The sequence below is a fragment of the Streptomyces sp. NRRL S-87 genome (assembly GCF_000719335.1).
Taxonomy (GTDB): Bacteria; Actinomycetota; Actinomycetes; order Streptomycetales; family Streptomycetaceae; genus Streptomyces.
Map to the genome: position 1 here is coordinate 1 of NZ_JOGB01000029.1, position 55,935 is coordinate 55,935.

General features: G+C 73.1%; 52 protein-coding genes (1 of these 52 only partly in view). 23 read left to right on the forward strand and 29 right to left on the reverse strand.

Going from position 1 to position 55,935, the window contains the following annotated elements; translation table 11 throughout:
• Positions 1-176: 176 nt before the first annotated feature.
• The gene (locus tag IF43_RS0119470) at positions 177-614 is read right to left on the reverse strand and encodes a gamma-glutamylcyclotransferase (RefSeq protein ID WP_030202005.1); all 438 of its coding nucleotides are present in this window, start codon (positions 612-614) and stop codon (positions 177-179) included.
• A gap of 209 nt (positions 615-823) precedes the next feature.
• Here IF43_RS0119470 and IF43_RS0119475 point away from each other — a divergent pair, with 209 nt between their 5' ends.
• Both IF43_RS0119475 and IF43_RS0119480 read left to right on the forward strand, forming a co-directional pair.
• Entirely contained in the window at positions 824-2,263 is a 1,440-nt protein-coding gene (locus IF43_RS0119475; protein WP_030202008.1) for an NAD(P)H-quinone dehydrogenase, read from the forward strand.
• Positions 2,264-2,438: 175 nt separating this feature from the next.
• Positions 2,439-3,374 (forward strand): DeoR/GlpR family DNA-binding transcription regulator, encoded by a 936-nt coding sequence (locus tag IF43_RS0119480; protein ID WP_078910290.1) that lies wholly within the window; start codon positions 2,439-2,441, stop codon positions 3,372-3,374.
• Between the two features lie 133 nt (positions 3,375-3,507).
• Here the strand turns inward: IF43_RS0119480 and IF43_RS0119485 are convergent, their stop codons facing one another.
• Positions 3,508-5,271 (reverse strand): biotin carboxylase N-terminal domain-containing protein, encoded by a 1,764-nt coding sequence (locus IF43_RS0119485; RefSeq protein WP_030202014.1) that lies wholly within the window; start codon positions 5,269-5,271, stop codon positions 3,508-3,510.
• Positions 5,272-5,638: 367 nt separating this feature from the next.
• On the opposite strand from IF43_RS0119485, the gene IF43_RS0119490 reads away from it, so the two are divergent.
• Positions 5,639-6,142 (forward strand): hypothetical protein, encoded by a 504-nt coding sequence (locus tag IF43_RS0119490; RefSeq protein ID WP_030202017.1) that lies wholly within the window; start codon positions 5,639-5,641, stop codon positions 6,140-6,142.
• A gap of 26 nt (positions 6,143-6,168) precedes the next feature.
• Here IF43_RS0119490 and IF43_RS0119495 read toward each other — a convergent pair whose 3' ends face one another.
• The 4 genes from IF43_RS0119495 to IF43_RS0119510 form a co-directional block, all read right to left on the reverse strand.
• Positions 6,169-6,780: a nucleoside triphosphate pyrophosphatase gene (locus IF43_RS0119495; RefSeq protein WP_030202020.1), complete on the reverse strand. Its 612-nt coding sequence runs from the start codon at positions 6,778-6,780 to the stop codon at positions 6,169-6,171.
• A 24-nt stretch (positions 6,781-6,804) separates the two neighbouring features.
• On the reverse strand, positions 6,805-6,933 hold the full coding sequence (mmpB, locus tag IF43_RS43520) for a morphogenic membrane protein MmpB (RefSeq protein WP_267884793.1): 129 nt from the start codon (positions 6,931-6,933) through the stop codon (positions 6,805-6,807).
• Between the two features lie 74 nt (positions 6,934-7,007).
• Positions 7,008-7,214, reverse strand: coding sequence for an acyl-CoA carboxylase epsilon subunit (locus IF43_RS0119505; RefSeq protein ID WP_030202021.1), 207 nt, complete (start codon positions 7,212-7,214; stop codon positions 7,008-7,010).
• Between the two features lie 23 nt (positions 7,215-7,237).
• On the reverse strand, positions 7,238-8,833 hold the full coding sequence (locus tag IF43_RS0119510; protein ID WP_030202024.1) for an acyl-CoA carboxylase subunit beta: 1,596 nt from the start codon (positions 8,831-8,833) through the stop codon (positions 7,238-7,240).
• 107 nt (positions 8,834-8,940) lie between these two features.
• On the opposite strand from IF43_RS0119510, the gene IF43_RS0119515 reads away from it, so the two are divergent.
• From IF43_RS0119515 to hutH, 5 genes are all read left to right on the forward strand, one after another.
• Entirely contained in the window at positions 8,941-9,855 is a 915-nt protein-coding gene (locus tag IF43_RS0119515) for a biotin--[acetyl-CoA-carboxylase] ligase (protein ID WP_030202026.1), read from the forward strand.
• A gap of 204 nt (positions 9,856-10,059) precedes the next feature.
• Positions 10,060-11,262, forward strand: a complete 1,203-nt coding sequence (locus IF43_RS0119520; protein ID WP_030202029.1) for an adenylate/guanylate cyclase domain-containing protein — start codon at positions 10,060-10,062, stop codon at positions 11,260-11,262.
• 32 nt (positions 11,263-11,294) lie between these two features.
• Positions 11,295-12,113 carry an enoyl-CoA hydratase/isomerase family protein gene (locus tag IF43_RS0119525; protein ID WP_030202030.1) on the forward strand — a complete coding sequence of 273 codons (819 nt, stop codon included), beginning with the start codon at positions 11,295-11,297 and terminating at the stop codon, positions 12,111-12,113.
• Between the two features lie 160 nt (positions 12,114-12,273).
• Complete coding sequence (locus IF43_RS0119530; RefSeq protein ID WP_030202034.1) at positions 12,274-13,407, forward strand: GGDEF domain-containing protein; 1,134 nt, start codon at positions 12,274-12,276, stop codon at positions 13,405-13,407.
• A gap of 84 nt (positions 13,408-13,491) precedes the next feature.
• Entirely contained in the window at positions 13,492-15,036 is a 1,545-nt protein-coding gene (gene hutH / locus IF43_RS0119535; RefSeq protein ID WP_030202037.1) for a histidine ammonia-lyase, read from the forward strand.
• 97 nt (positions 15,037-15,133) lie between these two features.
• Here hutH and IF43_RS0119540 read toward each other — a convergent pair whose 3' ends face one another.
• Positions 15,134-15,505 (reverse strand): hypothetical protein, encoded by a 372-nt coding sequence (locus IF43_RS0119540; protein ID WP_030202039.1) that lies wholly within the window; start codon positions 15,503-15,505, stop codon positions 15,134-15,136.
• A gap of 108 nt (positions 15,506-15,613) precedes the next feature.
• Here IF43_RS0119540 and IF43_RS0119545 point away from each other — a divergent pair, with 108 nt between their 5' ends.
• The 3 genes from IF43_RS0119545 (at position 15,614) to IF43_RS42155 (ending at position 18,201) form a co-directional block, all read left to right on the forward strand.
• Positions 15,614-15,967 carry a hypothetical protein gene (locus IF43_RS0119545; RefSeq protein WP_078910291.1) on the forward strand — a complete coding sequence of 118 codons (354 nt, stop codon included), beginning with the start codon at positions 15,614-15,616 and terminating at the stop codon, positions 15,965-15,967.
• Between the two features lie 141 nt (positions 15,968-16,108).
• Positions 16,109-17,380: an Ig-like domain-containing protein gene (locus tag IF43_RS0119550; RefSeq protein ID WP_030202044.1), complete on the forward strand. Its 1,272-nt coding sequence runs from the start codon at positions 16,109-16,111 to the stop codon at positions 17,378-17,380.
• 368 nt (positions 17,381-17,748) lie between these two features.
• A complete protein-coding gene (locus IF43_RS42155) occupies positions 17,749-18,201 on the forward strand; it encodes a peptidoglycan-binding protein (RefSeq protein WP_030202045.1) in 453 nt (150 codons plus the stop codon).
• Positions 18,202-18,258: 57 nt separating this feature from the next.
• On the opposite strand, the gene IF43_RS0119560 is transcribed toward IF43_RS42155, so the two are convergent.
• A complete protein-coding gene (locus IF43_RS0119560) occupies positions 18,259-18,732 on the reverse strand; it encodes an N-acetyltransferase (protein WP_030202047.1) in 474 nt (157 codons plus the stop codon).
• Complete coding sequence (locus IF43_RS0119565) at positions 18,729-19,640, reverse strand: helix-turn-helix domain-containing protein (RefSeq protein WP_051795645.1); 912 nt, start codon at positions 19,638-19,640, stop codon at positions 18,729-18,731. The genes IF43_RS0119560 and IF43_RS0119565 overlap by 4 nt, the downstream gene beginning before the upstream one ends.
• Positions 19,641-19,912: 272 nt before the next feature.
• On the opposite strand from IF43_RS0119565, the gene IF43_RS0119570 reads away from it, so the two are divergent.
• Positions 19,913-20,944: an NAD(P)-dependent alcohol dehydrogenase gene (locus tag IF43_RS0119570; RefSeq protein ID WP_030202056.1), complete on the forward strand. Its 1,032-nt coding sequence runs from the start codon at positions 19,913-19,915 to the stop codon at positions 20,942-20,944.
• A 150-nt stretch (positions 20,945-21,094) separates the two neighbouring features.
• On the opposite strand, the gene msrA is transcribed toward IF43_RS0119570, so the two are convergent.
• Both msrA and IF43_RS0119580 read right to left on the reverse strand, forming a co-directional pair.
• On the reverse strand, positions 21,095-21,760 hold the full coding sequence (gene msrA, locus IF43_RS0119575) for a peptide-methionine (S)-S-oxide reductase MsrA (RefSeq protein WP_030202058.1): 666 nt from the start codon (positions 21,758-21,760) through the stop codon (positions 21,095-21,097).
• A 145-nt stretch (positions 21,761-21,905) separates the two neighbouring features.
• Positions 21,906-23,015 (reverse strand): hypothetical protein, encoded by a 1,110-nt coding sequence (locus tag IF43_RS0119580; RefSeq protein WP_030202061.1) that lies wholly within the window; start codon positions 23,013-23,015, stop codon positions 21,906-21,908.
• Positions 23,016-23,228: 213 nt separating this feature from the next.
• Between IF43_RS0119580 and IF43_RS0119585 the strand changes: the two genes are divergently transcribed.
• Positions 23,229-24,074 (forward strand): hypothetical protein, encoded by an 846-nt coding sequence (locus IF43_RS0119585; protein ID WP_030202064.1) that lies wholly within the window; start codon positions 23,229-23,231, stop codon positions 24,072-24,074.
• Positions 24,075-24,207: 133 nt separating this feature from the next.
• The gene (locus IF43_RS0119590) at positions 24,208-25,356 is read left to right on the forward strand and encodes a cystathionine gamma-synthase (RefSeq protein ID WP_030202065.1); all 1,149 of its coding nucleotides are present in this window, start codon (positions 24,208-24,210) and stop codon (positions 25,354-25,356) included.
• Positions 25,357-25,497: 141 nt separating this feature from the next.
• Here IF43_RS0119590 and IF43_RS0119595 read toward each other — a convergent pair whose 3' ends face one another.
• From IF43_RS0119595 to IF43_RS0119605, 3 genes are read right to left on the reverse strand one after another with little or no spacing between them, the layout of a single operon-like run.
• Positions 25,498-25,749, reverse strand: coding sequence for a hypothetical protein (locus IF43_RS0119595; protein WP_030202070.1), 252 nt, complete (start codon positions 25,747-25,749; stop codon positions 25,498-25,500).
• A 34-nt stretch (positions 25,750-25,783) separates the two neighbouring features.
• On the reverse strand, positions 25,784-26,245 hold the full coding sequence (locus tag IF43_RS0119600; protein ID WP_030202073.1) for a sigma factor-like helix-turn-helix DNA-binding protein: 462 nt from the start codon (positions 26,243-26,245) through the stop codon (positions 25,784-25,786).
• A gap of 57 nt (positions 26,246-26,302) precedes the next feature.
• Positions 26,303-26,869, reverse strand: coding sequence for a MarR family winged helix-turn-helix transcriptional regulator (locus IF43_RS0119605; protein ID WP_234332324.1), 567 nt, complete (start codon positions 26,867-26,869; stop codon positions 26,303-26,305).
• Positions 26,870-27,017: 148 nt separating this feature from the next.
• On the opposite strand from IF43_RS0119605, the gene ilvA reads away from it, so the two are divergent.
• The 3 genes from ilvA (at position 27,018) to IF43_RS0119620 (ending at position 30,324) form a co-directional block, all read left to right on the forward strand.
• Complete coding sequence (ilvA, locus tag IF43_RS0119610; protein WP_030202079.1) at positions 27,018-28,247, forward strand: threonine ammonia-lyase; 1,230 nt, start codon at positions 27,018-27,020, stop codon at positions 28,245-28,247.
• Positions 28,248-28,444: 197 nt separating this feature from the next.
• On the forward strand, positions 28,445-29,473 hold the full coding sequence (locus IF43_RS0119615; protein ID WP_030202082.1) for a daunorubicin resistance protein DrrA family ABC transporter ATP-binding protein: 1,029 nt from the start codon (positions 28,445-28,447) through the stop codon (positions 29,471-29,473).
• The gene (locus IF43_RS0119620) at positions 29,470-30,324 is read left to right on the forward strand and encodes an ABC transporter permease (protein WP_030202085.1); all 855 of its coding nucleotides are present in this window, start codon (positions 29,470-29,472) and stop codon (positions 30,322-30,324) included. The genes IF43_RS0119615 and IF43_RS0119620 overlap by 4 nt, the downstream gene beginning before the upstream one ends.
• 75 nt (positions 30,325-30,399) lie before the next feature.
• Here IF43_RS0119620 and greA read toward each other — a convergent pair whose 3' ends face one another.
• Both greA and IF43_RS0119630 read right to left on the reverse strand, forming a co-directional pair.
• The gene (gene greA, locus IF43_RS0119625) at positions 30,400-30,897 is read right to left on the reverse strand and encodes a transcription elongation factor GreA (protein WP_030202087.1); all 498 of its coding nucleotides are present in this window, start codon (positions 30,895-30,897) and stop codon (positions 30,400-30,402) included.
• A 144-nt stretch (positions 30,898-31,041) separates the two neighbouring features.
• Positions 31,042-31,470 carry a DUF4307 domain-containing protein gene (locus tag IF43_RS0119630; protein ID WP_030202089.1) on the reverse strand — a complete coding sequence of 143 codons (429 nt, stop codon included), beginning with the start codon at positions 31,468-31,470 and terminating at the stop codon, positions 31,042-31,044.
• A gap of 160 nt (positions 31,471-31,630) precedes the next feature.
• On the opposite strand from IF43_RS0119630, the gene mca reads away from it, so the two are divergent.
• Both mca and IF43_RS0119640 read left to right on the forward strand, forming a co-directional pair.
• Positions 31,631-32,512 (forward strand): mycothiol conjugate amidase Mca, encoded by an 882-nt coding sequence (gene mca, locus IF43_RS0119635; RefSeq protein WP_030202090.1) that lies wholly within the window; start codon positions 31,631-31,633, stop codon positions 32,510-32,512.
• Positions 32,505-32,744 (forward strand): hypothetical protein, encoded by a 240-nt coding sequence (locus IF43_RS0119640; protein ID WP_199922746.1) that lies wholly within the window; start codon positions 32,505-32,507, stop codon positions 32,742-32,744. Before mca ends, IF43_RS0119640 begins: the two co-directional genes overlap by 8 nt.
• Positions 32,745-32,825: 81 nt before the next feature.
• Here IF43_RS0119640 and IF43_RS0119645 read toward each other — a convergent pair whose 3' ends face one another.
• On the reverse strand, positions 32,826-36,290 hold the full coding sequence (locus tag IF43_RS0119645; protein WP_030202097.1) for an ATP-binding protein: 3,465 nt from the start codon (positions 36,288-36,290) through the stop codon (positions 32,826-32,828).
• 337 nt (positions 36,291-36,627) lie between these two features.
• Here IF43_RS0119645 and IF43_RS0119650 point away from each other — a divergent pair, with 337 nt between their 5' ends.
• Complete coding sequence (locus tag IF43_RS0119650; protein WP_030202099.1) at positions 36,628-38,673, forward strand: thioredoxin domain-containing protein; 2,046 nt, start codon at positions 36,628-36,630, stop codon at positions 38,671-38,673.
• 107 nt (positions 38,674-38,780) lie between these two features.
• Here IF43_RS0119650 and IF43_RS0119655 read toward each other — a convergent pair whose 3' ends face one another.
• Positions 38,781-39,401 (reverse strand): hemolysin III family protein, encoded by a 621-nt coding sequence (locus IF43_RS0119655; RefSeq protein WP_107048536.1) that lies wholly within the window; start codon positions 39,399-39,401, stop codon positions 38,781-38,783.
• A gap of 386 nt (positions 39,402-39,787) precedes the next feature.
• Between IF43_RS0119655 and IF43_RS0119660 the strand changes: the two genes are divergently transcribed.
• On the forward strand, positions 39,788-41,614 hold the full coding sequence (locus IF43_RS0119660) for a phosphoenolpyruvate carboxykinase (GTP) (protein WP_030202104.1): 1,827 nt from the start codon (positions 39,788-39,790) through the stop codon (positions 41,612-41,614).
• A gap of 196 nt (positions 41,615-41,810) precedes the next feature.
• On the opposite strand, the gene IF43_RS0119665 is transcribed toward IF43_RS0119660, so the two are convergent.
• The 7 genes from IF43_RS0119665 to IF43_RS0119695 all read right to left on the reverse strand — a co-directional run bounded on the left by IF43_RS0119665 (position 41,811) and on the right by IF43_RS0119695 (position 49,313).
• A complete protein-coding gene (locus tag IF43_RS0119665) occupies positions 41,811-42,446 on the reverse strand; it encodes a hypothetical protein (protein WP_199922747.1) in 636 nt (211 codons plus the stop codon).
• Positions 42,433-44,022 carry a VWA domain-containing protein gene (locus tag IF43_RS0119670; RefSeq protein ID WP_030202110.1) on the reverse strand — a complete coding sequence of 530 codons (1,590 nt, stop codon included), beginning with the start codon at positions 44,020-44,022 and terminating at the stop codon, positions 42,433-42,435. Before IF43_RS0119670 ends, IF43_RS0119665 begins: the two co-directional genes overlap by 14 nt.
• Entirely contained in the window at positions 44,019-45,248 is a 1,230-nt protein-coding gene (locus IF43_RS0119675; protein WP_051795648.1) for a toxic anion resistance protein, read from the reverse strand. Before IF43_RS0119675 ends, IF43_RS0119670 begins: the two co-directional genes overlap by 4 nt.
• Positions 45,249-45,261: 13 nt before the next feature.
• Positions 45,262-46,341 (reverse strand): substrate-binding domain-containing protein, encoded by a 1,080-nt coding sequence (locus IF43_RS0119680; protein ID WP_030202115.1) that lies wholly within the window; start codon positions 46,339-46,341, stop codon positions 45,262-45,264.
• Positions 46,342-46,415: 74 nt separating this feature from the next.
• Entirely contained in the window at positions 46,416-47,333 is a 918-nt protein-coding gene (locus IF43_RS0119685; RefSeq protein WP_078910292.1) for a DUF4436 family protein, read from the reverse strand.
• A 209-nt stretch (positions 47,334-47,542) separates the two neighbouring features.
• Positions 47,543-47,920, reverse strand: a complete 378-nt coding sequence (locus IF43_RS0119690) for a hypothetical protein (RefSeq protein ID WP_030202121.1) — start codon at positions 47,918-47,920, stop codon at positions 47,543-47,545.
• 181 nt (positions 47,921-48,101) lie between these two features.
• Positions 48,102-49,313, reverse strand: a complete 1,212-nt coding sequence (locus IF43_RS0119695; RefSeq protein ID WP_030202124.1) for a pyridoxal phosphate-dependent aminotransferase — start codon at positions 49,311-49,313, stop codon at positions 48,102-48,104.
• Between the two features lie 249 nt (positions 49,314-49,562).
• Between IF43_RS0119695 and IF43_RS0119700 the strand changes: the two genes are divergently transcribed.
• The gene (locus IF43_RS0119700) at positions 49,563-50,147 is read left to right on the forward strand and encodes an isochorismatase family protein (protein WP_030202126.1); all 585 of its coding nucleotides are present in this window, start codon (positions 49,563-49,565) and stop codon (positions 50,145-50,147) included.
• A 42-nt stretch (positions 50,148-50,189) separates the two neighbouring features.
• Here IF43_RS0119700 and IF43_RS0119705 read toward each other — a convergent pair whose 3' ends face one another.
• The 3 genes from IF43_RS0119705 to IF43_RS0119715 form a co-directional block, all read right to left on the reverse strand.
• Positions 50,190-51,200: a YdcF family protein gene (locus tag IF43_RS0119705; protein WP_030202129.1), complete on the reverse strand. Its 1,011-nt coding sequence runs from the start codon at positions 51,198-51,200 to the stop codon at positions 50,190-50,192.
• A 162-nt stretch (positions 51,201-51,362) separates the two neighbouring features.
• The gene (locus IF43_RS0119710; RefSeq protein ID WP_030202131.1) at positions 51,363-52,937 is read right to left on the reverse strand and encodes an amidohydrolase family protein; all 1,575 of its coding nucleotides are present in this window, start codon (positions 52,935-52,937) and stop codon (positions 51,363-51,365) included.
• 158 nt (positions 52,938-53,095) lie between these two features.
• Complete coding sequence (locus IF43_RS0119715; RefSeq protein ID WP_030202134.1) at positions 53,096-54,406, reverse strand: alanine racemase; 1,311 nt, start codon at positions 54,404-54,406, stop codon at positions 53,096-53,098.
• 142 nt (positions 54,407-54,548) lie between these two features.
• Here IF43_RS0119715 and IF43_RS0119720 point away from each other — a divergent pair, with 142 nt between their 5' ends.
• Complete coding sequence (locus IF43_RS0119720; RefSeq protein ID WP_030202135.1) at positions 54,549-54,965, forward strand: RidA family protein; 417 nt, start codon at positions 54,549-54,551, stop codon at positions 54,963-54,965.
• A 72-nt stretch (positions 54,966-55,037) separates the two neighbouring features.
• Here IF43_RS0119720 and IF43_RS0119725 read toward each other — a convergent pair whose 3' ends face one another.
• Positions 55,038-55,935, reverse strand: the 3' portion of a protein-coding gene (locus IF43_RS0119725) for a M14 family metallopeptidase (protein WP_030202136.1). Its footprint extends 434 nt past the window's final position; 898 of the gene's 1,332 nt are visible here — the last part of the coding sequence; the start codon falls outside the window, past its right edge; the stop codon is at positions 55,038-55,040.

Below are 55,935 nucleotides of genomic sequence, written 5' to 3' on the forward strand. Positions count from 1 at the left end.
CCACCCCTGGGGCTTTGGGGCTTCGCCCTGGCCTGCGGCCACCCCAGGCCCGGGCCTGCCTCCGGACCAGCCTGCCATGACGCCTCAAGAGGCTTCCCCGCACACCACGGGACGGCCCACTCCCTCGGAAGCTCGGGCCCGGATGACGGTGACCGGCGGGCCGGGGGTGGAGCGGGTCAGCAGGGGCGCTTCCGCAGCTCCATCACGTAGTCGTGCGGGGCGCCCGCGGACTCGGCCGCGTCCGCGATCTCGCCGAGGTAGCGCGCCGAGGGCAGACCGCCCTCGTAGCCGTTGAGCACGTACACCCAGGCCGCCTCCTCGCCGTCGAGGGTGTGCACCCGGACCCGCATGCGGCGGTAGATGTCGAGCCCGACGCCCTCCCAGCGGTCCATGGACTCCTCGTCGGGCGGAGCGATGTCGTACAGGGCGACGAAGACCTGCGAGCGGGGGGCCTCGACGACGGTGGCCAGCGCGCCTTCCCAGCCCATCTGCTCACCGCCGAAGGTGAGCCGCCAGCCGTTGATCCAGCCCGTGCCACGCAGCGGGGAGTGCGGTGCGCGGCGGGTCATCAGCCGCGCGTCGAGGTTGCCGGCGTACGCGGCGTAGAGCGACATGGTGTCGAGGGTACGGGAGGGGCGGCCGTGGGTGCTGTGCGCGCGGTCACCGGATTCGGCGCCCGGGACGCCGGCCCCCCGGCCCCGGGGGGCGAGCCCGGGCCCGGAATGCGGGACAATGCTGTACGGACAGCATCCCCCGGGGAGAGAACCCCCGGACCCCCCGGCCGGGGCGGCAGCCGGCCGGGAAGACGTGAGGCGGACTTTTCGTGACCCGGATCGTGATCATCGGCGGCGGACCCGGCGGGTATGAGGCGGCGCTGGTAGGCGCCCAGCTCGGCGCGGAGGTGACCGTCGTCGACTGCGACGGTCTGGGCGGGGCGTCGGTGCTCACCGACTGCGTGCCCTCGAAGACCCTCATCGCGACGGCCGAGGTGATGACCACCTTCGACTCGTCGTACGAGGAACTCGGCATCGTCGTCGCCGACGACACCCCGCCGCTGGAGGAGGCGGCCCGGGTGCACGGCGTGGACCTCGGCAAGGTCAACCGGCGCGTGAAGCGCCTGGCGCTGGCCCAGTCGCACGACATCACCGCCTCCGTGACCCGTGCCGGCGCCAAGGTGCTGCGCGGCCGCGGCAAGCTCGGCGGCCCGCAGGGCATCGACGGCACCCGCGACGTGATCGTCACGGCCGCCGACGGCACCGAGACGATCCTGACCGCCGACGCGGTGCTCATCGCCACGGGCGGCCACCCGCGCGAGATTCCCGACGCCCAGCCGGACGGCGAGCGGATCCTCAACTGGACGCAGGTGTACGACCTGGAGGAGACGCCCGAGGAGCTCATCGTGGTCGGCTCCGGCGTCACCGGCGCCGAGTTCGCCGGCGCGTACCAGGCGCTCGGCTCGCGCGTCACGCTCGTCTCCTCCCGCGACCGCGTGCTGCCGGGCGAGGACCCGGACGCGGCCGCCGTCCTGGAGGACGTCTTCCGCCGCCGCGGCATGAACGTCATCTCGCGCGCCCGCGCCGAGTCCGCCAAGCGGGTCGGCGACCGCGTCGAGGTCACGCTCGCCGACGGGCGCGTCATCTCCGGCACGCACTGCCTGATGGCGGTCGGCGCGATCCCGAACACCGCGGACATGAACCTGGAGGAGTCCGGGGTCAAGCTCAAGGAGTCGGGCCACATCTGGACCGACAAGGTCTCCCGCACCACCGCGCCCGGCGTGTACGCGGCCGGCGACGTGACCGGCATCTTCGCGCTGGCCTCGGTGGCGGCCATGCAGGGCCGCATCGCGATGTACCACTTCCTCGGTGACGCGGTGGCCCCGCTCAACCTGAAGACCGTCTCCTCGAACGTCTTCACCGACCCCGAGATCGCCACGGTCGGCTACACGCAGGCCGACGTCGACGCCGGCAAGATCGAGGCCCGTACGGTCAAGCTGCCCCTGCTGCGCAACCCGCGCGCGAAGATGCAGGGCATCCGGGACGGCTTCGTGAAGATGTTCTGCCGCCCGGGCACCGGGATCGTGGTGGGCGGCGTGGTCGTCGCGCCGCGCGCCAGCGAACTGATTCACCCCATCTCGATCGCGGTCGACAACAACCTGACGGTCGAGCAGATCGCAAACGCGTTCACCGTGTACCCCTCGCTGTCGGGATCGGTCGCCGAGGTCGCCCGCCAGCTGCACACCCGCAAGCTCGCCGGCGAGGCGTAGGCCGCGCCAATCGCCGCCGCCCTCAAGGGCATTGGGGCGGGGTGACGGGGCGTGGGGCGCGGCGGCCGAAGTCGCGTGCGCGTATATACCACTCGTCACCCCGCTGTGCGGACAACTTCGGTAATCCGGCGCAAAGAGCTGAAAGCAGACGGTCGTTGGGGTTACTGTCAGTTTCGTGTTCGCTGCAGAACGTCGCCAACTGATTCTCGAAATGGTGCGTGCCAACGGAGCGGTCTCGCTCCGGGAGCTCGCCCGCGTCGTCCAGACCTCCGAAGTGACCGTACGGCGGGACGTGCGGGCACTGGAGGCAGAAGGACTCCTCGACCGCCGGCACGGCGGTGCGGTCTTGCCGGGCGGATTCACGCGAGAGTCCGGCTTTCCGCAAAAGTCCCATCTCGCGACGGCGGAGAAGACCGCCATTGCCGATGTCGCTGCCGGCCTCGTCGAAGAAGGCGAGGCCGTCGTCGTCGGCGCGGGCACCACGACGCAGGAGCTGGCCCGCCGGCTCGCCCGGGTGCCCGGACTGACCGTCGTCACCAACTCCCTGCTGGTGGCCCAGGCCCTGGCGCACGCCAACCGGGTCGAGGTCGTGATGACCGGCGGCACCCTGCGCGGTTCGAACTACGCGCTCGTCGGCAGCGGGGCGGAGCAGTCCCTGCAGGGGCTGCGGGTCTCGCGGGCCTTCCTCAGCGGCAGCGGGCTGACCGCGGAGCGGGGCCTGTCGACCTCGAACATGCTCTCGGCGAGCGTCGACCGGGCGCTGGTGCAGGCCGCGGCGGAGGTGGTCGTGCTGGCGGACCACACGAAGCTCGGCACCGACACCATGTTCCAGACGGTGCCGACCGACGTGATCACGCGGCTGGTCACCGACGAGCCGCCGGGACACGACGACCGGGCGCAGACCGAGCTCCAGGCCCTGGCGGACCAAGGGGTGCAGGTCACGGTGGCCGGGACGTCCGTCGCCCCCGGCGACGCGCTGCCGGGTCGTCGGCCGCGGCGCGAGTCACCGCTGCCGGTCCAGCGCCGGGGCGGGCCCAGCGTGCCGCTGCGGGCCGCCCCGCTGGGCGACCCCGGCGAGCGGGCGCGGGTCGCGGACCTCCGGAGGCGGTAGGCGGGGGCCCGGGGGCCGGCGGCGGCCGACAGGGCCGGCCGGGGCCGTTCCGGCGGCCTCCCGGACGTACGAGGAAGGCCCCCGCCCGGAGTGGGCGGGGGCCTTCACCTTCATGCCGTCAGGGCGTGCGACGTCAGTCCTTGATCTCGCAGATCAGGGCGCCGGAGGTGACGGAGGCGCCGACCTCGGCGGCCAGGCCCTTGATGGTGCCCGAACGGTGCGCGTTGAGGGGCTGCTCCATCTTCATGGCCTCGAGGACCACGACGAGGTCGCCCTCCTTGACCTCCTGGCCCTCCTCGACCGCGACCTTGACGATCGTGCCCTGCATGGGCGAGGCGAGGCTGTCGCCGGAGGCCGCCGGGCCGGACTTCTTGGCCGCGCGGCGCTTCGGCTTGGCGCCACCGGCGGCCGCCGTACGGGCCAGGGTCATGCCCAGCGAGGACGGCAGGGAGACCTCGAGGCGCTTGCCGCCGACCTCGACGACCACCGTCTCGCGGCCCGGCTCCTCCTCGGCCTCCTCGCCCGCGGGGGCCGCGAACGGGGTGATCTCGTTGACGAACTCGGTCTCGATCCAGCGGGTGTGGACCTTGAACGGGCCGCCGTCGGTGGGGGCGAAGGCGGGGTCGGCGACGACCGCGCGGTGGAAGGGGATGGCGGTGGCCATGCCCTCGACCTGGAACTCCGCCAGCGCACGCGCCGCGCGCTGCAGCGCCTGCTCACGGGTGGCGCCGGTGACGATCAGCTTGGCCAGGAGCGAGTCCCAGGCCGGGCCGATGACCGAACCGGACTCCACGCCGGCGTCCAGGCGCACGCCCGGGCCGGTCGGCGGGGCGAACAGGGTGACGGTGCCCGGGGCGGGCAGGAAGTTGCGGCCCGGGTCCTCACCGTTGATGCGGAACTCGAACGAGTGTCCGCGCAGGGCCGGGTCGTCGTAACCCAGCTCCTCGCCGTCGGCGATGCGGAACATCTCCCGCACCAGGTCGATGCCCGAGACCTCCTCGGTGACCGGGTGCTCCACCTGCAGACGGGTGTTGACCTCGAGGAACGAGATCGTGCCGTCCATACCGACGAGGAACTCGACCGTGCCGGCGCCGACGTAGCCGGCCTCCTTCAGGATCGCCTTCGAGGCCGCGTACAGCTCCGCGTTCTGCGCCTCGGACAGGAACGGGGCCGGGGCCTCCTCCACCAGCTTCTGGTGGCGGCGCTGCAGCGAGCAGTCACGGGTGGAGACGACGACCACGTTGCCGTGGGAGTCGGCCAGGCACTGGGTCTCCACGTGCCGCGGCTTGTCCAGGTAGCGCTCCACGAAGCACTCGCCCCGGCCGAAGGCCGCGACGGCCTCGCGGACGGCGGAGTCGTAGAGCTCCGGCACCTCTTCGAGGGTGCGGGCGACCTTCAGGCCGCGGCCGCCACCACCGAAGGCGGCCTTGATCGCGATGGGCAGGCCGTGCTCGCGGGCGAACGCCACGACCTCGTCGGCACCCGAGACCGGGTCCGGAGTACCGGCGACCAGCGGGGCGCCGGCACGCTGGGCGATGTGCCGGGCGGCGACCTTGTCGCCCAGGTCCCGGATCGCCTGCGGCGGCGGACCGATCCACGTCAGCCCCGCGTCCAGGACGGCCTGGGCGAAGTCGGCGTTCTCGGAGAGGAAGCCGTATCCCGGATGGACGGCGTCTGCTCCCGAATCGGCTGCGGCCTGCAGCACCTTGGCCACGTCCAGATAGCTGGTGGCCGGGGTGTCACCGCCCAGCGCGAACGCCTCGTCGGCCGCACGGACATGCAGAGCGTCCCGGTCCGGATCGGCGTAGACCGCTACGCTCGCGATTCCGGCATCCCGGCACGCCCGGGCCACGCGGACAGCGATTTCGCCACGGTTGGCGATGAGCACCTTGCGCACGATGTCTCCCTCCTTGAAACAAGCTGAGTTTAGGGACAGGCCACACGACGTATCGACCCGTCCCCAACGGTGACCTTGCCCACACGGAGTGTTCTTCGAGGCTGCGTCGAGTCGCGAAAAGCCTTGTGGCGACCCGGACCAGGGAAATCCCCGACTGCACAGTAACCCCGTCGCATGGTCGGGGTCTCTGTGCCCTGGTGCAGCGGCCCGGCGGGTTTCTTTGTGGGGACCCTACGAAGCGCCCTGACATTCTTTGCCGCGCGGGCCCCGCTTGGGGAAGTCGTGACGAACCCGTGTGCACCTCTTGTCCGCACGTTTACTCGTTAGTAGCCTCCGGGGCGTCGAACGTACGCATCAGACCGCACGCATGCCCGGACGGGGGTGGGGCTCGGTGTTCCGCAGGCTCGCGGCGGGTGCCGCCGCGATCGCGCTGTTCCTGGAGGCCGTCGGCCTCGTGGTGGTGCACCTCGTGCTGGGCACGGCGGTGGACCGCCAGTCGATGTCGATCGCCGGCATGGGCCCCGACCTGATGTCCGGAGCCACCTACGGCATGGGCGCGCTGATGGGCGCGTTCGTGGCGCTCTGCGGCCTCCTGCTGCTGGTCACGGCCGTCCGGGACCGGGCCCCCGGCCGGGTCGCCCGGATCCTGCTCGTCCTCTGCGCGGTCACCGACGCGGTGCTCGGCGCCCTGGTGGTGGGCATGGTCGGCTGGCCAGCGTTCGCCCTCATGATGCTGATCCTCGGGCTGGTCGTGCTCACCCTGGTGGCGTACGGGAAGCGGGACGCGGACGGCGCTGCCGGGACCCCGCCCGAGCCGGGGGCGGGTGCCCCGGAGGGAGGCGCGCCGGAGGCGGGCGTGGCGCCCGCCTAGCCGGCTCCGCGGGCGCGGTCAGGCCCTCAGGTCCACAGCTCGGTGATCGAGATGCCCAGCTCGCCCAGCAGGGCGCGCAGCAGCGGAAGTGACAGGCCGATGACGTTGCCGGGGTCGCCGTCGATGCCCTCGACGAAGGGCGCCGAGCGGCCGTCCAGCGTGAACGCACCCGCGACGTGCAGCGGCTCGCCGCTGGCCACGTAGGCCTCGACCTCCGCGTCCGTGGGCTCGCCGAAGCGCACGGTGGTCGAGGCCGTCGCCGAGACCTGCCGGCCGGTGGCCGTGTCGATGACGCAGTGGCCGGTGCGCAGGACACCCGAACGGCCCCGCATGGACTTCCAGCGCGCCAGGGCGTCCGCCGCGTCGTCCGGCTTGCCCAGGGCCTCCCCGTCGAGCTCCAGCACCGAGTCGCAGCCGATCACCAGCGCGCCCCGCGCTTCGTCGAGACCCGCCACCACGGAGGCCTTCGCCTCGGCCAGGACGAGGGCGAGTTCGCCGGGCGTGTCGGCGCTCAGGGCGTCCTCGTCCACCCCGCTGACGATGACGTGCGGGGCGAGGCCGGCCTGCTGGAGCAGGTTGAGCCGGGCGGGGGAGGCGGAGGCCAGGACGAGCCGGCGCGATTCAGTCATGCGGCCCATCGTAGGAGGCCCTCCGGAGGCCGCTCAGCGGATCCCGAGGACGTAGACCACCACGACCATCGCCACCACGATGACCAGCGTCATGCGGCGGAGCATGGCCTGGGCCTCGCGCATGTCCTTCGGCGGCTCGTCTTTCGGGTCGGACCAGAGCATGCTCCGATCCTCGCGCCGCGGACGCCCGTGGCGCCTGAGTACGGGTACTCAGGCGCCACGGGTGACGCACCGGGCTAGGCGGGCCAGTACGTACGTCCCCACGCCCGCGGACCGGGCTGGGGGAACCCGGCGCGGGCCACCCGCGCCGGGTCGGACCAGCCGTCCGCCACGCGGGGCGCGCCCGACGGCGCCGAGGCCAGCGCCGCCGCGCGCGCTTGGACCACCGCCAGTGCGGCGGCCAACTCCTCGGGCGTCGGGTTGCCCTTCAGGACCTTGATCATGGTGGTGTCCCTCTCCAGGAGCCCTACAGGGGGATGTTGCCGTGCTTCTTCGGCGGCAGGGACTCGCGCTTGGTCCGCAGCTGGCGCAGACCGCGCACGATGTGGCGGCGCGTGTCGGACGGCATGATCACCGCGTCGACGTAACCGCGCTCGGCCGCGATGTACGGGTTGAGCAGGGTGTCCTCGTACTCGGTGATGAGCCGGGCGCGCGTGGCGTCGCCGTCTCCGGCGGCCTCCGCCTCGGCGATGGTGCGCCGGTGCAGGATGTTGACCGCGCCCTGCGCGCCCATGACCGCGATCTGGGCGGTCGGCCAGGCCAGGTTGAGGTCGGCGCCCAGGTGCTTGGAGCCCATGACGTCGTACGCGCCGCCGAAGGCCTTGCGGGTGATGACGGTGATGAGCGGGACGGTGGCCTCGGCGTAGGCGTAGATCAGCTTGGCGCCGCGCCGGATGATGCCGCCGTACTCCTGGTCCACGCCCGGCAGGAAGCCGGGGACGTCGACGAAGGTCAGGACCGGGATGTTGAAGGCGTCGCAGGTGCGGACGAACCGGGCCGCCTTCTCGGAGGCGTCGATGTCCAGGCAGCCGGCGAACTGCATCGGCTGGTTGGCGACCACGCCCACCGGGTAGCCCTCGACGCGTCCGAAGCCGGTGACGATGTTCGGGGCGAACAGCGCCTGGGTCTCGAGGAATTCGGCGTCGTCGACGACGTGCTCGATGACGGTGCGGATGTCGTACGGCTGGTTGGCGCTGTCCGGGACGATCGTGTCCAGCTCCAGGTCCTCGCCCGACACCTCGAGGTCCGCCTCCTCCGGGAAGGCGGGCGGCTCCGAGAGGTTGTTCGACGGGAGGTAGGACAGCAGCGACTTGACGTACTCGATCGCGTCCTTCTCGTCCCCGGCCATGTGGTGGGCCACGCCCGAGGTGGCGTTGTGGGTGCGGGCGCCACCGAGCTCCTCGAAGCCCACGTCCTCGCCGGTGACCGTCTTGATGACGTCCGGGCCGGTGATGAACATGTGCGAGGTCTTGTCCACCATCACCGTGAAGTCGGTGATCGCGGGGGAGTAGACCGCGCCGCCGGCGCACGGGCCCACGACCAGCGAGATCTGCGGGATCACGCCGGAGGCGTGGGTGTTGCGGCGGAAGATCTCGCCGTACATGCCGAGGGCCATGACGCCCTCCTGGATGCGGGCACCGCCGGAGTCGTTGATGCCGATGACCGGGCAGCCGGTCTTCAGCGCGAAGTCCATGACCTTCATGATCTTCTGGCCGAAGACCTCGCCGAGCGAGCCGCCGAGGACCGTGAAGTCCTGCGAGAACACCGCGACGGGACGGCCGTCGACGGTGCCGTAGCCCGTCACGACGCCGTCGCCGTACGGGCGGTTCTTCTCCATGCCGAAATCCGTGGAGCGGTGCCGGGCGAACTCGTCCAACTCCACGAACGACCCCTCGTCGAGGAGGAGGTCGATGCGCTCACGGGCCGTCAACTTGCCCTTGGAGTGCTGCTTTTCCACGGCGCGCTCGGATCCGGCGTGCACCGCCTGGTCGATGCGGCGCTGCAGATCGGCGAGCTTCCCCGCGGTGGTGTGGATGTCGATCGGCGCTGAGGGTTCTGACATCGGGGTCGCGGCTCCCTGCCTGGTCAACCGGATGGCTACTGGCACGTAGCGTAGTGCTGCGCATGGCGCTCCACACTGCGGCGTTTACCACACCTAATGTGGCTTGCATGACGCCTTCGGATGCCTCATCTGCCGCTTCGTCCCCTGATTCCCCTTCCGCTCCGGGCGGCGGTCCGTCGTCCGCGCCCGGCCCGGGCCGCTGGTCCGACCTCGACCGGCCGCCGCTGAACGCCGCCGCGCTGCGCCGGGCCCTCGTGGAGCCCGCGGGGCTGTGGACGTCCCTGGAGGTGGTGCCCAGTACGGGGTCCACCAACACCGACCTCGCCGCCCGCGCCGCGGAGCTGTCCGAGGGCGCCGTGCTGGTCGCCGAGGAGCAGACCGCCGGCCGCGGCCGGCTCGACCGCAGCTGGACGGCCCCGGCCCGCTCCGGCCTGTTCTTCTCCGTCCTGCTCGAGCCGACCGGCGTGCCGGTGGAGCAGTGGGGGTGGCTGCCGCTGCTGGCCGGGGTGGCCACGGCCGAGGCGGTGGCCCGCACCGCGGGCGTGGACACCGCGCTGAAGTGGCCCAACGACGTCCTGGTGACGGTGGAGGGGGAGGAGCGCAAGACCGGCGGCATCCTCGCCGAGCGCGCGGGCGACGGCATCGTGGTCGGCATCGGGCTCAACGTCACGCTGAGTGCCGACGAGCTGCCGGTCCCGGGCGCCGGGTCGCTGGCCCTGGCGAAGGCCGCCGGCACTGACCGGGATCCGCTGCTGCGCGCCGTGCTGCGCTCGCTGGAGGCCTGGTACGGGCACTGGCGCGCGGCCGGGGGCGACGCCGCGCGCAGCGGCGTGCTGGAGGCCTACACGGCCGGGTGCGCGACGCTGGGCCGACGGGTACGGGCCGACCTGCCGGGCGGGCGCGAGGTGGTCGGGCGGGCGGAGGCCCTGGACGCCGACGGACGGCTGGTGATCGTCACCGACGGGGGCGGGCGCGAGACCGTCGGCGCGGGCGACGTGGTCCACCTGCGCGGGGAGCGCTGAGACGGCCGTGGGCCGGTGCCCGGGCCGGCGTATGACCGTTCGTGCGGCGGCCGGCGCGGGCGGGTCCACGGAAGTCGGCGGTTTCGGGACGGAGCGAGGAGTGAGCTACGGCACACCTGCCGTATGGTTTAGGCGGTCGCCAGTGCCACCGGCGATCACCCGGCTCGGTGGGGCAGTGTGCACGGAATGGACAGGAGGCGGCCCTTGACCGTCGACGACACGGCTTCCGGCGCGTCCAACACTCCTGTTACCGGCGGGAACGGCCAGGGCGGCGGGCAGGCGGGCGGCCACTCCGGCAACCCGTCCGGCCCGATCGGCCCCGAGCAGCACACCCCGCACCACGAGGTCGACCACACGGCCGAGCCCACCGCCGACCCGCTCGCCATCCGTCTGGAGCAGCTGATCCTCGGCGCCGAGCGCCGGTACACCCCCTTCCAGGCGGCCCGGACCGCCGGGGTGTCGATGGAGCTGGCCTCCCGCTTCTGGCGGGCCATGGGCTTCGCGGACATCGGACAGGCCCGCGCCCTGACCGAGGCGGACGTCCTCGCGCTGCGGCGGCTGGCCGGCCTGGTGGAGGCCGGGCTGCTCAGCGAGCCGATGGCGGTGCAGGTGGCCCGTTCCACCGGCCAGACCACGGCCCGGCTGGCCGAATGGCAGATCGACTCCTTCCTGGAGGGGCTGACGGAGCCGCCGGAGCCGGGGATGACCCGGACCGAGGTCACCTACCCGCTGGTGGAGCTGCTGCTGCCGGAGCTGGAGGAGTTCCTCGTCTACGTCTGGCGGCGGCAGCTGGCCGCCGCGACGGGCCGCGTGGTGCAGGCCGCGGACGACGAGGAGATGGTCGACAGGCGGCTCGCGGTCGGCTTCGCCGACCTCGTCGGCTTCACGCGGCTCACCCGACGCCTCGAGGAGGAGGAGCTCGGCGAGCTGGTCGAGTCCTTCGAGACCACGGCCGCCGACCTGGTGGCCGCGCACGGCGGCCGGCTGATCAAGACCCTCGGCGACGAGGTGCTCTTCTGCGCCGACGACGCGGGCACGGCGGCGGAGATCGCGCTGCGCCTCATCGGGACGCTGGGCAACGACGAGTCGATGCCGGAGCTCCGGGTGGGCATCGCGTTCGGAACGGTCACCACGCGCATGGGCGACGTCTTCGGCACGACGGTGAACCTGGCCAGCCGGCTCACGTCGATAGCGCCGAAGGACTCGGTGCTGGTCGACGGGGCGCTGGCGCTGGAGCTGGGGCGGACGGGCGACGCGCCCGTCTCGGAGAAGGCCGCGGAGCAGGAGGAGGCCGAGGGCGCCTCGTACCGGTTCGCGCTCCAGCCGATGTGGCAGCGGCCGGTCCGCGGACTGGGCATCGTGGAGCCCTGGCTGCTGACGCGCAGGGCCCCTAAGATCCCCGGTTGACGAGATAACGGTCGTTAACCGGGAGGGCCAGGATGGCCGAGCAGGCTGAGCAGGCGGAGCAGCGCTTCGGAGAGTTCGTCGCGGTACGGCGGGAGGGCGAGGGCCACGTCGCCGAGCTCGTCCTGGACCGGCCCAAGGCGATGAACGCGGTCTCCACCGAGATGGCCCGCTCGATCATCGCGGCCTGCGACGCGCTGGCCGCGGATCCGACGGTGCGCGTGGTGGTGCTGACCTCGACGCACGAGCGGGCCTTCTGCGTGGGCGCGGACCTCAAGGAGCGCAACTCCTTCACCGACGCGGACCTGCGGCGCCAGCGGCCGACCACGCGCGCCTCGTACACCGGCGTGCTGGAGCTGCCGATGCCGACGATCGCGGCGGTGCACGGCTTCGCGCTGGGCGGCGGCTTCGAGCTCGCGCTGTCCTGCGACGTGATCGTGGCGGACGAGACGGCGCTGGTCGGTCTCCCCGAGGTCTCGGTGGGCGTCATCCCCGGTGGCGGCGGTACGCAGCTGCTGCCGCGCCGGGTCGGGGCGGCGCGGGCGGCGGAGCTGATCTTCTCGGCGCGCCGGGTCGAGGCGCCGGAGGCGGCCGCGCTGGGGCTCGTCGACGAGCTGGTCGAGGCGGGGCGGGACCGGGAGCGGGCCCTGGAGCTGGCCGCGACCATCGCCGGCAACTCCCCGGTGGGGCTGCGGGCCGCGAAGCGCGCGCTGCGGCTGGGGCAGGGGTTGGACCTGCGGGCCGGTCTGGAGGTCGAGGACGCCGCGTGGCGGACGGTGGCGTTCTCGGGCGACCGCGCGGAGGGCGTCGCGGCCTTCAACGAGAAGCGCAAGCCGAACTGGCCGGGCGAGTAACCGCTTCCGACCCGGGTGCGCAGGGTCCGTCCGGCCCCGCACACCCGGGCCGTCGACTCATGGCCGCAGGCCCTGCAGCAGGCCACGGGCAGTAGTCGCCACGGGACCGGATGTCGTACTCGATGTCCCCGAATCGGACAATCATCCCTAATCTGGGGTGATGGGAGTGGATGGGCGGTTGCGGGCCGTAGTGGCCCTCGCGCAGGCCATGGCGGCGGCGGCCACGCCGAACGAGGCCGTACGGGCGGCCGCGCGCGGGGCGCGGCGGGCGATGGACGGTTCCTTCGCCGCCGTCTCCGCCTGGGAGCGGGAGCGCGGCCGGCTGCGCGTCCTGGTCAACGAGGGCGACCGGGCCGCGGACGAGGAGGAGTTCCCGCAGGACGAGTCCTATCCCGTCCACGACTTCCCCGAGATCACCGAGTTCCTGCACGAGCGGTGGGCCGGCGGGGGCGGCCCGCACGCCTGGGTCGAGACCGCCACCGGCGCCGGCAACCGCGCCGCGGGCCTCAAGCGCCGCGGCCGCGGCAGCTGCGTGGTCGCCCCGCTGGTGCTGCACGGCCGGGCGTGGGGCGAGCTGTACGTGGCCCGGACGGCGGGGAGCGCGCTGTTCGGTGTCGAGGACGCCGAGTTCGCCACCGTCCTCGCGGCCGTCGTCGCCGCCGGCCTGGCGCAGAGCGAGCGCCTGGAGGAGGTCCGCCGGCTGGCCTTCACCGATCCGCTGACCGGCCTGGCCAACCGCCGCGCGGTGGACATGGCCCTGGACGAGGCCCTGGAGCGGCACCGCGCGGACGGTTCCGTGGTGAGCCTGGTGGTCTGCGACCTCAACGGGCTCAAGCGGGTCAACGACACCCTGGGGCACGCCACCGGCGACCGGCTGCTGGAGCGTTTCGGGTCGGTGCTGTCGCTGTGCGGCGCCATGCTCCCCGGGGCCCTGGCCGCCCGTCTCGGCGGGGACGAGTTCTGCCTGGTGTCCGTCGGGCCCGGCTCGGACGCCGTGGTCGAGGCCGCCGAGCAGCTGTGCGCCCGGGCCGCCGATCTGGAGCTCGGTGAGGGCGTGGCCTGCGGGATCGCCTCGACGGGCGATCCGATCGGGCCGGTGCGGTCCTCCCGGCGGCTGTTCCGGCTGGCGGACGCGGCCCAGTACAAGGCCAAGGCCGCGCGTTCGCCGAAGCCGGTCGTCGCGGGCCGTGACACCGCCGTCGTCCCGCTCGCGGACGCCCCGCAGCCCGGTTCGCCCGAGCGCCGCCGCTTCCGCGGCCGGGCGGGCGACGACTGGCCGTCGGCGCCGTCGTGAGCGGCGTACGACCGCGCTCGGCCACTTGTGGCCGCCCCCCTAGTGACATGAAGCGATTCAATCCGTAGGGTGCTGAATATGGATATGCACACTGTCGTGGTGGGGACGTCCGGTACCACCGCTGCCGACGTCATCGCCGTGGCCCGCGGCAACGCTCGCATCGAGCTGTCCGACGAGGCCCTGGGCGCGCTCGCCCGGGCCCGCGGGATCGTGGACGCCCTGGCCGCCAAGCCCGAACCCGTCTACGGGGTGTCCACCGGATTCGGCGCGCTGGCCACCCGGCACATCAACCATGACCTCCGCGCCCAGCTGCAGCGCAACATCGTCCGCTCCCACGCGGCCGGCATGGGCCCGCGCGTCGAGCGCGAGGTCGTCCGTGCCCTGATGTTCCTGCGCCTGAAGACCGTGGCCTCCGGCCACACCGGCGTACGCCCCGAGGTCGCCCAGACCATGGCCGACGTCCTCAACGCGGGCATCACGCCCGTCGTGCACGAGTACGGCTCCCTCGGCTGCTCCGGCGACCTCGCCCCGCTCTCGCACTGCGCCCTGACCCTGATGGGCGAGGGCGACGCGGAGGGCCCCGACGGCGCCGTCCGCCCGGCCGGCGAACTGCTCGCCGAGGCCGGCATCGCCCCCGTCGAGCTGAAGGAGAAGGAGGGCCTGGCCCTCCTCAACGGCACGGACGGCATGCTCGGCATGCTGTGCATGGCCATCGCCGACCTCAAGAAGCTCTACACGTCGGCCGACATCACCGCCGCCCTGAGCCTCGAGGCCCTGCTCGGCACCGAGAAGGTGCTCGCCCCCGAGCTGCACGCCATCCGCCCGCACCCGGGCCAGGGCGACTCCGCCGCGAACATGCTCGCCGTCCTGCAGGGCTCCGGCCTGACCGGCCACCACCAGGACGACTCCCCGCGCGTCCAGGACGCCTACTCCGTGCGCTGCGCCCCGCAGGTGGCCGGCGCCGGCCGCGACACCGTCACCCACGCCGAGCTGGTCGCCTCCCGCGAGCTGGCCTCCGCGGTCGACAACCCGGTCGTGCTGCCCGACGGCCGCGTGGAGTCCAACGGCAACTTCCACGGCGCGCCCGTGGCGTACGTCCTGGACTTCCTGGCCATCGCCGCCGCCGACCTCGGCTCCATCGCCGAGCGCCGCACCGACCGCCTGCTGGACAAGAACCGCAGCCACGGCCTGCCGCCGTTCCTCGCGGACGACGCCGGCGTCGACTCGGGCCTGATGATCGCCCAGTACACGCAGGCCGCGCTGGTCAGCGAGATGAAGCGGCTGGCCGTACCGGCCTCCGCCGACTCCATCCCGTCCTCCGCGATGCAGGAGGACCACGTCTCGATGGGCTGGTCCGCCGCCCGCAAGCTGCGCACCGCGGTCGACAACCTCACCCGGATCGTGGCCATCGAGCTGTACGCCGCCACGCGTGCGATCGAGCTGCGCGCCGAGCACCACCTCACGCCGGCACCGGCCAGCCGGGCCGCCATCGACGCCGCCCGCGCGGCGGGCGTCCAGGGCCCCGGTCCCGACCGTTTCCTGGCCCCCGACCTGGCCGCCGCCGACGCCTTCGTGCGCTCCGGCGCGCTGGTCGAGGCCGTCGAGGCCGTGACGGGCCCGCTGGCCTGACGGGCCCGCCGAGTCGCGCGAGAGGGGCCGCCCCGGACGAAAAGTCCGGGGCGGCCCCTCTTCCGCGTCTGCGGGCCGCGCGACCCCGGGGGCGCCCCTACGGGCGGCCCGGCTGCTCGGCACGGGCCCGGCGGGCCGAGAAGGCCACGAAGCCCGCCCCGGCCACCAGGAACGCCGTTCCGCCGAGCAGGTACGGGGACGTGTCCACGCCCCCGGTGTCCGCCAGCGCCAGCTCCGTCGGGGCGTCCGCGGGAGCCGCGGCGGGTATCGCCCCGGTGGCTGCCGTGACCCCGGCCGTCCCGGTCGCTCCGGCGACCCCGGCGGTTGCGGTGCGTACGGAAGCGGAATCCGCGGAGCGGGGAGCCGCGGCGGGCTGCTCCGGGGTCGCGTTGGCGTTGGGGACGAACCAGAGGGCGGTGAGAAGGGTGCCCGCTCCGATGGCGGTGAGAAGCGGTCGACGTGCGAACACGGTGCGATCCCCCTTGTGGCAGCAGCGAATTGGCCGTGTGCCGCCGATGCTAATGAAAGGGGCGGGTCGTGGGAAAGGCGGGGCCCCCACGGGCATACCCTCCCAGCCATGAGTACCTCTGAGTCATCACAGTACGTACGCCTTCGCGTCGATTTGGTGTTGGAGATCCCGGAACCGGAGGCTCTGACCGGCGCCGCGCTGGAGCGCATCGCGGCCGACGAGTTCATGCCGGACGAGGAGCGCAGCCATGCCGAGGCCGCCGTGCGGGAGGACGAAGCGGAAGCCCTCGCGTACCTCGTCGACCCCTTCGACCTGATCGCCGAGGTGCCCGGCGTCGAGCTCGCCCAGGCCTCGTGGAGCACCGAGCCCGTGGAATACGACCCCGACTCCATGGAGTGGGACACGGGAGAGGAGGATGGTCCCCTCGAACACGACGACGCCGACACCCACCGGGAACCGTAGGACGGGAGCCGGCCCCGTGGGGTTTCCCACAGTTCCGCGAACTGTGGAACCGATCTCCCGCAGACTGGCGTATGTGTAGCGAGGCGGGGCGGTCCAGGAGGGCCTCCCCGCCCGGGGTTTCCCGGGGGTCATCCGGCAACGATGGAGAGACGTGTGAGGACGGACAGCAAGCGGCGGCGCAGGGCCCTGGCGGCCGCGTCCGCGCTGCTCGGCGGGGTACTGGTGCTGACGGCGTGCGGCGGCGGTGACGACGCGGGGACGGGCAGTGGCGACGGCACGAAGAAGTCGCAGTCGGACGCCGACGCGGCCGCGGCGGCGAACTCGTCCCAGGCCCGAATATCCATCAAGCCGAAGAACGGCGCCACGAACGTCGGCATCAACAACGACGCCTCCGTCACGGTGACCGACGGCACCCTGACCCAGGTCGACTTCAAGACCGCCGAGGGCGCCGACGTCGAGGGCGAGATCTCCGCCGACGGCAAGAGCTGGAAGCCGGCCTCGAAGCTCAAGCGCGCCACGAAGTACACCCTGTCGGCCACCGCCAAGGACGCGGAGGGCCGCGAGGCGCACGAGAACGCGTCCTTCAGCACGGTCTCGCAGGCCAACAGCTTCGTCGGCCTCTTCACCCCCGAGGACGGCTCCACGGTCGGCGTGGGCATGCCCGTGTCGATCAACTTCGACAAGCCGATCAAGGACAAGAAGGCCGTCCAGTCGGCCATCGACGTCTCCTCCAGCGGCGGCCAGGAGGTCGTCGGCCACTGGTTCAACTCCCAGCGCCTCGACTTCCGCCCCGAGCAGTACTGGAAGGCGCACTCCACCGTCACGCTGAAGCTGAAGCTCGACGGCGTCGAGGGCGCCCCGGGCGTCTACGGCGTGCAGGAGCGCACCGTCACCTTCCAGATCGGCCGGAGCCAGGTCTCCGTCGTCGACGCGAAGAAGAAGACGATGCAGATCACCCGGGACGGCCAGGTCATCAAGACCGTCCCGATCTCGGCGGGCTCGCCGGAGAACCCGACGTACAACGGCCAGATGGTGATCTCCGAGAAGTTCAAGGAGACCCGGATGAACGGCGCCACCGTCGGCTTCACGGACGACAAGGGCAAGGGCGCGTACGACATCAAGGACGTGCCGCACGCCATGCGCCTGTCGACGTCCGGCACCTTCGTGCACGGCAACTACTGGGGCGACCGCTCGGTCTTCGGCAGCGTCAACACCAGCCACGGCTGCGTGGGCCTGGCCGACGTCAAGGGCGCCGGCGACCCGGACCAGCCGGCCGCCTGGTTCTTCAACAACTCCCTCATCGGCGACGTCGTCACCGTCACCAACTCCCCTGACCGCCAGATCAAGCCGGACAACGGCCTGAACGGCTGGAACATGAGCTGGTCGGAGTGGAAGGCCGGCTCCGCCGTCTGACCCCCCCGATCCTCCCCCGTACGCGCCGGTGGCGGCGGACTCCCCCGTGGGTCCGCCGCCACCGGCTTTCCGCGGCCACCGCCGCGCTCCGGGACGAGGGTCGGGACGTACGTCGGGACGCGCGTGGGACGCACCGTGGACGCCGTGGGACGGACGCGGGCGGCGCCCGTACTCCCGGCGGACCGTGCCCGCCAGCCCCTTCCCACGCCGTAGGACGGCCGTGGGACACCCCGTGGGAGGTGGACCCCGGGGTGCCGGAACGCGGCTAGGTTTCTCGCCGTCGGACGGCAACCCGCCGACCGCCAGCATCCGTTCGCATCCGATCGCTTCCGCTCGCATCGGACCGCACCCGGGGGGTCGACCCACACATGAAGCTCAAGCGCACGCTCGCCACGCTCGGCTCCGCCGCCGCGATGACCGTCGGCCTGATCGGCTTCAGCCCGGCCGCACACGCGGCCCTCCCCGGCTGCACCGACTACGCGATCTACTACAGCGGCTCCACCAACGCCTGGTACGCCAAGGTCCCCACGGTCGGCATCCAGGGCAACAACGACTGCACCCTGCGCGCCGGCGCCAGCGGCATGCAGGTGTACCACCTCCAGGACTCCCTGAGCTACTGCTACGGCCAGGACGTCGGCGGGTGGGACGGTGCCTTCGGCGCGAAGACGACGGCCGCCCTCAAGCGCGTCCAGGCGAGCCTCGGCCTCACCGCCGACGGCGTCTACGGCCCCCAGACCCGCGAGCGGATGAAGTGGCACTGGAGGAACATGGAGGGGGCCTACAACACCTGCAACACCCTCTCCGGCGCCGGCGCGCACTGACGATCCCCCCGTCTCCGGACGGGGAAACGGGGGCCCCGGCGAGGGCCGGGAGCGGGGTCACGGGAGCCAGACGTACCTGACGTCGGGCTCCCGCTCCTCGTTCCCGGAGCCGTCCGTCCGCTCCACGGCGGCGAAGCCGTGGCGCTCGTAGAAGCGCTGGGCGGGGGTGTTGACCTGGAACGTCCACAACTCGAGGCCCTCCGGCGAGAGTTCCTTGGCCAGGGCCACGAAGCGGTCACCGAGGCCGCGGCCGCGGTGCGCCGGGTCGAGGTAGAGCTGGTCGAGGACCCCGTCCGCGACGACCATCATCCCGGCCGCACCGCCGGCGGCGTCGCGGGCCAGGTGCGTGTTCCCGGCGGGCACGACCACGTACCGGAACCAGTCGCGCACCTCGTCGTCCGTGTGGGCGCGGCGCACGGACGGCAGCGCCGCGTCGTACGAGCGCAGCCAGACCCCGGCGACGGCCGCCGCGTCGGCCTCCGTGGCGGCGGGGGCGAGGGTGTACGCGGGCGTGGTCCGTGCGGGCTTCATCGGCTGCGGGTCTCCGGGGCGGGGTTCGTGGTCACGGTCTCGGCGGGGACCGGGGCACCGGCCCGCCACGAGGCGAGCAGCCGCAGGGCGTCCGCCGAGCCGGATCCCGGGTCGGCGTGGAACGTGACCAGGGACTGCTCGGGGCTGTCCGGCAACTTCAGCGTCTCGAACGCCAAGTGGACCTCGCCGACCAGCGGATGGCGAAGGGTTTTCCGGCCGTGCGTCTTGTCCGCGACCGTGTGGGCGGCCCACAGCGTGCGGAACTCCTCGTTCTTCACCGAGAGCTCGCCCACCAGCGCCGACAGCCTCGGGTCGTCGGGGTGGCAGCCCGCGTACAGGCGCAGTCCGCTGACCATCTCGCAGGCCCGGCAGGCCCAGTCGGCGTACAGCTCCTGCGCGGCCGGGTCGAGGAAGACCAGCCGTGCCATGTTGCGCTCCGCGACCGGCAGGGCGCCGAAGTCGCCGAAGACGGCGGCGGCCATGCGGTTCCAGGCCAGGATGTCGAGGCGGCGCCCGAGGACGTACGCGGGCACCCCCTCCATCGCCTCGAGAAGCCCCAGCAGCTCCGGCCGGACCTGCTGGGGCCGCTCGCTGTGCCGCTTGCGGCGGGCCCTGGGACTGGCCAGGTGGGTGAGGTGGGCGCGCTCGGTGTCGTCCAGGCGCAGCGCGCGGGCGATGGCGTCGAGGACCTCGGCGGAGACGTTCTGGCCGTGGCCCTGCTCCAGGCGCGTGTAGTACGTCAGCGACACCCCGGCCAGCTGCGCCAGCTCCTCGCGGCGCAGCCCCGGCACGCGGCGGGCGCGCCCGTACTCGGGCAGTCCGACGTCCTGGGGCTTGAGGCGGGCGCGCCGGGAGCGCAGGAACTCGCTCAGCTCGGCGCGCTGGTCCAGGGGGTCGTGGCGCTCCATGCCGCCAGTATCACCGGCCGGGGCCGGCGGCAGCCTGCCACCGGCGAGGGTAGGACCGGTGGACCTAGGCTCCGCAGGGGCCTGGGTGGCACCGGCCGGCTGCGGCATCGTTTCCCCCGGAACGGACGACATGAGGGCGCGGGCGCCGCGCCGGACGACGACGGACGAAGACGGAAGAAGAAGACGACGTGACCGAGAACGTGAACGCGACCGCGACCGGGACCGCCACCGAGAACGCGCCGGGGACCACGGCCGCGACCGCGGGCACGCGGGTGGCGGCCTGGGCGGCCCCCGCCCCCAAGGCCCCGCTGGAGCGGACCACGGTCCCGCGCCGTGCGGTCGGCGAGCACGACGTGCTCATCGAGATCAAGTACGCGGGCATCTGCCACTCCGACATCCACCAGGCCCGCGACGGCTGGGGCGAGGGCACCTTCCCCATGGTCCCGGGCCACGAGATCGCCGGCGTGGTCACCGCGGTGGGCGCGGGCGTGACCCGCTTCGCGGTCGGCGACCGGGTGGGGGTCGGCTGCTTCGTCGACTCCTGCCGCGCGTGTGAGTACTGCCTCGCGGGCCAGGAGCAGTACTGCGTGAAGGGCATGACCGGCACGTACAACGGCCGCGACAAGAACGGCGACCCCACGTACGGCGGCTACTCGACCCACATCGTGGTCGACGAGAACTACACCGTCCGCATCCCCGACGGGCTGGCGCTGGACGTGGCCGCCCCGCTGCTGTGCGCGGGCATCACGCTCTACTCGCCGCTCAGGCACTGGGGCGCGGGCCCGGGCAAGAAGGTCGCGATCGTGGGCCTGGGCGGCCTCGGCCACATGGGCGTCAAGATCGCGGCGGCGCTCGGTGCCGAGGTGACGGTGCTGTCGCAGTCGCTGCGCAAGAAGGACGACGGGCTCCGGCTCGGCGCCTCGCACTACTACGCCACCAGTGACGAGACCACCTTCCGCGACCTGGCGGGCACCTTCGACCTGGTCGTCTCGACCGTGTCGGCGCCGCTGGACCTCAACGCCTACCTCGGCCTGCTGAAGGTGGACGGGGCCCTGGTGAACGTGGGCGCCCCGGAGGAGGACGTCTCGCTGAACCTGTTCTCGGTCATCACCGGCCGCCGCACCCTGGCCGGCTCGATGATCGGCGGCATCGCCGAGACGCAGGAGATGCTGGACTTCTGCGCGGCGCACGGCCTGGGCGCCGAGATCGAGACGATCCGCGCGGACGAGATCAACACCGCCTACGAGCGGATCCTCTCCAGCGACGTCCGCTACCGCTTCGTCATCGACGCCGCCACCATCTGACCCCTCCTCCCCTCAGGGAGCCGCCCCGGCCCCGCCCCTGCTCCGCGGGAGCGGGCAGCCTAGCCACACCGTTCCCCGTGCCGGCATCCGAACGGGTGACGACACGGAGCGGGCGGGGTGGTGGTCGGGAGTGGTGGTGCGGGGAGGGGGTCAGGCGTCGGTCCTGGCGATGCCGATGGGGCAGGAGACGCCCGTGCCGCCGATGCCGCAGTAGCCGGCCGGGTTCTTGTCGAGGTACTGCTGGTGATACGCCTCCGCAGGCCAGAAGGGGCGCTCGGCGGCCGGCAGGACCGCCGTGGTGATCTGTCCGTACCCGGAGCGGGTCAGGACCTCCTGGTACGCCGTGCGGGAGGCCTCGGCCGCGGCCTGCTGGGCGGGGGAGTGGGTGTAGGCGGCCGAGCGGTACTGGGTGCCCACGTCGTTGCCCTGGCGGAAGCCCTGGGTCGGGTCGTGCGCCTCCCAGAAGACCTTCAGCAGCGTCTCGTACGACACGGCGGACGGGTCGAAGACCACGCGGACGACCTCCGTGTGGCCGGTCCCGCCCGAGCAGACCTCTTCGTACGTGGGGTTCTCGGTGTAGCCGCCCTGGTAGCCGACGAGCGTGGTCCACACGCCCGGGGTCTGCCAGAACTTGCGCTCGGCGCCCCAGAAGCAGCCCAGCCCGAAGTCGGCCACCTCCAGCCCGGCCGGGTAGGGCCCGGCCAGCGGGTTGCCCAGGACGGTGTGGGTGGACGGCAGGCTGAACAGGGCCTCCGAGCGCCCCGGGATCGCCTGCTCCGGGGTGGGCAGCTCAGGGGTACGACGGCCGTACAGCATGGGGTGGCTCCTCGGGGAAGACGGCGGGCGGTGTCGTGTCAACGTCCGCCCGCCGGTCTCGATTCCCGTGCCCGCGCCCGCGCCGGTGCCGGTGCCGGTTCCGGTTCCGGTACCGGTGCCCGTGCCGGGGCGGCCGGCCCCGGCGTCAGTGGGGGAGGGTGGCCGGGCTGCCGCCGTTGGCCTCGTAGCCGGCGACCGCGAGGGCGCGGTAGACCGCGTACTCGGCCGCCGGGTCCTCGCTGTGGGACCAGGGCAGCGCACCGACGTAGCCGTCCACGTGCCGGATCTGCTCCATGGCCTCGGCCCACCGCTCGCCGCGCACCAGGAACAGGATCAGCAGGTGGCGCACGTGCGCCAGCATCGGGTCGTCGGGCCGGGCCGAGTGGACGGCGTACAGGGCGCCCTCCATGGCCCGCGAGACCACCGCGCTGCCGTAGAAGTCCTGGACGAGGGCGATGTCGGGGAGGTGCTCGAAGACGCCGAAGAGGGGCAGCGCCGCCAGCAGCGAGCCGTGCGGGGCGCGGGCGGCGGCCGCGTGCGTGAAGGCGTCGGCCTTCTCCCGCGAACCGTGCCACTTCTCGCACCAGTAGTGAAGGGCCGCCAGGTGGGCCCCCATGTGCTCGGGCGCGCGGTCGATGACCTTGGCCCACAGCGCGTCGAACTCCCCCTCCGGGTACGCCAGGCCTCGCGCGACCGCCAGCTGCGTGATGTGCGGCACCGGGTCGCCGGGGGCCAGCAGGGCGGCCTCGTCGCAGGCCGTGCGCGCCTCCTCGAGGATGATCCGGTGGTCCTCGGAGCCGACCCCGCCCGAGGCCCGCCAGGCCTGCTGCACCAGGAACTCGGCGTGCACCTGTGCCCCGCCCGCGTCCTTGGGGGACTCCAGCCGCCAGGCCCGCAGCCAGGCCGCGCCGACGCCGGGCCGCTGGGCGAGCTCCAGGGAGGCCGCGCCCGCGAAGGCCTGCACGCGCTGCCAGCGCACCTCGCCCTCCTTGGGCGTGCCGGCCAGCAGCTGGGAGGCCGCCCGCCAGTCCTGGCTGCGCTGCACCAGCTCCAGTACGTCCATCAGGTCCCGGTCGGGACCGGGGACGCGGATGTCGAGTTCCTCCTGGCGTACGAAGCCGTAGTCCGCCGGGTCGGCGGCATCGGGGGCACCGGGGTGGGTCAGCCGGATGCCACCGCCGTTGCGACGCCGCACGTAGGGGACGACGACGGCGGCGAGCATGCCCACCGCGATCAGGAACCACAGGATCTCCATGGCTCAAGCGTTCCATACCCGGCCGGCTCTCCCCGCGGCCCGGGTGCGTCCGCCATTTGACCGGGGCGGGAGGGCCGTTCCTGAGCCGACCACGTGAATGTGCGGGGAACACCCGTGGATACCGGACCAGAGCGTCGTTTCTGCACTTTGTCCGCATTTAGCATCTCCCGCGCAGGCCTGCCCGGCCTGATCAAGCCGAAGGAGAAAACGCGCATGCGCATGCGGAGTGCAGTCTCGATCACCCTGGGCGCCCTGGCCCTTTCCGTCGCGCTGCCGGCCGCGGCGTTCGCGGCCGACACGGAGACCTTCAGTTACTACGTGCCCGGCGCCGAGAACTCCGCGGTCGCGCAGATCCAGAACCCGAACGGCGAGACCTGCTACGAACTCGAGGCGGTCCCGGAGGGCAAGCTTCCGGAGCGGCTCGCGAACGGCACCCGGGTCACCGCGTTCGTCTTCGAGGGCCCGCACTGCGAGGGGGAGGCGTTCGAACTCACCCCCGGTGAGGACCGCGCCGAGCGGGACCTCCCCGCCCTGTCCGTGGCCTTCGCCGACCGCGCGGAGGGCGCCCCGCAGACCCTGCCCGCCCCGCAGACCCCGACCACCGCGCCGGGCCGGCCCGCCGCCCAGCCGGCGAAGCCCGGCGACGACGACCCGGAGCAGGGCACGGAGCAGGGCGCGGACCAGGGTGCGGACGACGGCCTGGAGGACGGGATGGAGGAGGGCGCCGACCCGGGCTCCGGCATGGACGAGGGCCTCGACCAGGGACAGGAGCCGGGTCAGGGCCAGGAGCCGGGTCAGGGTCAGGAGCCCGGCCAGGAGCAGCAGCCGGGCGAGGGCCAGGAGCCGGGTCAGGAGCAGGAGCCGGGTCAGGAGCAGCAGCCGGGTGAGGAGGCCGGGCCGGCCGAGCAGGCCCGCCCCGATGACCAGCCGCAGGAGCAGGAGGAGGAGGGCACGCTCGCCGCGCAGCCCCGGCGCGACGAGCGGACGGCCGCCGCCGACGACCTCGGCGCCGCCGAGATGGCCGGCTTCGCCGAGGAGATGGTCCACGCCTGGGGCTGACCGGACCGCCGCCCGGGTCCGACCGGACCGCCGCCCGGGTCCGACCGGACGGGAGCCCGCCCGGGGAACTGGCAGCCCCGGGCGGGGCCCGGCGGCCGCGCGCCACCCCTGTCGGGACGCTTAGGCTCTGCACATGAGCCACGAGCAGATGAGCTTCGAGACCCGCGCCATCCACGCGGGCAACACGGCTGACCCGTTGACCGGCGCGGTCGTCCCCCCGATCTACCAGGTCTCCACCTACAAGCAGGACGGCGTCGGCGGCCTGCGCGGCGGCTACGAGTACAGCCGCAGCGCCAACCCCACGCGCACCGCTCTGGAGGAGAACCTCGCAGCACTCGAAGGCGGCCGCCGCGGCCTGGCCTTCGCGTCCGGCCTGGCCGCCGAGGACTGCCTCCTGCGCACGCTCCTCTCGCCCGGCGACCACGTGGTCATCCCGAACGACGCGTACGGCGGCACCTTCCGCCTCTTCGCGAAGGTCGTCTCCCGCTGGGGCGTCGAGTGGTCCGTCGCGGACACCTCCGACCCGGCGTCGGTGCGGGCCGCGATGACCGACCGTACGAAGGTGATCTGGGTCGAGACCCCCTCGAACCCCCTCCTCGGCATCACCGACATCGCGGTGGTCGCGGAGATCGCGCGGTCCGCCGGCGCGAAGCTGGTGGTCGACAACACCTTCGCCAGCCCGTACCTCCAGCAGCCCCTGGCGCTGGGCGCGGACGTGGTCGTGCACTCCCTGACGAAGTACATGGGCGGCCACTCCGACGTGGTCGGCGGCGCGCTGGTCACGGCGGACGCGGCGCTGGGCGAGGAACTCGCCTACCACCAGAACGCGATGGGCGCGGTCGCCGGTCCGTTCGACTCCTGGATCGTGCTGCGCGGCATCAAGACGCTGTCGGTGCGCATGGACCGGCACAGCCAGAACGCGGCCCGCGTCGCCGAGATGCTGACCGAGCACCCCAAGGTCACGCGCGTGCTGTACCCCGGCCTGCCGGAGCACCCGGGCCACGAGGTCGCCGCCAAGCAGATGAAGGACTTCGGCGGCATGGTCTCCTTCCAGGTGCAGGGCGGCGAGGAGGCGGCCGTCGAGGTCTGCAACCGCGCGCAGCTGTTCACCCTCGGTGAGTCCCTGGGTGGCGTCGAGTCGCTGATCGAGCACCCGGGTCGCATGACCCACGCCTCGGCCGCGGGCTCGGCCCTGGAGGTGCCGGCCGACCTGGTCCGCCTGTCGGTGGGCATCGAGGCGATCGACGACCTGCTGGCCGACCTCAAGCAGGCGCTGGGCTAGTCAGTCCGGGCAGTGCGCGGGCGCGGGTGCGGCACCTCCGGGGTCCGCACCCGCAGTCACGCCGGCGCCGCGCCCGTGCTCGTACCCGTACCCGTACTCGTACCCGCGCCCCGAGCGGATCCGGTCGTACGGTCGTCACCGTCACCAGCCCTCGAGCGGCGGTGCGACCGTCGAGGGCGGTACCACCCAGGGCCGGGTCAGCGAGGCCCACACCGTGAAGGCCACGGCCGCGGCCAGCAGCAGGGTCCAGCCGAGCCGGCGCAGCGCGCGGCGGCGGCGCAGCAGGCGCGTGCCGCGGGCGGCGGCCTGGGCCGCGAGTCCGACGGGGACCACGGGGTGCGGTCCTTCGAGCATCCGCCGCACCTCCAGTTCCTTGCGGTCGGGCAGGCTCATCGCACCGCCCCTCTCCCACGACCCGCGTACGTGCTCACGCCGCACCCGCCGCGGGGGTCGCCGGCCGGGAGCGCAGCGCGGAGACGGCGCGGGTCAGGAGGGTGCGTATCCGGTCCGCGGGCAGGCCGAGCAGGGCGGCCGTCTGCTCCTCGGCGATGCCCTCGTACACGCGCAGGGTGATGACGAGGCGCTCCTGCGGCGCGAGGGCCGTGAGCACTCCACCGCGGCCGCGGTGGTGGCGCCAGGCGGACCGTGCGAAGGCGAGGGCCAGCTCCGCGCGCGTGCGGTCGTACGGATCGTCGCCGCGGGCCCGCTCCCAGCCGGCGTACGTCCGGGCGAGGGCGTCCGCGAGCAGCCGCCGCGCGGCCGGGTTGTCGTGGTCCGGTTCGGCGGTGAGCAGGGTCGCGACGTGCAGCAGCCGACCGCCCGCGCCCGCGACGAACGCCTCGAACTCGCGGGCCCGGCGGTCGCCTTGGCCGGCCCACCGTCCTGTCACCCTCTCATGACAGGGCAGGCCGGGCGCCCGGTCAAGAGTCGCGGCGGCCCTGCGCGATCAGGAGGCGGGGCCGCCCTCGCCGGGAGCGCCCATCCGTTCGGACAGCGACACGTTGAAGCGCGTCAGCAGGGCGGTGAAGGTCTCCCGCTCGTCCTCGCTCCAGCCCTCCGTCACCTGGGCCATCAGCGCGCGCCGCGAGGACCGTACGTCCTCCAGCCGCGCCAGTCCGCGCGGGGACAGGGCGAGCACGACCGCGCGCCCGTCCTCCGGGTGCGAGGTCCGCTTGACGAGGCCGCTGTCCACGAGCGGGGCGACCTGCCGGGTGACGGTCGAGGAGTCGATGCCCATGCCGGCGGCCAGCGCCTTCACCCCCATCGGGCCCTCCCGGTCGAGCCGGTTGAGCAGCAGGTACGCGGCGCGGTCCATCGAGTTGCGGGCCTGGCCCACCCCGCCGAGCCGGGTCTGCTCCGCGCGGCGCGCGAACAGGGCCACCTGGTGCTGGAGGGAGTCGAGCAGGCCGCTGCCGGCCTCCGGCCCGACCTCGCTCGCGCCCTCGTTCCCGGCCTCTGTCTGGCCCTGGGTGGGCAGGTCGGAAGGGGCCGGGGGCGGCGGGATTGGGGGCATGGAACCGGGGCTCTCTTCATGCGGGGGCCGACAGGATGGGGGACAGAGTACGCGGCGAGGGGGCGCGGCGTACCGGCCCTGGGGAAACCCGAGACGGCCGGTCCGGCGGCCCTGCGCGGCACCCTCCGCGCGCTGCGAGACTTGCCGCATGAGCTACCGGTTGCCCGCCCCCCTTCCCTCCCTGATCCTCGACGACATCCGCGGCGCGCAGAAGATGCTCGACGGGGTCGCGCGCGTCACCGCCATGGAGGGCAGCCGGCACCTGTCCGCGCTCGTCGGCTCCCCGGTGCACCTCAAGTGCGAGAACCTCCAGCGCACCGGCTCCTTCAAGCTGCGCGGCGCGTACGTGCGCATCGCCGGGCTGCGGCCGGAGGAGAAGGCGGCCGGGGTGGTGGCCGCCAGTGCCGGCAACCACGCCCAGGGCGTGGCCCTGGCCTCCGCCCTGCTGGGCGTGCGCTCCACGGTGTTCATGCCGGTCGGCGCCCCGCTGCCGAAGGTGGCCGCGACGCGTGAGTACGGGGCCGACGTGCGCCTGGTCGGCCAGGTCGTGGACGAGACCCTGGCCGCCGCGGAGGAGTACGCCGAGCGCACCGGGGCGGTGTTCATCCACCCCTTCGACCACCGCGACATCATCGCCGGCCAGGGCACGGTCGGCCTGGAGATCCTGGAGCAGTGCCCGGAGGTCCGCACGATCGTGGTGGGCGTCGGCGGCGGGGGCCTGGTGGCCGGCATCGCGGTGGCGGTCAAGGCGGTGCGCCCGGACGTCCGGGTCGTGGGCGTGCAGGCCAAGGGCGCGGCCGCGTACCCGCCGTCGCTGGCCGCGGGCCATCCGGTGGCGGTCGACGAGCCGGTGACGATGGCGGACGGGATCAAGGTGGGGCGGCCGGGGGACGTGCCGTTCGCCATCGTGCGGGAGTTGGTGGACGACGTGCGGACGGTGTCCGAGGACGCCCTGTCCAGCGCGCTGCTGCTGTGCCTGGAGCGGGCCAAGCTGGTCGTCGAGCCGGCCGGCTGCGCCCCGGTGGCGGCGCTGCTCAGCGAGCCCGAGGCGTTCCGGGGCCCGGTGGTGGCGGTGCTGTCGGGCGGGAACGTGGACCCGTTGCTGCTCCAGCGGATCCTGCGGCACGGCATGGTGGCGGCGGGGCGGTACCTGTCGCTGCGGCTGCGGGTGGCCGACCGGCCGGGGGCGCTGGCCGGTCTGCTGGGGGTGTTGTCAGTGGTGGATGCGAACGTGTTGGACGTGAGCCACGTGCGGACCGATCCGGGCCTGGGCCTCACGGAGGTGGAGGTGGAGCTGCACCTGGAGACCAAGGGTCCGGAGCACTGCGCCGAGGTGGCCGCGTCCCTGCACGGCGCGGGGTACCGGGTGATGTCCTGAGCGGGCCGTGCCGAGCCCGCGGTCCCGGGTCTGCCGAGCCGACCGCGCCGGGCCGTCCGTACCGACTCGGCCGTTTCCCCCACCCGACGCGATATAACGCGATACGGTTGCTGACGGAACGCCGCACCGACCGGCGGGTCGCCCCCGCCGACCATAGGATTTGCTAGGAACGCCCGATTCGCACTGGGAGAATCCATATGCGAGGCGCCATCTACGCCGAAGGCCTGGTGAAGACCTTCGGCGACGTACGGGCACTGGACGGAGTGGACCTCGACGTACCCGAGGGCACCGTGCTGGGCCTGCTCGGCCCCAACGGCGCGGGGAAGACCACCACCGTCCGGGTGCTGACCACCCTCCTCAAGCCGGACAGCGGCTCGGCGGTCGTCGCCGGCATCGACGTCCTCAAGCACCCCAACGAAGTCCGCCGCTCGATCGGCCTGTCCGGGCAGTTCGCGGCCGTCGACGAGTACCTGACCGGCCGGGAGAACCTGCAGATGGTCGGCCAGCTCTACCAGATGAGCGCCAAGGCCGCGAAGGCCCGCGCCGGCGAGCTGCTGGAGCGCTTCCACCTCGCCGAGGCCGCCGACCGCACGGCCAAGACCTACTCCGGCGGCATGCGCCGCCGGCTCGACCTCGCCGCGGCCCTCGTCGTCCGCCCGCCGGTGATGTTCATGGACGAGCCCACCACCGGCCTCGACCCGCGCAACCGCCAGGGCCTGTGGGACGTCATCGAGGAACTGGTCGCCGGCGGCACCACCCTGCTGCTGACCACCCAGTACCTGGAGGAGGCCGACCGGCTTGCCCACGACATCTGCGTCGTCGACCACGGCAGGGTCATCGCCCGCGGCACCTCCGACGAGTTGAAGGCCCGGACCGGCGGCGAACGCGTCGAGGTCGTCGTCCACGAGCGCGACACCCTCGACACCGCCCGCGGCGTGCTCGCCGCCTTCGCCAAGGGCGAGACCACCGTCGAGGCGCACACCCGCAAGCTGATCGTCCCCGTCACCGGCGGCGCCAAGCTGCTCGCCGAGGTCATCCGCGAACTCGACGTCCGCGGCATCGAGATCGACGACATCGGCCTGCGCCGGCCCACCCTCGACGACGTCTTCATCTCCCTGACCGGCCACGCGGCCGACCGCGGCGAGGAGGAGAACGGCGAGGACGCGCCCGTCGACGGGCAGCAGGACCGGGGTCGCCGGGCCGCGCGGAAGGAGGCCGTCCGATGACCGCCGCCTCCGACGCCGCCCTCACCCGCACCGCCCCCCGGCCGCGCGGCGGCGCCGTGCAGTCCGTCAAGGACTCCCTCGTCGTCGCCAAGCGCAACCTGATCCGGATGTCGCGGATCCCCGAGATGATCGTGTTCGGGCTGATCCAGCCGGTGATGTTCGTCGTGCTCTTCAGCTACGTCTTCGGCGGCTCCATGACGGTGGGGGGCAGCAACGACCCGGCCGTCTACCGGGAGTTCCTGATGGCCGGCATCTTCGCCCAGACGGTCACGTTCGCCACCGCGGGCGCCGGCGCCGGCATCGCCGACGACATGCACAAGGGCCTGATCGACCGGTTCCGTTCGCTGCCCATGGCGAGGGGGGCGGTGCTCACCGGCCGCACCCTGGCCGACCTCGTCCAGACCGCGCTCACCCTGCTCGTCCTGGCCGCGGTCGCCCTGCTCGTCGGCTGGCGCACCCACACCAGTGCGATCGAGGTGATCGGCGCCTTCGCGCTGTTCCTGCTGCTCGGGTACGCCTTCACCTGGATCGGCGCCCTCATCGGGCTGTCCGTCCGCACGCCCGAGGCGGCCACCTCCGGCGGGCTGATCTGGCTCTTCCCGGTGACCTTCGTGTCGATCGCGTTCGTCGACCCGGCCCAGATGACGCCCTGGCTCCGGCACGTGGCCGAGTGGAACCCGTTCAGCGCCACCGTGCAGGCCGGCCGCACGCTGTTCGGCAACCCGGGGGTGGTCGACTCGCCGGCCTGGCCCATGCAGCACCCGGTGATCGCGTCGATCCTCTGGTCACTGCTGATCGTCGTCGTCTTCCGGACGCTCGCGGTGCGCAAGTACCGGTCGGCGACGTCCTGACGCCGGCACGGCGCAGGCCCCCACCCGGACGTGTGTCCCGGGCGGGGGCCTGCGTACGGGCGCGGCGGCGCCGGATCAGCCGGTGTACGGCTTGACGTCGAGGATCTTGACGGTGGCCTTCTTGCCGTTCGGCAGCTCGTACTCGGCGTCCTCGCCGATCGCGCGGCCGTTCACGCCCTGGCCCAGCGGGGACTGGGGCGAGTAGGTGTCGATGTCCGCGGAGGCGTACTCGCGGGAGGCCAGCAGGAAGCTCATCGTGTCGTCCGGGTCGCCGTCGAAGGCGATCGTCACGACCGTGCCGGGGGCCACCACGCCGTCGGAGGACGGGGCCTCGCCGACCTTGGCGTTCTCCAGGAGCTGCGTCAGCTGGCGGACCCGGAGCTCCTGCTTGCCCTGCTCTTCCTTGGCCGCGTGGTAACCGCCGTTCTCCCGCAGGTCACCCTCCTCACGGGCGGCGGCGATCTTGGCCGCGATCTCCGTGCGTGCGGGACCAGACAGGTACTCCAGCTCGGCCTTGAGCTGGTCGTAGGCGTCCTGGGTCAGCCAGGTGACGCTCTCGCTCGTCTGGGTCACAGGTGCTCCTCGTCGGTACTGGGATAACAAAGCGCCTCGCTCTGCCAGGGCTCTGCCAGGCGAAACCACGAGCCTAACAATTCGGGGGAAAAAGGGGGAGGAGGCGAGGTGGACGGAATGTTTCGCTCCGACCCGGTCGGAGCGTCAGCCCGAGGTGGCGGCCTGGCAGCCGACCAGCTCGACCATGGAGGCCCGGCCGGTCGTCTTCAGTACGACGACCTCGTCGATACGGGTTGCCCGCTGGCCGAAGACGTAATCCTTCCGGCCCACCTCGTTGTGGTCCCGGTCCTGCGAGGAGAGGGTGCACACCCCGCGCACCTCGGCGTCCTTGCGGACCTCCAGGTGGACCTTGACCTCGGTGTCCGAGGCCTGGAACTTGATCACCTCGGCGCTCACCGCGCTGCCCGCCACGTAGTCCCAGCCGATCCAGCCGACCAGACCCAGCAGGCCCACGCCCAGCGCCGATCCGACGATCTTGAGCTTCCGGTCGGCGCGCTCGTCCTTCGTCCGGCCGTAGCGGCCCTCCGGCAGGCGGCCCCGCCCCTCGGGCAGGCCCTCGCGCACCGCGCTCATGATCGTTCCTCTCTGCAGGGGTCCTGGAATTTTCCGTCCCCCGATTCGGTCACTATAGAAGCTGGCCGCCGGTGCCTCCCATGAGCCCCAGGCCGCTGTTCCGCGGGGGGACAGTGGGTACGTTTTCGAACGTTTCGCTTCGAATCGCGAGGATCGAGTCTTGACTGAGCAGCTTCGACTGATGGCAGTGCACGCGCACCCCGACGACGAGTCGAGCAAGGGCGCGGCGACCATGGCCAAGTACGTGTCCGAGGGGGTGGACGTGCTGGTCGTGACCTGCACGGGCGGGGAGCGCGGCTCCATCCTCAACCCCAAGCTCCAGGGCGACGCGTACATCGAGGAGAACATCCACGAGGTGCGCCGCAAGGAGATGGACGAGGCCCGCCAGATCCTGGGCGTGTCCCAGGAATGGCTCGGCTACGTCGACTCCGGCCTGCCCGAGGGCGACCCGCTGCCGCCGCTGCCCGAGGGCTGCTTCGCCCTCGAGGACGTCGACGAGGCCGCCGGTCGCCTGGTGCGCAAGATCCGCGAGTTCCGGCCGCAGGTCGTCACGACCTACGACGAGAACGGCGGCTACCCGCACCCCGACCACATCATGACCCACAAGATCACGATGGTGGCCTTCGACGGCGCGGCCGACACCGAGAAGTACCCCGAGGCCGAGTTCGGGCCCGTGTACCAGCCGCAGAAGCTCTACTACAACCAGGGCTTCAACAAGCCCCGCACCGTCGCCCTGCACGAGGGCCTGCTCGCCCGCGGCCTCGAGTCGCCGTACGGGGAGTGGCTGGAGCGCTGGAAGGAGTTCGAGCGCAAGGAGCGGACGCTGACCACGCACGTCCCGTGCGCCGACTTCTTCGAGATCCGCGACAAGGCGCTGATCGCGCACGCCACGCAGATCGACCCGGACGGCGGCTGGTTCCGCGTGCCGCTGGAGCTCCAGAAGGAGATCTGGCCCACGGAGGAGTACGAGCTGGCGAAGTCCCTCGTGGACACCACCCTCCCCGAGGACGACCTCTTCGCGGGCATCCGGGACAATGCCTGACATGAGCGCTACTCACGCAGCCCTGGCCCAGCTCGTCCCGCTCGCGGGCGACACCTTCGACAAGAACAAGGTGACGCCCGGGATCCTGGGCTTCATCGTCTTCGCGGTGCTGGCGCTGGGGACGTGGGGCCTGATGAAGTCCATGAACCGGCACATGGGCCGCGTGAACTTCACCGAGGCCCCGGAGTCCCCGGCCCCCTCGACCGACCCGGCCAACCCCACCAAGGCCTGACGCTCCCGGGGCCCCGCCCCGGTAACGCGGTCCGGGGCGGAGCGCCAGGGAAACGGCGAACGGCGGACCGGCCGCGGAGGGTCACCCCTCCGCGGCCGGCGGCACCGGCACGCCCATGACCTCCCGCGAGTGCCGCGTGGGGATCAGCCCCAACCGGTACGCCTGCCACCCCTCCCCGGGATCGACCCCCCGGTCGAGGACGAACCCGTACGCCTCCAGGCAGTCCTCCAGCTTCCCGTCCCGCGCCCCGTGCCCCGCCCCCGCGAGGGCCGCGAGCTCCGCCCGCGCGACGTCGACCTCGTCGACGTACGGCAGCAGCGTGCACCGCAGGAACGCGGCCCAGTCCGCCCCCCGCGCGTCCCCGTACGAGCGGAACAGCTCCAGCGCCTCGTCGCACAGCCCGAGCGCCGACGCCGGCTTGCCGTTGCCCGCGTCCACCACCGCCAGCTCCAGGCACGTCCAGCCCTCGCCGTGCGCCACCCCCACCCGCCGGAAGTCCGCCCGCGCGTCGGTCAGCAACTGCCGCGCGAACCCCGAATTGCGCAGGCTGCCGGTCTGCGCGGCCCGGATGTCGCGCGTGACCCGCCCCGAGTGGTGCCGCGCGCACGCGAGCCCGTACACGTCCCGCATCCGCGAGAACATCGTCCGCGCCCGCTCCAGCTCCCGCACCGCCTGGTCCGGATCGCCCCGCTCCTCCAGTGCCTGACCCAGGTAGTACTGCGTCCACGCCTCGCCCCGCGCGTCCTCCGCCTCCCGGTGCCGCACCAGCGCCTCCCGCAGGCCGTCCACCGCCGTCGGCGCGTCCCCCGCCACCAGCCGCGCCCGGGCCAACTGGGTCAGCGCCCACGCCTCGCCGCGCTCGTCGTGCGTACGCCCGTAAAGCTCCAGCGCCCGCCTCAGGTCGTCCTCGGCCCGCCCGACCTCCCCGGTCCGCAGGAAGACCTGGCCGCGCTGGAAGTGCGCCCACGCCTGCCCGTGCAGGCTCTCGCTCTCCCTGTGCAGCGCCAGTGACTCCTCCAGCAGCGCCAGCGCCTCCGCCAGCCGGGCCCGGTCCCGCTCCACCGCCGCCAGCGCGTGCAGTGCCCACGCCCGGTCACCCGCCAGCTCCGGACCGGTCTGCACCGCCAGCGCCTCCCGGATCCGCGTCGCCGCCTCGGTCAGCTGCCCCTGGTGGTGCAGCGTGATGCCCAGCGACACCATGGCCCGGGCCGCCCCCGACGCGTTGTGGGCCTCCACGTACGAGTCCACGACCGAGGTCAGCGTCGTGCGCGCCACGTCCAGCTCGCCCAGCTGCCGGGCCGCGATGCCCGTACGCCACTGCACCGACCGCCGCGCCACGGAACCCGACACCGGCCCGGTACCCGCACCTCCACCGGTCCCCGCCCCCGCCGCCGGGCCCGTACCCGCCGCCCCGTCCGCGTCCGGGCCCCCCTCCAGCGCCTGGGTCAGTTCGTTGATCTCCCCCAACCGGTACAGGTCACCGCGCAGCAGGCAGTAGTCGCACAACGCCCCCAGCAGGTCCAGCACCGCCCCCTGGTCCACCCCCTCCGTGTGCCGCAGCGCCGCCGTGATGAAGCTCGACTCGTCGTCCAGCCACTGCAGCGCGCCCTCCAGCGACACGAACCCGTGCCCGCCCACCGCGCCCTTGGCCACCCCGTCCGCCCGGGTGGAGGTCTTGCCGTCGACCATCCGGATCACCGCGTCCGCGAGCTGGGCGTACGTACGGATCAGCCGCTCGTGCGCCGCCGTGATCTCCTCCCGGTCCTCCTCCTCCAGCAGCTTCACCGCCGCGTACGCCCGCACCGCGTCGTGCAGCCGGTACCGCTGCCCGCGCACGTGGTCGACCAGACCCGCCCCGGCCAGCGCCGCCAGCTGCCGCAGCGCCTCCGTCTCGGCCACCTCGGCCAGCGCCGCCGCGGCCGCCGCCCCCAGCGACGCCCGCCCGGCCAGCGACAGCCGCCGCAGCAGCCGCCGCACCGGCTCGGCCAGGTGTGCGTACGACAGGTCCAGCGCCCGCTCCGTCACGTCGAGCGAACCCACCCGGTCGCGCAGGTGCACCTCGAACCGGCGCGCCGTGTGCGTCCCCAGCAGCGGACCCGTCAACCGCAGCGCCAGCGGCAGCCCCGCCGTGAACCGCTGGATCGCGGCCAGCGCCTCCTCGTCGTAGACGCTCGTGCCCGCGCCCGCCACCGCCTCCCGCAGCACCTCCGCCCCGTCCGCGGCCGCCAGCGGCGCCACCTCCAGGTGGTACACCCACGCCGGCGTGTCCGCCGGCAGCTCCAGCGGCTCCCGGGCCGTCACCAGGACCAGCGAGTCCGAACGCTCCGGCACCAGCTCCCGCACCTGCGCCGCGTCCACCGCGTCGTCCAGGACCACCGCCACCGGCAGCCCCCGCAGGTGCTGGTGGTACAGCTCGCCCAGCCGCCGCACCTGCGCCTGCGCCGAGGCCCGCTCCCGGAACAGCAGCTGCTCGCGCGGCGCGCCCAGCCGGTTCAGCAGGTGCAGCAGCGCCTCCCGCGTCGGCAGCGGCCGCTCACCGCTCAGCGCTCCGCCCCGCAGGTCCACCACGCACGCCCCGCGGAACTGGTCCCGCAGGTGGTGCGCCGCCCGCACCGCCAGCGCCGTGCGGCCCACCCCGGGCTCGCCGTGCAGCACCACGACCACCGGCCGGGTCTCCGTGCTCGCCCGGGCGGCCTGGACCCACTGCGCGATCCGGGCCACCTCCGCCCGCCGCCCCACGAACGGCCCGGCCGGCTCCGGCAACTGCCCGAACGACTGCGCCAGCACGTTCCTGCGCCGCGCCGCCGCGCTCCGGTCCACACCCCGCAGCTGCGGCCCGGTACCCGGGCCCGCCGCACCCGCGGACACCCGCCCGCGCCCCGCACCGGCCCCGCCGCTCCCGGCCCGGACCTGCCCCGGCACGCCGGCCGCCCCGCCCCCGGCCCGGCCCGACGCGGCCGCCGACCCGCCCGCGAGCCGGCCCCCTCCCGGCCCGGCCAGCGGCCCGGCCGCGGCCCGGGACGCCGCCGCGACGGCGCGCTGCTGCTCCAGGAACGGCCGGATGCCCCGTACCTCCAGCGCCGACAGCCACTGCAGCCGCAACTGCTCCGGCCCGCCCGGCTGTCCCAGCCGACCCGCCCTGCGGTGCGCGGCCGGCCAGTGCGCGGCCGTCACCCGCAGCACCGTCGCCGCCGCACCGGCCACCGCCACCGCGGCCCCGGCGCCCAGCGCGGCCCCGGCCTCCAGGCCGAACGCCAGGTCCGCGCCGAAGGCCGCCACCGCCGCGACGCCCGTCACCAGCACGGCCGTCGGCGCACCCTGCTGCCGGAACGACTCGCCCAGGGTCCGCGCCCCGTCCGCCGCCTCGTCCAGTGCCCGGGCGTACGCCTCGTACTCCGGCGCGGCCGCGGCTGCCATCCCGTCGAGCGCCGCCCTGGCCCGCGCCAGCAACGGCCCCTGCTCGATGCGGCCGCCGGAGCGCCGCACCTCCTCCTCGACCGCCAGCGCCAACGCCCGCTCGGCCTCGCTCCGATGACCGTCCCTCATGCGCGTCCCCCTGTCAGAGAGGCTCAGACCGGAGGCACAAGTGTCCTGCCGTATCACCCTCCGCGCGAGAGAACGGCTGCGATTGCGAACGGAGTTGAGCAACTTCAGAGCTTCGGCGGGTTCGCGGAGCGGGTAGTCCGCGGTCGCGGTCACGCGTCCCTGATGATCACGCGGCTTCCGCAGAGCCCACCTGCGTCCCTAAGTCGCGAGACCGTGGTCGGCGAGTCCTCCTGGCTGACCGGTCCATTACAGGGCGACGGCTTCCGCCCGGGTCCTTTCGGAGTCGGTTCGACCGTGCCGCGGCGGACCCGTCGCCGCCGTAGGCGAGGATGGCCGTATGCCGAACCGCCTTGCGCACGAGACGTCCCCGTACCTGCTCCAGCACGCCGACAACCCGGTCGATTGGTGGCCGTGGGGTCCGGACGCGTTCCAGGAGGCGCGGGAGCGGGGCGTGCCGGTGCACCTCAGTGTCGGTTACTCGAGTTGCCACTGGTGTCATGTACTCGCCAAAGAGAGCTTCGAGGACGAGCTCACCGCCGCGTACATGAACGAGCACTTCGTCAACATCAAGGTCGACCGCGAGGAGCGGCCGGACGTGGACGCCGTGTACATGGAGGCGGTGCAGGCGGCGACCGGGCAGGGCGGGTGGCCGATGACGGTGTTCATGACGGCGGACGGGGAGCCCTTCTACTTCGGGACGTACTTCCCGCCGGAGCCGCGGCACGGGATGCCGTCCTTCATGCAGGTGCTGGAGGGCGTGCGGACGGCCTGGGTGGGCCGGCCCGCCGAGGTGGCCGAGGTGGCGCGGAAGATCGTGCGGGACCTGGCCGGGCGCAGGATCGAGTACGGGAAGGCCGGCGTGCCGGGGCCGGAGGAGCTGGCGCAGGCGCTGCTCGGGCTGACGCGCGAGTACGACGACCGGCACGGCGGGTTCGGCGGGGCGCCGAAGTTCCCGCCGTCGATGGTGCTGGAGTTCCTGCTGCGCCACCACGCCCGGACCGGGTCCGAGGGCGCGCTGCAGATGGCCTCCGACACGTGCGAGGCGATGGCCCGGGGCGGGATCTACGACCAGCTCGGCGGCGGCTTCGCCCGGTACTCCGTGGACCGGGCGTGGACGGTCCCGCACTTCGAGAAGATGCTCTATGACAACGCGCTGCTGTGCCGCGTGTACGCCCACCTGTGGCGGGCCACCGGGTCGGACCTGGCGCGGCGGGTGGCGCTGGAGACCGCCGACTTCATGGTGCGGGAACTGCGGACCCGCGAGGGCGGCTTCGCGTCGGCGCTGGACGCCGACAGCGACGACGGCACCGGCCGGCACGTCGAGGGGGCGTACTACGCCTGGAGCCCGGCGCAGCTGCGGGAGGTGCTCGGCGACGAGGACGCCGACGTGGCGATGGCGTACTTCGGGGTGACCGAGGAGGGCACGTTCGAGCACGGCACCTCCGTGCTCCAGCTCCCGCAGGACGGGCCCGTGGTGGACGGGGTGCGCCTCGCGGGCATCCGGGACCGGCTGCTGGCGGCGCGCGCCGGGCGCCCGGCGCCGGGGCGGGACGACAAGGTCGTGGCGGCTTGGAACGGGCTGGCCGTCGCGGCGCTGGCCGAGTGCGGGGCGTACTTCGACCGGCCGGACCTCGTCGACCGGGCCACGGAGGCCGCGGACCTGCTGGTGCGGCTGCACTTCGACGCGAGCGCCGGGCGCGCCCGGCTGGCCCGGACCAGCAAGGACGGGGTCGTGGGCGGGAACGCCGGGGTGCTGGAGGACTACGGCGACGTGGCGGAGGGCTTCCTCGCGCTCGCGGCGGTCACGGGGGAGGGGGTGTGGCTGGAGTTCGCCGGGTTCCTGTGCGACCTGGTCCTGGACCGGTTCGTCGCGGAGGACGGCTCGCTCTACGACACCGCGCACGACGCCGAGGCGCTGATCCGGCGGCCGCAGGACCCGACGGACAACGCGGCGCCGGCCGGCTGGACCGCGGCCGCCGGGGCGCTGCTGTCGTACGCCGCCCACACCGGCTCGGAGGCGCACCGGACGGCGGCGGAGCGGGCGCTGGGCGTGGTGCACGCCCTCGGCCCGCGGGCCCCGCGCTTCATCGGCTGGGGCCTGGCGGTGGCGGAGGCGCTGCTCGACGGGCCGCGGGAGGTCGCGGTCGTCGGTGCGGCGGACGATCCGATGCGCGAGCGGCTGCACCGTACGGCGCTGCTGGGGACGGCTCCGGGGGCGGTGGTGGCGGTCGGGGAGCCGGACGGGGACGAGTTCCCGCTGCTCACCGACCGCCCGCTCGTCGAGGGGCGGCCGGCGGCGTACGTGTGCCGCCACTTCGTGTGCTCCGCGCCGACCGACGACGACCGGGCGCTGGCGCGCGAGCTCGGCGCGGTCCGGTCCTGACGGCCAGGAGACGGAAGTAGCGGCCAGGAGACGGAAGTAGTGGCCAGGAGGGCCAGGAGACGGAGCAGGGCGTGAGGGGTGTCCGGCCGTGGTGCGCCGGACGCCCCTCAGGAGTGCGAGTAGGCGACCAGGGAGATGCCCACGTAGTGGGTGATGAAGGCCGCGAGGGTCAGGGAGTGGAAGACCTCGTGGAAGCCGAAGAGGCGGGGGGAGGGGTTGGGGCGCTTGAGCCCGTAGATGATCCCTCCCGCGCTGTACAGCAGCCCGCCGACGATCACCAGCACCAGGACGGCGATCCCGCCGGCCCGCATGAAGTCGGGCAGGAAGAAGACGGCCGCCCAGCCCATCGCGATGTAGCAGGGGGTGTACAGCCAGCGGGGGGCGCCGACCCAGAAGACGCGGAAGGCGATGCCGGCGGCGGCCGCGAGCCAGACCGCCCACAGCAGCGTCCGGCCGGTGGAGGCCGGCAGGAGCAGGACGGTCAGCGGGGTGTACGTCCCCGCGATGATGAGGAAGATGTTGGCGTGGTCGAGGCGGCGCAGCACGGCCTCGCCGCGCGGTCCCCAGGTGCCCCGGTGGTAGAGGGCGCTGATGCCGAAGAGCAGGCAGGCGGTCAGGACGTACACGCCGCAGGCGACGCGGGCGCGCATCGAGTCGGTGAAGGCCATCAGCGCCAGGCCCGCGACGACCACGGCGGGGAACATGCCGGCGTGCAGCCAGCCCCGCATGACCGGCTTGGTGGGGAGGAGTGCGGCGGCGGCTTTCGCGACGGCGTCGGTGGCGGCCTCGGCGGCTTTTCCGACCGAGCCGGCAGGGCTGTCGGCGGCGGCCTCGGCCGGGACGTCTGAGGTCATGCGGTCCATGCTACCTACGGGTTCGTAGGTTCCTCGGGGGGTGCGGAAGGGGCCGCCGGACGTTTGACGTGCCCTTGGGGCCCTTTGCCGAAGATTGACACGAGTGGTGATGCTCACGTGAGAGGCCCTCTGGACATATGCGCACACGCCACGGATGATCAGATGAGTGCGGTCGGCACCGGATGAGCACCCACGTGAAGCATCCGGGTCGCAGCCCCCACGGGGCAGACATCTAAAAAACCCCTCGACAAGGAGCAATCGTGGCGCGCGACAACGCGGCTCCCGTTTCCGTCCCCACCAACCACCAGGAGCTCGTCTCCTGGGTCGACGAGATCGCTGCTATCACCCAGCCCGACCGGGTGGTCTGGTGCGACGGCTCCGAGGCCGAGTACGAGCGCCTGTGCGAGGAGCTCGTGGCGGCGGGCACGTTCAAGAAGCTGGACCCGGTCAAGCGGCCCAACTCCTACTACGCGGCCTCCGACCCCTCCGACGTCGCGCGTGTCGAGGACCGCACCTTCATCTGCTCCGAGAAGGAGGAGGACGCCGGCCCGACCAACCACTGGAAGGCCCCGGCGGAGATGAAGGAGCTCTTCGCGGGAGAGCAGGGCATCTTCCGCGGCGCGATGAAGGGCCGGACGATGTACGTCGTCCCGTTCTGCATGGGCCCCGTCGGCTCGCCGCTGTCCGCGATCGGCGTCGAGATCACCGACTCCGCGTACGTCGCCGTCGCGATGCGCACCATGACGCGCATGGGCCAGGCCGTGCTCGACGAGCTCGGCACCGACGGCTTCTTCGTCAAGGCCGTCCACACCCTGGGCGCGCCGCTCGCCGAGGGCGAGAAGGACGTGCCGTGGCCGTGCAACACCACGAAGTACATCTCGCACTTCCCGGAGACCCGCGAGATCTGGTCCTTCGGTTCGGGCTACGGCGGCAACGCCCTGCTCGGCAAGAAGTGCTACGCGCTGCGCATCGCCTCGGTCATGGCCCGCGACGAGGGCTGGCTGGCCGAGCACATGCTGATCCTCAAGCTCACGCCGCCGCAGGGTGAGGCCCGCTACGTGGCCGCGGCCTTCCCGTCCGCCTGCGGCAAGACGAACCTCGCCATGCTGGAGCCCACCATCCCCGGCTGGACGGTGGAGACCATCGGCGACGACATCGCCTGGATGCGGTTCGGCGAGGACGGCCGGCTGTACGCGATCAACCCGGAGGCAGGCTTCTTCGGCGTCGCGCCCGGCACCGGCGAGCACACCAACGCCAACGCCATGAAGACGATGTACGCCAACACCGTCTTCACCAACGTCGCGCTGACCCCGGACGGCGGCGACGTGTGGTGGGAGGGCATGACCGAGGAGCCCCCGGCCGAGCTGATCGACTGGCGCGGCAACCCGTGGACCCCGGAGTCCGACGCCCCGGCCGCCCACCCCAACGCCCGCTTCGCCGTGCCGGCCGCGCAGTGCCCGACGATCGCCCCCGAGTGGGAGGACCCCAAGGGCGTCCCGATCTCCGCGATCCTCTTCGGTGGCCGCCGCGCCTCCGCCGTGCCGCTGGTGACCGAGTCCTTCGACTGGAACCACGGCGTCTTCATCGGCTCGAACATCGCGTCCGAGAAGACCGCCGCGGCCGAGGGCAAGGTCGGCGAGCTGCGCCGCGACCCGTTCGCGATGCTGCCGTTCTGCGGCTACAACATGGGCGACTACATGGCCCACTGGATCAAGGTCGCCGAGGGCCGGGACCAGTCCAAGCTCCCGAAGATCTACTACGTGAACTGGTTCCGCAAGAACGACGCGGGCAAGTTCGTGTGGCCCGGCTTCGGCGAGAACAGCCGCGTCCTGAAGTGGATCGTCGGCCGCCTCGACGGCACCGCCGAGGGCGTCGAGACCCCGATCGGCGTCCTGCCGACGAAGGCCGCCCTGGACCTGAAGGGCCTCGACATCTCCGACGAGGACCTCGACTTCCTCCTCACCGTCGACAAGGACGTGTGGCGCGAGGAGGCCGGCCTGGTCCCCGACCACCTCAACACCTACGGCGACCACACGCCGAAGGAGCTGTGGGACCAGTACCACGCCCTCCTGGAGCGCCTCGGCTGATCCCGAGCGAACCAACCCCGGGTCTCGGCTGTCCCCGAGACCCGGGGACCGACCCAGGTCCCGGCTGTCCCCGGGACCCGGGACACCGGGCGCGGAAGCGCCCGTGGCACTGCCCCCAGACCGCGGTGGCCCGTCCGGTTGCACGAACAACCGGGCGGGCCACCGCGCATGTCCGGGTCCCGTCCCGGGGCCGCCGTCACGAGCGGCCGCGGTCCTCCAGGTAGGTCGTGTGGGTCTGCTGGCGGCGGGATTCGACTTCGCGCAGCTCCCGTGCCAGGCGGCCGGCCTCGTCGTGGAGCAGGCCCAGCTGGCGTTCGAGGTGGCGCTCCGGGGGCTCGGTGCCGGGGTTGAGGCGGGTCCACCAGCGGGTGCGGTGGTAGGCGTCGAGGGACTCGGGGAGGTCCTGGCAGACCGCGCGGGAGAGGGTGTGGACGGAGTCCGGGTCGGTGGCCAGGAGGTCCGCCACCCAGCCGGGGTCCAGGAGGGCCCCGTAGAGGGAGAGCAGCTCGGCGAGCTTGCCGCCGGCGGCCGGCGGGAGGTCGACGGAGGACGTGAGGTAGTCCCGCAGCTTCGTGAAGTCCTCGCGGAGGGTGCCGAGTTGCTCGGAGGGGTCCGGGAGGTCGGGGAGCGGGAGGGGCTCGGGCGGGGCCAGCAGGGCGCCGGCGCCGTAGAGGCCCGCGACGACCAGGGGCCAGTACGTGCCCGCCGTTCCCGTGAAGGTGAGGACCACGCCGGCGATGCCGCAGGCGCTGCCGGCCAGGTTCTTCTTCGACTCCAGGTAGGCCAGGGCCCGGTTCGGCCGGCCGCCGGAGGTTCCCCTACTGGTAGCCACGGATCTCCTCGAAGGCGCCGTCCAGCGAGCCGTCGCCGTCGGTGGCGTCGAAGAGCCGGCCGCCGGTGAGGGTCGCGATGTGGTCGAGTTCGGAGCGGTCCGAGTCCCCGAAGAGGATCGGGAAGACCGGGGTGTGCCGCTGGGCGGGCGGGAGCTTCCTGTAGAAGGCGTCGAAGTCGTCCGCCTTGGCGCCTTCGCCGTTCTCGCCGTCCGTCATCAGCACGATGGAGGTGAAGGCGTCGCGGCCGTCGCCGCCCAGGTGCTCGTAGGCCTTCTCCAGGCTGCTGTAGATCGCCGTCCCGCCGTCGGGCGACAGCCCGTCGACGTCCTCGCGGATCGCGGAGAGCGCGTCCGTCGGCCGGGCGGGGTCGACCACGTGCGTGCGGACCTGCTTCACCGCCGAGCCGAACGGCATCAGCGTGACCTCCTCGCGGTCCCGGAAGCGCCGGCCGGCCGGGGAGTCCCCGGTACCGGTCAGCTTCGTCAGCGCGTCCCGCAGCCGTCCGATGCGGTTGTCCTCCTCCATCGAGCCCGAGGTGTCGAGGACGTACACCGTCCGCGAGGGCCGGCGCAGTTCGTTCTCGTACGAGGACAGGAGCCCGTCGGCGACGGAGCGGGTGCCGGGGAACGGCAGCTCGCGGCGCTTGTCCGAGCGCAGGCCGGGGCCCAGGGGGACGCCCGGGACGACCGGGCGGCGCAGCGTCTGCCGGGTGATCTCCTGCTGGGCCTCGGGCGAGCGGAGGTAGGAGACGAGGTTGCCCATCGACGTTCGCGCGCCCGCCGGGGCGGAGGTGAGCAGCGTCAGCGGGTAGTCGGCCGTGACGACCCCGTCCCTGGGGCGGATGACCGTCAGGTCCTGCTTGAGGGACAGCAGCACCGACTCGTAGTTGATCAGCCCGTCGACCGCGCCGCCGCGGGCGTAGGCCTGTGCGAGCCAGCCGGAGGAGCCCGAGGTCAGCTTCTGGCCCTTGAAGAACTGCTTGAGGGGCGGGGTGGCCTTGCGCACGTCCGCGTCGGTCAGCGCGGCCTGTGCGCCGGAGAGCCCCGAGGCCACCGAGACCAGGGCGGAGAAGCCCGAGTTGGAGCGGATCGGGTCCGTCATGCCGTACGTCAGGTCGCCCCGGGTGACGGCCTGCTGGATCTGGGACCAGGTGACCGTGCCGTCCTGCCAGCCGAGCCGGGCGGCCGTGGCCCGCTTGACGCCGAAGGCGACCGGCGAGGTCATCACCGGCGTCTCGGCGGTGATCTTCGGGGCGGTCTCGGGGCGCAGCCGCAGGTAGTCGTTGGAGGAGAGCCAGATGGCGTCGTACGCGCCGTCCGCCCGCCCCGACGCCACCGCGTCGGCCGCGTCGAGGGTGCCGCTCCAGGTGAACGTCACCGTGACGCCGGTCTTCTGCCGCGCACGGTCCAGGATCGGCTGCATGTCGGAGAGCTCCGAGGAGGCCAGCACGCGCAGGGTGCCCTCCTGGTAGACCGTCTTCTTCTCGTCGGGGGCGTCCGAGCCGCCCGCGCACGCCGTGAGCCCGCCGGCCAGCAGGGCCGCGGCCGCCAGCGCCGCGGAGATGCGGTGCTTCACCGGCCCTCACCGCCCTCCAGGACGCCGGCCGACCGGCTGCGCTCCAAGTACGCCGTCGCCGAGCGGAGTTCCACCGTCAGCGAGTCGACCGTGGTGGCCATCGACTCCGTCGCCCGGGCCTTGTACGTGTCGATCGCGTCCAGCGTCGCGTAGATCTGCCCGAACGCGGTCCGCAGCGTCTCCGCGCCCACCGCCGGGTCGGCGGCGATCCGCTGGATCTCGCCGGTCTGCGACTCCAGCATCCGCGCGTTGCCCAGGATCAGCTGCTCGGTCGTCCCGCGCAGGGCGTTGACCTGCTCGACGACCTTCTTCTGGTGGTCCAGCGCGCCGGCGAGCATCACGGCGATCCGCAGCGCCGAGACCGTCGTCGTCGCGGCCCGCTCCACACCCTTGATCAGCTCGTCGTTGTTGCGCCGTACGACGTCCATGGCCAGGTACCCCTGCGCGCACACCGCGAGCTGGGTGAGCAGGTCCTGGTGCTTCTGCCGGACCGGGAAGAGCAGGTCCGCGCGCAGCGCCTCGGCCTGCTCCGGGTCGGTGGCGGCCACCTCGGCGACGCGCTGCTCCACGGCCGCGTCCAGGGCCTCGGTGAGGACCGCGTACTCCTGGAGCTTGCCCATGGTCTCCCACAGGTGGGTGCGCTCGGTGTGCAGGGCCGCGTTGTCGCGCCGCAGTTCGTCCTGGCCGCCGCGCAGGGCGCCGACGATGCGGGTCAGGGTGGCCTGCGAGGAGGCGTACTTCGCGACGTGGTCGCGGAAGCGGTTGCCGCCGGGGAGCTTGGAGAGCAGCTTGCCGAGCCCCTTGCCGGCGCTCTCGCGCGGGTCGAGGTCCTCGACCGTGCGGCGCAGCTCGACCAGGGAGCCGGCCACCCGGCTCTGCGCGTCGGCGGCCTCGCCGCCGCCCGCGGCGCCGCTGCCGAGGGACCGTACGGCGCGGTCGAGCATCCGGTTGGACTGGCCCGCGGCGCTGCGGATCTCGCCCGCGCCCAGGCCCGCGATCTCGCCGACGCGGCCGGCGAACTCGGGGGAGCGCGGGTCGAGCCCGGTCAGCGATCCGACGTACTCGCCGGCCCGGCGGGCCATCTCGTCGCGCACGCCGTCCTGCAGCGGTACGAGCCCGGCGGCCTGCTCCTTGCGGACCGGTGCCACCGGCTCCGGCGCGGTCAGGACCAGGGGGGAGGGCGGTTCGAGCAGCCCCTGGCCGCCCGTGTGGATGTTCTCGGTCATGGTTCGTTTCCCCCTAGCCGCGGGCCCGCTGCGCCATCCGGCGCAGGATCCCGGCGGTCGGCACAGGTGCCTGGCCGATGCCGGCCAGCGTCTGGTTGAGGTAGTCGGAGTACGGCTTCGTGGCCGAGGTGAACTCGGCGCGCGCGCCCTGCGGGCGGAAGCCGTGGCGCACGGCCAGCTCGCGCAGCCGCTTGTCGGTGCCGAGCAGCTTGCCGAGGGCCTCGCCGTCGGCGGTCAGCGGTACGAGGGTGTGGTCGCTGTAGACCGTGGTGTCGGGGTACAGGACCACGAGGTCGCCGGTGTCCTGCTTCTGCAGCAGCAGCGAGGCCACCTGGGACTCGTACACGAGGACGAGCGGGTTGCCGACGCCGCTGATGAAGTCCCGGAAGGGGGCGTCGGTGCCGGTCTGCTGGGCGCCCTGCGCGGAGACGAGCTTGTGCAGCAGGGGCGCGGTGCGGTCGATGCCGGCGGCGTCCGAGACGACCTTGCGGTGTTCGGCGACGAAGGAGGTCAGCGCCAGGTAGAGGGCGCCGGAGTTGGATGCGGACGGGTCGGTGGTGGTGATGAAGACCGAGCCGCTGAGCTCGGCGTGCGCCGGCGCGCCCTTCAGCTGCGACCAGTTGCGGTCGGCGGCGGCGCCCTTCAGGTACGGGTCCATCAGGAGGGTCCCGGACTTGGCGCCGGTCATCCGTGCCAGGCCGTTGTCGGCCAGGACCTTGGCGGCGGCGCTGTGCGCGACCACGACCAGCGGCGAGTAGAAGGGGCGGACGGGCGTCGTCTTCAGGTCGGACTTGGCCCGGATCTCCTCGGCCGGGGCCTGGCTGGAGGGGAAGGCGAAGTCGTAGTCCTTGAGGGGGAGCCGGTCCATCGCCCAGGACCCGGAGGTCTCCGTCTGGACCTTCCAGCCGGCGGCCGCGAGGGCCGTGACCACGTCGGGATCGTCGAAGAACTCGGCCTTCTCCGACCCGATCACACCGTGCACGGTCTTCGTTGCCGTGCCGTTCGTGCCCTGACCTCCGCGGCCCGCGACGACGGCGGCCACGACGCCGCCGATCAGTACGACCGCCAGGGCGATTCCCAGGATGCGTCTCACGGGGGCAGCGTGCTCGCGGAAACCCACATTCCGCGGCGTGTTGGGTGAACGTCAGGTGACGTGCCGGTCCCAAGTCACCTGCCGGCCGGGGGACGGTGAGTGGCGTCCGGACGGATGGCGGCGCGGACCCCGGTGAGGACCACCGCGATCAGGCTCAGGGCGATGACGGTCTCGGCCCACAGGAAGGCGAACCAGTCCAGGACGCAGCCGATCGGGGGCGAGCCGGGCGCGGTGTTGCGGAACGCCGCGAGGGCGAACAGGGTGGCGGCCATCCAGGAGAGGGCGGGCCAGACCAGGCCGTCCCCCCGGGTCGTCAGGTACCAGGTGCCGATGAGGACGGAGGCGGCCAGCGCCCACATGACGACCATCATGAAGACGGCGAAGACGAGCACGCTGCCCGAGCGGGTCACCTCCACCGCCATGACCGCCTCCTGCCGGGAGGGGCCGGGGTCCGCGGAGATCGAGAAGAGCGTGTCGTTGTTGGAGAACACCAGGCGCACCGGCACCTGTCGGCCGCCGAGCTCGGCCCGGAAGGCGATGTCGGTCTCGTAGGTGTCGAACGGGTAGTCGCTGACCGACCCGCCCGTGAGCGCGACCTGGACGTCCTTGGTGGCGATCCGCTCGTGCGCGGGGTACTCCAGGTCGCCGAGGGTGGCCCCGGAGGTCTGGAGGGCGAGGTCGGCGACCGGCGCGCCCCCGTCGCCCTCGCCGAGGTTCCCGCGCGGGACGACCCAGACCCTCAGTGTCAGCTCCCTGGCCGTGGCGTCGACGCGTTGGACGACGGCCTCCACGTCCACCCGGTTCGGGGCCGCGGACCCGGCGGTGGTGACCGTCTCGACGGCCTGCCGCTCGGCGAACTGCAGCCACGACCCCACGCCCACCGCGACCAGGATCAGGACCGCGATGGGCAGCAGGACCGGCAGGAGCGAGGCCCGGGAGCGGCCCGGGCGGGGCGGGGCGGGGGGCGGAGGCGTGGGCGGGGGTGCGGCCATGGGGACTCCGACGAGGGTGGGCGGAGCACGATCGTCGTCCACCGGGCCGCCGATCCGCCGCATCCGGGGGAGCGTGTCGGGTGGGGGCGCCCCCCGTCAGGGCGTGGGGACGGGTCCTGCCGCGCGGGGGCGGGGCCTGCGCGCGGGTGCGGATCCCGACGGGGCCATGGCTCCCGGTCCGGCGCCTCCGCGGCCCCGGACCGGGGCCGTCAGAGGGCCGCGGCTGCGTCGAGCGCGGCGGCGTGGGCGTCCATCCGCCCGGCCGCGAGGATCGCGGCGGCGGTGTCGGCCCGGGAGGCGGCCACGACGAGCGCGCGGCCGGCGAGGTCGTGGGCGCGCCGGTGCAGGGCGGCGGTGTCGGCCTCGGTGCGGCCGGCGTGCCGCGCCGGCGGGGTGCCGCGCAGCCGCGCGACCTGGGTGGCGATCGCCTCGGCCGCGTCGTCGAGACCGAGCTCGTCGGTGACGGTGAGCAGGGCGGCCAGGTGTCCGGCGAGCTGGATGTCCAGTTCCTCGCCGCGGCTGCGGTGCGGGATCTCGGGCCGGCCGGTCATGCGGTGGACCGACTTGGTGCGGATCGGCTCATACATGAGGATGGCCTCCTGGCGTGGTCAGGAGACCATCCTACCTTGGATCGATTCTAAAGTAGAGCCTCGTCCAGAAAGCGTCGAGCCGGGCCCGCGGCCGCCTCGGGAGGGCGTCCGCGAGCCCGGCTCCGGGCGTGCTCTTCCCGCGGGCGCTGCAGTGTCCGCGCCCGCGGGGGGAGGTCGGTCAGTGCTGGCCGTACCCGTCGAGGAAGTTCCCGATCCGGGTCACGGCGTCCGCCAGGTCCTTGGCGTTCGGCAGCGTCACGATGCGGAAGTGGTCCGGCTCGGGCCAGTTGAAGCCCGTACCGTGCACGACCATGATCTTCTCGGCCCGCAGCAGGTCCAGGACCATCTGCCGGTCGTCCTTGATCTTGTAGACGGCCGGGTCCAGGCGCGGGAAGGCGTACAGGGCGCCCTTCGGCTTCACGCACGTCACGCCCGGGATCCGGGTGAGCAGGTCGTGTGCGACGTTGCGCTGCTCCAGGATCCGGCCGCCGGGCAGCACGAGGTCCTCGATGGACTGGCGGCCGCCCAGCGCGGTGGCCACCGCGTACTGCGAGGGCATGTTCGCGCACAGGCGCATGTTGGCCAGGATCGTCAGGCCCTCGATGTACGAGGACGCGTGCTGCTTGGGGCCGCAGACCGCCAGCCAGCCGCTGCGGTAGCCGGCCACCCGGTAGTTCTTGGACAGGCCGTTGAACGTCAGCACGAGCAGGTCGGGCGCGATCGTGGCGGTGTTGGTGTGCGTGACGCCGTCGTAGAGGATCCGGTCGTAGATCTCGTCCGAGCAGACGATCAGGTTGTGGCGGCGGGCGATGTCGGTGAGCCCGCGCAGCATCTCGTCGTCGTAGACCGCGCCGGTCGGGTTGTTCGGGTTGATGATCACCAGGGCGCGGGTGCGGTCGGTGATCTTCCGCTCGATGTCCGCGAGGTCGGGCATCCAGTCGGACTGCTCGTCGCAGCGGTAGTGCACCGCCGTACCGCCGGCCAGCGAGACGGAGGCCGTCCACAGCGGGTAGTCCGGGGCGGGGACCAGCACCTCGTCGCCGTCGTCGAGCAGGGCCTGCATCGACATCTGGATCAGCTCGGAGACGCCGTTACCGAGGTAGATGTCCTCGACGTCCAGGTCGATGCCCTTGGTCTGGTAGTGCTGCATGACCGCACGCCGTGCCGCGAGGAGGCCCTTGGCGTCACCGTAGCCGTGGGCGCTGCCCAGGTTGCGGAGCATGTCCTCGAGGATCTCGGGCGGGCACTCGAAACCGAACGCCGCCGGGTTCCCGGTGTTGAGCTTGAGGATGCGATGACCTGCTGCTTCGAGCCGCATCGCCTCCTCGAGCACGGGGCCCCGGATCTCGTAACAGACGTTCGCGAGCTTCGTCGACTGGATCACCTGCATGACAGGACTCTACGGCGCCCGCCACCCGCGCTGCTGGGACTTTCCGCCCCGCCACCCGTCAGAGATATGTCCGGTTTCGGCCTTCGGAAGGGCGCGGCGCCGCGGAGTCCTTCGAATCGTGGCCGTCGACCCCCCGCGACCTGCGGTTCGCGCCCGACGGAGACCGGCCGAAGCGCTCGTGTTGCGCTCGTCACGTTGGTGCACTCGGTGCGACGATCACCCGGGCCGGCCGCGAACCCAAGGAGTCCCATGACCGCCCCGCAGCTCACCGACCGCACCGCACTCGTGCTCGTCGACCTCCAGAAGGGCATCCTCGCCCGCGACACCGTCCACCCCACCGACGAGATCCTGCGCCGGGCCGTCCGGCTCGCCGAGGCCTTCCGCACCCGCGGCCTACCGGTCGTCCTGGTCAAGGTCGCCTTCCACCCCGACGGCGGCGACCTCCCCCCGGCCGACGTCGACCGCCGCACCTTCCCCGACACCGCGCCGCCCGCGGAGTTCTCGGAGCTCCCGGCGGAGCTCACCGGCGGCCCCGGCACGGAGCAGGACGTCGTCGTCACCAAGCGCCACTGGGGCGCCTTCACCGGCACCGAGCTCGACCTCCAGCTGCGCCGCCGCGGCATCGACACCATCGTCCTCGGCGGCATCTCGACCAGCATCGGCGTCGAGTCCACCGCCCGCAGCGCGTGGGAGCTGAGCTACGGCCTGCTGTTCGTCCAGGACGCCACCACCGACCTGGACGCCGACTCGCACGCCCACAGCTTCGGCAAGATCTTCCCCCGCATCGGCCACGTCACCACCACCGACGAGGTACTGGCCGCCCTCAAGGGCTGACCGGGGCGGCGGACGGTCGGTGCGCGTACGAGCGCTGACCGCCTACATCCCACCCGCCGTGACCAGCGCCCCGAAGACGGCGATGCCGGCGCAGATGCTCAGGTTGACCGCCCGGTGTTCCCAGAACACCGCGACGAACTCCCGGATCGTGGCGCTCGGCCAGAAGTAGCGGGCCGTCGGCGAGCCGAGCACCTGCCCGTTCACCCCCGCCTTCCGGGCCGTCATCGCCGCCCGGAAGGCGTGGAAGTTGTTGGTCACCACCACGCACCGGTAGGCCGGGCACTCCGCCTCCATCAGCTCCCGGCTGAAGGCCAGGTTCTCCGCCGTGGTCCGGGACCGCTCCTCGCGCCGCAGGTGCTCCTCCGGCACCCCCTGCCCGCGCAGCCAGTCCGCCATCGCCCGGGCCTCCGGCAGGCGCTCGTCCGGGCCCTGGCCGCCGGAGGTCAGCAGCAGGGGTCCGGCGGCGCCGCGGGCCCGCTGGGCGGCGTAGATCTCCCGGCCCTTCGCCAACCGGGAGGCGAGCAGCGGCGGGACCCGCTCCCCGCCGGCCAGCCCCGAGCCCAGCATCACGACGTAGTCCACGTCGCCGCGGACCTCGATGCGCCCGTACAGGTACGCGTACCCGAGGAAGCACAGGAAGAGGAACGACACGTAGGCGACCAGCATCACCAGTGTCACGACGATGCCGTCGAGCAGCGGCGAGCCCGAGACCCCGACCGCGGCCACCAGGGCCATCATCACGAAGACGCCCGCCCCCGCCATCAGGGAGAGCAGGTTCGCCGGCCGCCGGCCCTCCCTGCGGGCCATGGTCAGGCCGTTGGCGACCAGGAACACCCCCAGCGCCGCGGCCCCCAGCACGGGCAGGACGAACACCGCCATCACGACGACCTCCGCGGCCAGCGGCGGCAGGTGCGAGACCTGCCACAGGAGCGCGAGCGAGAGGCAGATGCAGGTCAGGCCCAGGAGCACCGCGTTCTGGAAGCGGCGCCGGTCCTCGCGGACGCTCAGGCAGAAGGCGGCGAAGAGCAGGACGGCGGGGACGAAAACCAGCATGGCGCCATCGTAGGAACCGGTCCGTCAGAAGCCCGTCAGAAGCCGCCAGAAGCCGTAGGAGGCCGCCAGAAGCTGCCAGAAGCCGGCCCGAAGCCGGCCGGAAGCCCACGAGGTCGGCCCGCCCTCACCCCGCACCCCCCAACCCCGCCCCCAGCCCCGTCCTCAGCCCCGCCCCCGCCGCAGCGCCCGCCCCGCCAGGACGTCCGTCCGCCGTCCGTCCCGGATCACGAACCGGCCGTCGACCAGCACGTACGGGATGCCCGTCGGCGGCCGGCGCGGCGCGGCGAAGTCCGCCCCCGCCGCCACCGTCGCCGGGTCGAAGAGCACCAGGTCCGCCCGGTACCCCTCGCGCACCAGCCCCCGGTCCGCCAGCCCCAGCCGGGCCGCCGGCCGGCCGGCCAGGTGCGCCACGCACTCCTCCAGCGTCAGCACGCCCAGCTCGCGCACGTAGTGCCCCAGGTAGTGCGGGAAGGTGCCGTACGCCCGCGGGTGCGGCCTGGCGCCCTGCAGGATGCCGTCGGAGCCGCCCGTGTGCACCGGATGCCGCATGATCGCCCGGACGTTGTCCTCGTGGCCCACGTGCTGCAGCACCGTCGGCCCCAGCCGGTCGGCCAGCAGCAGCTCCCGCGCGCCCGCCCACCCCTGGAGCCGCCGCCCCACCCACCCCGCGAGTGCGGGGTCGACCACCCCGGACACCTCCACCGACGACCAGTCCACGGGCACGCCGTGGCAGCCGTCCGAGCCCGCCACCTCCAGCGCGTACCGGATCCGCTCGGCGGTCGCGCCGTCCCGCAGCCGGGCCAGCAGGGCCTCCGGCCCGCCCTCGTGGGCCCAGCTCGGCAGCAGCGCCGCCAGCGTGGTGCAGCCGGGGGTGTAGGGGTAGGTGTCGAGGGTGACGTCCACCCCGGCCGCCAGCGCCGCGTCCAGCCGGGCCAGCAGCTCGCCCGCCCGGCCCGCGTTCTCGGCGAAGTTCAGGGTGGCGTGGGCCAGGTGGAGCGCGCAGCCCGCCTCCCGGGCGAGCGCGATCATCTCGTCGTACGCGGCCAGCGCCCCGCGCCCGTACGAGCGGTGGTGCGGGCAGTAGTAGCCGCCGTGGTCGGCCACCACCCGGCACAGCTCGGCCAGTTCGGCCCCGTCGGCGTACATCCCGGGCGTGTACGTCAGCCCGGAGGACATGCCGTACGCCCCCTCCGCCAGCCCCTGGGCGACCAGCGCCCGCATCCGGTCCAGCTCGGGGGCCGTGGGCGGCCGGTCGGTCCAGCCCAGCACGTACGCCCGTACGGTCCCCTGCGGGACCAGGTAGGCGGCGTTGACCGCGATGCCGGCACCGCCGAAGCCGTGGTCGAGGCGGTCCAGGTACTCCCCGACGGTCCGCCAGTCCATCGCCAGGTCGGAGCCGTCGCCGTGCCAGCCCGCGATGGCGGTGCGCACCTCGGCCAGGGTGCGGTCGTCCACGGGGGCGTACGACAGTCCGTCCTGGCCCAGCACCTCGAGCGTCACGCCCTGGGCGGCCTTCGCGCTGTGGTCCGGGTCGCGCAGCAGGGCGAGGTCGCTGTGGGCGTGCATGTCGGTGAAGCCGGGGGCGAGGGCGAGGCCGTGGCCGTCGAGCGTGGTCCGTCCGCCGGACCGGATGCGGCCGACGGCGGTGATCCGGCCCTCGTGCACGCCCACGTCCGCGGTGTACGAGGGGCCGCCGCCGCCGTCGACCACGCGGACCCCGCGGATGACCAGATCCATGCCCTCGCCCCCCCGGCGGCCGGTCGTACGGATCAAAGACGGATCAAAGACGGATCAGAACACGGACCGGAACACGGACCAGAACGCGGACCGAAACGCGGACCGAAACGCGGACCGAAATCGGACCGAAGGCGGACCGGAGGCGGATCGAAGGCAGGTCAGAAGAAGGTCCGCACGAACTCCACGACCTTCCCCTCCCCGTCCACCACCGGGATCAGGGGCCACTTCTCGAAGATCGTGCACGGGTGGGCCATGCCGAGGGCCACCCAGTCCCCGACCTCCAGGTCGTCCGCGCCCGCGGTCTCCAGCCACGCGTGCTGGTCCGAGAGCTTGACCACCGCGACGCCGTCCGGGGCCGGCCGCTCCACCCCGTCGCGGGCCCCGCGCACCGCCTCGACCACCGGCAGCCCGAGGTCGTACGCGATGTCGCGCTTCCCGGCGTTGACGAACGCCTGGCTGGGCGTGGGGCGGGACACCACCTGGGTCCACAGCCGGAAGGCCGGCAGCAGGCCGCCCTCCTCCGGGACGCGGTTGAACGGGGTCAGCCCCTCGTACCAGCCGCGGTCGTGCGACACGTACGCGCCGGACCGCAGCAGCCGGAGCACCGGCAGGGACAGCTCGGGGATCTCGGCGAACACCTCGGCGACGGCGTCGAACCACTCGCTGCCGCCCGCGCTGACGATGATCTCCGCGGCCCCGGTGCCCGTGAACCGGCCCGCCTTGTCGAACTCGGCGGCGAGCCCGGTCAGCCGGCGCAGCCAGGCCCGCACGGTGTCGGCGTCCGCGCCCGGCATGGTGGCCTCGTACCCGGCCACGCCCACCAGGCGCAGGGTGCCGGCGGCGGCCACCGCGTCGGCGACGGCCGTGCACTCGGCCTCGGTCCGGGCGCCGGTACGGCCCTCCGCGCCCGCGCCGAGCTCGACGACCACCTCCAGCGGCCGCACCGCCCCGGGGCCGGCGGCCAGCCCGTCCCACGCGTCGGTCAGCGCCGCCTCCATCAGCTCGACGCCGCGCACGGAGTCGACGTAGCAGACGAGCCGGAACTCCGGATCGGCCGCCAGCTCGTGGGCCACCCAGGCCAGGGCGGCGCGGTCGACCAGCTCGTTGGCGAGGAAGATGCGGCGGATGCCGAACGCCCGGTAGACCCGCGCCTGGTGGGGCACGGCGGCCGTGATGCCCCAGGCGCCCTCCTCGAGCTGCCGGCGGAACAGCTGCGGGGCCATGCAGGTCTTGCCGTGCGGGGCGAAGGCGAGGCCGTGCCGGGCGGCGTAGGTCTGCAGGGCGGTGAGGTTGTGCTCCAGTGCCTCGGCCGACAGGGTCAGCACCGGGGTGGTGAACCCGCCCGTATACAAGTCGCGCCGCTGCTCCGCGAGTTCGCCGACGGTGAGGCGGGCGGCCGCCGCGTCCGGCGGGAGGCCCTTGAAGCGGTGGTCCGCGGCCTCGCGCGCGAGCTCCCGCACCGTGTCCATCAGAGTCCTCCTGTCGTTGCACGCCTTGCTCCCCGCTGTCTAACATCCGCGGGGACGTACGGTCCAGGAGGACGCCCGCCGCCGCGGGGCGCCTCCCCACCCGCGAGGACGGCCGCAGCCGCCGCGAAGGACGTGACGTGACGTGAGCCAGAGCAACGAGAAGGTGGCGGTCACCCCGGCCACCCACCCCGCCCCGCCCGCCCGGTTCTCCCAGGGGGTGCGCAAGGGGAACATCCTCCAGGTCGCCGGCCAGGTCGGCTTCCTGCCCGCCGTCGAGGGACAGCCGCCCACCCCGGCCGGGCCCGACCTGCGCGCCCAGACCCTCCAGACCCTGGAGAACGTCCGCTCCGTGCTGGAGGCGGGCGGCGCGACCTGGGACGACGTGCTGATGCTCCGCGTCTACCTCACCGACACCGGCCACTTCACCGAGCTGAACGAGATCTACGACGCCTACTTCGACGAGCACCTGAAGGAGGTCCCACCCGCCCGCACCACGGTCTACGTGGGCCTGCCCGCCGGCCTGCTGGTCGAGATCGACGCCCTCGCCGTCCTGGGCTAGGACGGGCGAAGGGGGCGCCCCCCTGGCGGTGGGGCGCCCCCGGTCCGTACGGAGCCGAGCCGAGCCGCGTCGTCAGACGCAGTACGTCGACTCCTTGCCGATCGAGCGGTACATGCAGTCCGCGTTCTCCAGCAGCTGGAGCACCGCGTCCCGGTTGCGGCTCGTCTCGCGCTCGATCACCTCGTCGGGCGGGTAGAAGCCGCCGTCCCAGGACGAGGTCGGGTACATCTCGAAGGTGTAGGCGAAGATCTTCTGCGCGCCCCAGAGGTAGTCGTCGATGGACCCGTCCGTGATGTACAGGTCGCTGGACTGCTCGGGGGTGTAGCCGTTGCTCGCCGCCATCTTCCGGCCGACGGTCGCGAAGGCCTTCTGGTCGTCGGCGGTCAGGCCCGCCGCGGTGTCGGCGGTCGTCCAGCCGTACGGCCAGAGCACCAGTTCGCTGTAGGTGTGGAAGTCGATGGCGGCCGTGATCTGCTGCTTGCCGCCGATCACCCGGCTGCGCGCGAAGTCGGAGACGACCTTGACCTCGGGGGCCGACTCGGGGGCCGGACCGCGGTAGGTCTCGGAGGACTTGCTGGAGCTGGAGCCGCCGCAGCAGCCCCACTTGTAGTTCCAGTTCCGGTTCAGGTCCGTGCCCACGGCCGAGGAGCCCGAGTTGGGCTGGCGGTTCTTGCGCCACGAGCGGTAGGAGCCGGAGGCGATGTCGTACTCGCCGCCGTCGGGGTTGAGGTCCGGGATGATCCAGATCTCGCGCTCGTTGACCATCTTGGTGATGCGCGGGTCGGTGCCGTAGCCGGCGCCGAACTCGCGGAGCAGGTAGAGGGCCATCTCGACGGTCAGGTGCTCACGGGCGTGCTGGTGGTGCGTGAAGAGCACCTCCGGCTCGTTCTCGTCCGTGCCGACGTTGTCGCTGATCTTGATGGCGATCAGGTCGCGGCCCTGGTAGGACTTCCCGATCACCTGCTTGCTC

Excerpts from the sequence above, each read along its gene's own strand:
- IF43_RS0119630 (WP_030202089.1), bottom strand. The coding sequence starts at position 31,470 with ATGAGCGCGGTGCGCGAGGGCCTGCCCGAGGGGCGGGGCCGCCTGCCG.
- IF43_RS0119685 (WP_078910292.1), bottom strand. The coding sequence starts at position 47,333 with ATGGCCGCACCCCCGCCCACGCCTCCGCCCCCCGCCCCGCCCCGCCCG.
- IF43_RS0119690 (WP_030202121.1), bottom strand. The coding sequence starts at position 47,920 with ATGTATGAGCCGATCCGCACCAAGTCGGTCCACCGCATGACCGGCCGG.
- ilvA (WP_030202079.1), top strand. The coding sequence starts at position 27,018 with ATGAGCTACCGGTTGCCCGCCCCCCTTCCCTCCCTGATCCTCGACGAC.
- IF43_RS0119550 (WP_030202044.1), top strand. The coding sequence starts at position 16,109 with ATGGAGAGACGTGTGAGGACGGACAGCAAGCGGCGGCGCAGGGCCCTG.
- IF43_RS0119545 (WP_078910291.1), top strand. The coding sequence starts at position 15,614 with ATGAGTACCTCTGAGTCATCACAGTACGTACGCCTTCGCGTCGATTTG.
- IF43_RS0119620 (WP_030202085.1), top strand. The coding sequence starts at position 29,470 with ATGACCGCCGCCTCCGACGCCGCCCTCACCCGCACCGCCCCCCGGCCG.
- IF43_RS0119675 (WP_051795648.1), bottom strand. The coding sequence starts at position 45,248 with ATGACCGAGAACATCCACACGGGCGGCCAGGGGCTGCTCGAACCGCCC.
- IF43_RS0119645 (WP_030202097.1), bottom strand. The coding sequence starts at position 36,290 with ATGAGGGACGGTCATCGGAGCGAGGCCGAGCGGGCGTTGGCGCTGGCG.
- IF43_RS0119650 (WP_030202099.1), top strand. The coding sequence starts at position 36,628 with ATGCCGAACCGCCTTGCGCACGAGACGTCCCCGTACCTGCTCCAGCAC.
- IF43_RS0119605 (WP_234332324.1), bottom strand. The coding sequence starts at position 26,869 with ATGCCCCCAATCCCGCCGCCCCCGGCCCCTTCCGACCTGCCCACCCAG.
- IF43_RS0119495 (WP_030202020.1), bottom strand. The coding sequence starts at position 6,780 with ATGGGCCGCATGACTGAATCGCGCCGGCTCGTCCTGGCCTCCGCCTCC.
- IF43_RS0119580 (WP_030202061.1), bottom strand. The coding sequence starts at position 23,015 with ATGGAGATCCTGTGGTTCCTGATCGCGGTGGGCATGCTCGCCGCCGTC.
- IF43_RS0119530 (WP_030202034.1), top strand. The coding sequence starts at position 12,274 with ATGGGAGTGGATGGGCGGTTGCGGGCCGTAGTGGCCCTCGCGCAGGCC.
- IF43_RS0119585 (WP_030202064.1), top strand. The coding sequence starts at position 23,229 with ATGCGCATGCGGAGTGCAGTCTCGATCACCCTGGGCGCCCTGGCCCTT.
- IF43_RS0119710 (WP_030202131.1), bottom strand. The coding sequence starts at position 52,937 with ATGGATCTGGTCATCCGCGGGGTCCGCGTGGTCGACGGCGGCGGCGGC.
- IF43_RS0119525 (WP_030202030.1), top strand. The coding sequence starts at position 11,295 with ATGGCCGAGCAGGCTGAGCAGGCGGAGCAGCGCTTCGGAGAGTTCGTC.
- IF43_RS0119655 (WP_107048536.1), bottom strand. The coding sequence starts at position 39,401 with ATGCGGGGCTGGCTGCACGCCGGCATGTTCCCCGCCGTGGTCGTCGCG.
- IF43_RS0119470 (WP_030202005.1), bottom strand. The coding sequence starts at position 614 with ATGTCGCTCTACGCCGCGTACGCCGGCAACCTCGACGCGCGGCTGATG.
- IF43_RS0119490 (WP_030202017.1), top strand. The coding sequence starts at position 5,639 with ATGCCCGGACGGGGGTGGGGCTCGGTGTTCCGCAGGCTCGCGGCGGGT.
- IF43_RS0119640 (WP_199922746.1), top strand. The coding sequence starts at position 32,505 with ATGCCTGACATGAGCGCTACTCACGCAGCCCTGGCCCAGCTCGTCCCG.
- hutH (WP_030202037.1), top strand. The coding sequence starts at position 13,492 with ATGCACACTGTCGTGGTGGGGACGTCCGGTACCACCGCTGCCGACGTC.
- IF43_RS0119560 (WP_030202047.1), bottom strand. The coding sequence starts at position 18,732 with ATGAAGCCCGCACGGACCACGCCCGCGTACACCCTCGCCCCCGCCGCC.
- IF43_RS42155 (WP_030202045.1), top strand. The coding sequence starts at position 17,749 with ATGAAGCTCAAGCGCACGCTCGCCACGCTCGGCTCCGCCGCCGCGATG.
- IF43_RS0119565 (WP_051795645.1), bottom strand. The coding sequence starts at position 19,640 with ATGGAGCGCCACGACCCCCTGGACCAGCGCGCCGAGCTGAGCGAGTTC.
- IF43_RS0119510 (WP_030202024.1), bottom strand. The coding sequence starts at position 8,833 with ATGTCAGAACCCTCAGCGCCGATCGACATCCACACCACCGCGGGGAAG.
- mmpB (WP_267884793.1), bottom strand. The coding sequence starts at position 6,933 with ATGCTCTGGTCCGACCCGAAAGACGAGCCGCCGAAGGACATGCGCGAG.
- IF43_RS0119715 (WP_030202134.1), bottom strand. The coding sequence starts at position 54,406 with ATGGACACGGTGCGGGAGCTCGCGCGCGAGGCCGCGGACCACCGCTTC.
- msrA (WP_030202058.1), bottom strand. The coding sequence starts at position 21,760 with ATGCTGTACGGCCGTCGTACCCCTGAGCTGCCCACCCCGGAGCAGGCG.
- IF43_RS0119695 (WP_030202124.1), bottom strand. The coding sequence starts at position 49,313 with ATGCAGGTGATCCAGTCGACGAAGCTCGCGAACGTCTGTTACGAGATC.
- IF43_RS0119615 (WP_030202082.1), top strand. The coding sequence starts at position 28,445 with ATGCGAGGCGCCATCTACGCCGAAGGCCTGGTGAAGACCTTCGGCGAC.
- IF43_RS0119705 (WP_030202129.1), bottom strand. The coding sequence starts at position 51,200 with ATGCTGGTTTTCGTCCCCGCCGTCCTGCTCTTCGCCGCCTTCTGCCTG.
- IF43_RS0119515 (WP_030202026.1), top strand. The coding sequence starts at position 8,941 with ATGACGCCTTCGGATGCCTCATCTGCCGCTTCGTCCCCTGATTCCCCT.
- IF43_RS0119590 (WP_030202065.1), top strand. The coding sequence starts at position 24,208 with ATGAGCCACGAGCAGATGAGCTTCGAGACCCGCGCCATCCACGCGGGC.
- IF43_RS0119505 (WP_030202021.1), bottom strand. The coding sequence starts at position 7,214 with ATGATCAAGGTCCTGAAGGGCAACCCGACGCCCGAGGAGTTGGCCGCC.
- IF43_RS0119595 (WP_030202070.1), bottom strand. The coding sequence starts at position 25,749 with ATGAGCCTGCCCGACCGCAAGGAACTGGAGGTGCGGCGGATGCTCGAA.
- IF43_RS0119700 (WP_030202126.1), top strand. The coding sequence starts at position 49,563 with ATGACCGCCCCGCAGCTCACCGACCGCACCGCACTCGTGCTCGTCGAC.